We start from the raw sequence: 57,671 nt of genomic DNA, 5'->3' as shown, positions 1-57,671 counted from the left end.
CAGGTGGTTGAGGAAGTTGGAGAAGCACATCCACGCCGACAACGCGTTCATGTCGCGGAACTGCTCGGGCAGGTACTTGGGCGGCACCACCAGGCCTTCGTCCACCAATTGGCGCAAGGTCCGCATGTCCTCCAGCGTAGTCTTGCCGCAGAACAACAGCGGTATCTGCTCCAGCTTGCCTTTGCGCACGGCCAACTGAATGTAGTTGTAAATCATGATAAAGCCCTTGAGGTAGGACAAGTCTTTGGTAAATGGCAGACCATTCGGCACCGAGCCGCGGAACACCCGACTGGCATTGCCGTAGCTTTCGGCCATTTCAAAGCCCTGAGCCCGGAAGAACTCAAAGATCTGCAAGAAGTCCGCACCCTCCTCCACCATATGAATGGCGCGGGTGCGGTTGGTCAGTTTGCGCAAGCGGCTCGGGTAGGAGGCGAAGGTGATGATCTCCATCAGGATCGCCAGGCCCTCCTGAGTCACGGTGGACGACGGCGGGCCCTTGGACAGGAACGTACAGATCGGCTGATTCAGGCCGTTGAGGGTGGTGCCCACATGCACCAGCCCTTCATGGACTTCCAGCGCACGCACGTCGCGATTGTTGAACATCGCGTCGGTGCGGATCTTGATGTAGTCGGCGCCGGCCGCCGCGTCGGCGACGATCCCGTCGGACTCGAACACCCGGATGGTTTCCTCGTTTTCGCCAAACACCTTGTTCAACCGATGTTGCAGCAGGTCGACGGCTTCCTTGGCGGTGAGGACTTTCGGTTCGTCCTTGAGGTCGCCACGGCCGTCGATGTTGTTCAGGTAATCGGAGAGCATCAGCCCCAGGTCGGCCAGGGTCGGGTCGCCGGCGTGAAACGCATCGGACGCCGCGCCGTACAATTCCTGGGAAATCAGCCCGAAATCCTCGGTGCCGCGCGCTTCAAGCATGCGCACCACCATGCGGTATTCCTTGCACATGCGGCGCATGATCTGCCCGACCGGGTTGAACTGGCCGAGTTGCCGAGTGATGTCGCGCTCGATGTTCTGGAACTCCAGCTTCACTTTGCTGGAGTCGAACGACAGCGGTCGATTGAGGTAGTAGTCGCGGTCCACGGCCGGCATTTCCTTGCCCTTGCCCTTGAGGAACCCCTTGCGAATACTGTCATCCCACTTGACCGCATCCAGAATGCGAATCGGCGTCTGCGCCAGCACTATGCGATCGGACAACATGCGTATCGTCTGCTGGTATTCGTCCACCCGAGACTCCTGTAGTAAAGCTCTTACGTGCTGGGTTTATTTGGTTTTGGCCAGGCGCTGATAGCGTACCGCTTCGACGAAGACATCGGAATTGGCCGGGTCGTCGAGGTAGGCGAATACCTGATCCAGGCTGTTGTTGATCAACACCCCATCGCCATCTTCAGTCTGAAAGCCTTCGCCACTGAGGGCTTCTTGCCCCATGGCCTGCCTGATCTGCTCAAGGTCGAGGTTGTAGACCACCAGTTCGTGCTTATCGTTGAGCTCGAAACCGGCGATGGTGAAATGCCCGCCGAACTGCGCCGGCACCTTCGCCGACAGGTACCAGCGATTGCCATGGCGCGACACCGTGAAAGGATAGGCTTCGCGCTCATGGGGTTTGGCCTTGAAGTAGCTGACTGCCTGGTAGTGATTGTCGCCGACGCGTGTCAGTTCCAGGTTCATCGGCTCGCCCCAGGCATTGGTGCTGGCCCATTTGCCGAGCAACCCTTTGGGCGCGGACTCACTGGCGGGCAGCGACTCCTTGAAGGTCACCAGGCAGCCACTGAGCAGCAGGAACGACAAGGCGATCACCACGACACGCCAGGCTTTCATTCAACACTCCCTATCGACACACGATGCCCCCTACTGGCCACTCTCCCACAGGGTTGAGTCCCACAAGGGGTTACACCGACGCCAGTACCAGGTGCATGTAGCGGGTCAGGATGCCGAGCATTTCCTCTTCGGCAACAGGCTCGGCATCGTTGAGCAGGCCCTGATATTCCATCCGTCCGACAATCGCCGTCAACACTTTGGCATCTTGTTGTGGCTCGCGGGAACCCAATACTTCGAAAAGCTGGCAGGTGCCCTGCAAGAGAATTTGCTGATGGGAACGCACCAACAACGCCAGACGCGGGTTGAGCAACGCTTCCTGGCGGAAGGCTTGCTCGGCCATCAGGTGCTCGCGGCGATTGATCAGTTGCCGATGAACATAGTCAGCCATCAGCCGTGCGATATCGTCCGCCAGCTGTGAGCGCGACTCAGCGGAGCCATCACTGCTGACAACCATCTCGCGCAACAGGCCTTCGTTGCTGGCCCACAACCGGGCCATGTATGCCGCGCTGCGCTCCACGTATTGGGCGAAGGTATCGGTGAGCAGGTCATCGATGTCCTTGAAATAGTAAGTGGTGGCCGACAGCGGCACACAGGCCTCGGCTGCCACCGCACGGTGCCGCACGGCCCGCACGCCATCGCGCACGACAATGCGCATCGCCGCGTCGAGAATGTCCTGTCGACGCTGTTCGCTGCCCTGTCGGCTGGCCTTGCGGCCCTGGTACTGAACACTTTCAGCGACCGCAGTGGCGATATCCGCTGCACCTTCTGGAGCAATTGCACGATTCACGACAGGTATTCCTCTCTAACGTCAAAAGTAACCAATTGATACGTTTGTACCAGACAGGCAATAAAAAGCCGCCTGTTTTAGGCGGCTTTTTAATTGAAACATTTACGCTTGCGGGCGCATGTGCGGGAACAGGATCACGTCGCGAATCGACGGTGAGTTGGTCAGCAACATCACCAGACGGTCGATGCCGATCCCTTCACCGGCGGTCGGCGGCATGCCGTACTCCAGCGCACGAACGAAGTCGGCGTCGTAGTGCATGGCTTCATCGTCGCCAGCATCCTTGTCGGCCACCTGTGCCATGAAGCGCTCGGCCTGGTCTTCCGCGTCGTTCAACTCGGAGTAGGCGTTGGCGATTTCACGGCCGCCGATGAACAGTTCGAAACGGTCGGTGACGTTCGGGTTCTCGTCGTTACGACGGGCCAGCGGCGACACTTCGAACGGGTACTGGGTAATGAAGTGCGGCTGTTCCAGCTTGTGCTCGACCAGTTCTTCGAAAATCATCACCTGCAGTTTGCCCAGGCCTTCGAAGCCGAGCACCTTGGCGCCGGCCTTCTTGGCGATGGCGCGGGCCTTGTCGATGTCGTTCAGGTCGGCAGCGGTCAGTTCAGGGTTGTACTTGAGGATCGAGTCGAACACCGACAGGCGCACGAACGGCTCGCCGAAGTGGAACACCTTGTCGCCGTAAGGCACGTCGGTGCTGCCCAGAACCAGCTGCGCCAGTTCGCGGAACAGTTCCTCGGTCAGGTCCATGTTGTCTTCGTAGTCAGCGTGGGCCTGGTAGAACTCGAGCATGGTGAACTCGGGGTTGTGCCGGGTCGAAACGCCTTCGTTACGGAAGTTGCGGTTGATTTCGAAGACTTTTTCAAACCCGCCAACAACAAGCCGCTTGAGGTACAGCTCCGGCGCAATGCGCAAGAACATCTGCATGTCCAGCGCGTTGTGGTGAGTTTCGAACGGCTTGGCCGCCGCACCGCCCGGAATGGTTTGCAGCATCGGCGTTTCGACTTCCAGGAAGTCACGCTTCATCAGGAAGCTGCGGATGTGCGCAATCACTTGCGAACGCACGCGGAAGGTCTGGCGCACGTCTTCGTTGACGATCAGGTCGACGTAACGCTGGCGGTAGCGCTGCTCGGTGTCGGACAGGCCGTGGTGCTTGTCTGGCAGCGGGCGCAGGGATTTGGTCAGCAGGCGCACATTGGTCATTTCAACGTACAGGTCGCCCTTGCCGGAACGGGCCAGGGTGCCTTCGGCGGCAATGATGTCGCCCAGGTCCCAGGTTTTCACCGCGGCCAGGGTCTCTTCGGACAGGGTTTTACGGTTGACGTAAACCTGGATGCGCCCGGACATGTCCTGAATCACCATGAACGAGCCACGGTTGAGCATAAGACGACCGGCAACCTTGACCGGGATCGCAGCCTCTGCCAGCTCTTCCTTGGTCTTGTCCGCGTACTTCTTCTGCAAGTCTTCGCAGTAGGCGTCGCGGCGGAAGTCGTTGGGGAAGGCCTGGCCCTTGGCGCGCTCGGCAGCAAGCTTTTCCTTGCGCAGGGCGATCAGGGAGTTTTCTTCCTGTTGCAGGGCTTGCGGGTCGAGTTGTAGGTCGCTCATGTCTTTAAAAATTCCATCACAGATTCGTTGCCCCCAGCCTTCGGCTGGGGATCGCTGTAGGGCGTGCCTTACAGCCCTTGTTTCAAGCTCGCCACCAGGTATTCGTCGATGTCGCCGTCGAGCACCTTGTCGCAGTCGCTGCGTTCGATGTTGGTGCGCAGATCCTTGATCCGCGAGGCATCGAGCACGTACGAACGGATCTGGTGACCCCAGCCGATGTCCGACTTGGTGTCTTCCAGGGCCTGGGAGGCGGCATTGCGTTTCTGCACTTCCTGCTCGTACAAGCGCGCCCGCAACATTTTCATCGCGGTGTCTTTGTTGGCGTGCTGGGAGCGTTCGTTCTGGCAGCTGACCACGGTGTTGGTCGGTACGTGAGTAATCCGTACGGCCGAGTCGGTGGTGTTTACGTGCTGACCACCGGCACCGGAGGAGCGGTAGGTGTCGATGCGCAGGTCCGACGGGTTGATGTCGATTTCGATGTTGTCATCGATTTCCGGCGACACGAACACGGCCGAGAACGAGGTGTGACGACGGTTGCCGGAGTCGAACGGGCTCTTGCGCACCAGACGGTGCACGCCGATTTCGGTACGCAGCCAGCCAAAGGCGTATTCGCCCTTGATGTGCACGGTCGCGCCTTTGATACCGGCGACTTCACCGGCCGACAATTCCATGATGGTCGCGTCGAAACCGCGTTTATCCGCCCAGCGCAGGTACATGCGCAGCAGGATGTTGGCCCAGTCCTGGGCCTCGGTACCGCCGGAGCCGGCCTGGATGTCCAGATAGGCGTTGTTCTGGTCCATCTCGCCGCTGAACATGCGACGGAATTCGAGCTTCTCGAGGGCTTCGCGCAAGCGCTCCACTTCAAGGGCTACGTCGTCGACGGCGGCCTGGTCTTCTTCCTCGGCAGACATCAACAGCAGGTCCTTGGCATCGGCCAGACCGCTGGACATTTCATCGAGGGTTTCTACGATCTGGGCCAGCGCAGAGCGCTCGCGACCCAGGTTCTGAGCGTACTCAGGGTTGTTCCAGACACTCGGATCTTCAAGCTCGCGATTGACTTCGGTCAGACGCTCATGCTTTTGATCGTAGTCAAAGATACCCCCGAATAGTTTCGGAGCGCTCGGACAGGTCCTTGATACTGTTAAGGATCGGGTTGATTTCCATGGCGGGCAGCACTCGTTGGCGAACTTTTGAAAGCCGGCGAGTATAACGTAATCACGCTGTCAAGGCAGCCCGCCTGGCGGCTTTAGGGGCAAATGAACCTGCCGGTTCATTCTATTCCCACCTGATTGCGCCCATTGTTCTTCGCCAGGTACAGCCCCTTGTCCGCCGCCAAGATCAATTGCCGGCAGTCGCTGCCCGGCTGCGGGATCACGGTCGACAGGCCGATGCTGATGGTCAGGCACGAACCTTCGGTCGGGAAAACGTGCGGGATCTTCAATCCGACCACGGTCTGGCGCAGTTTTTCCGCCACCAGCCGCGCACCGCCCGGCGAGGTGTTGGGCAAGACCAGGACGAACTCTTCGCCGCCGTAACGGGCCGGCAGGTCCGATGGCCTGGCGCTGGCGTCGCGAATGGCCGTGGCGACTTTGCGCAGGGCTTCATCGCCTTCGAGGTGGCCAAAACTGTCGTTGTAGGACTTGAAATAGTCGACATCGATCATCAGCAACGACAATTGCGTCTGGTCACGCAACGAACGCCGCCACTCCAGTTCCAGGTATTCGTCGAAGTGCCGACGGTTCGACAGCCCGGTCAGGCCGTCGGAGTTCATCAAGCGTTGCAGCACCAGGTTGGTGTCGAGCAACTGTTGCTGGCTGACCCGCAACGCACGGTACGCCGCGTCACGCTGCAGCAGGGTCATGTAGGAGCGCGAGTGATAGCGGATGCGCGCCACCAGTTCGATGTTGTCCGGCAGCTTGACCAGGTAATCGTTGGCCCCGGCGGCAAACGCCGCGCTCTTGATCAGCGGGTCTTCCTTGGTCGACAGGACAATGATCGGAATGTCCTTGGTCGCCGGGTGATTACGGTATTCGCGCACCAGGCTCAGGCCGTCCAGGCCGGGCATGACCAGGTCCTGAAGGATCACCGTCGGCTTGATGCGGATCGCCTGGGCGATGGCCTGGTGCGGGTCGGCGCAGAAGTGGAAGTCGATGTTCTCTTCGTTCGACAGACCACGGCGCACCGCCTCGCCGATCATCGCCTGATCGTCCACCAACAACACCATGGCGGCGTTTTCGTCGGTTTTGAAGTCGTCGAGCTGTAATTCATTCATGTGCGGTCACCTGAGTACTGCTTGGGCCACGATTGCTGCTAATGATAGTCATTTTTGGAAAATCTCCAGCAAACGTGGCGCTATCTTGTCCAGTGGACGGATTTCCACGGCAGCGTCGATGGCTGCGGCCGCCTTGGGCATTCCGTACACGGCACTGCTGTTCTGGTCCTGAGCGATGGTCAGGTAGCCCTGTTGGCGCATGAGTTTAAGCCCCTGGGCGCCGTCACGCCCCATACCGGTCAGTAGAACGCCCACGGCATCACCGCTCCAGTAATTGGCCACACTCTCGAAAAACACATCGATCGACGGCCGATAGATCTCGTTGACCGGTTCGGCGGTGTAGGCCAGCGTGCCGTTTTTCAGCAAGCGGATGTGGTGATTGGTACCGGCCAGCAGGATCGTGCCACTTTGCGGCGGTTCGCCTTCCTGGGCCAGGCGCACGTCCAGGCCGCTGGCGCTGGCCAGCCATTCGGCCATGCCGGCGGCGAACACCTGATCCACATGCTGGACCAGCACGATGGCCGCCGAAAAATCCCGGGGCAGGCCCTTGAGCAGCACTTCCAGCGCCGCCGGCCCGCCAGCGGACGAACCGATCGCCACCAGGTGCTGGCGCGAGGCCGAGTTGCGGTGCGGGCTCGGTGCCGATCGCTCCCGATTGCTGTGGTCACCGATCAACCAGCCAATGTTGAGGATCTTGCGCAGCAGCGGCGCAGCGGCTTCCTGAGGGTTACCAGCGCCCAGCGCCGGGGTATCGACCACATCCAGCGCGCCGTAGCCCATGGCTTCGAACACCCGGTGCACGTTCTGCTGACGGTCGACGGTGACGATGACGATCGCGCACGGGGTCTCGGCCATGATCCGCCGGGTCGCTTCCACGCCGTCCATCAACGGCATGATCAAGTCCATCAGGATCAGATCCGGGGTGTATTCGGTGCAACGTTGCACCGCCTCGGCCCCGTTGCTGGCAACCCAGACCACCTCGTGCGCCGGTTCGAACGCCAGGGCGCGGCGCAAGGCCTCTACCGCCATGGGCATATCGTTGACGATGGCGATTTTCATGCTCGCGCCCCTCCAATGAGCTCAACGACTGCATCCAGTAAGGCGTCATCATGAAAACTGGCCTTGGCTAGATAATAGTCGGCGCCGGCGTCCAGTCCACGACGACGGTCTTCTTCGCGGTCCTTGTAGGACACCACCATCACCGGCAGCGATTGCAGGCGATTGTCGCGACGCAATAAAGACACCAGCTCGATGCCGTCCATGCGCGGCATGTCGATGTCGGTGATCAGCAGATCGAAATCCTCCGAACGCAGGGCATTCCAGCCATCCATACCGTCCACCGCCACGGCGACGTCGTAGCCGCGATTGAGCAGCAACTTGCGCTGCAACTCACGAACGGTCAGCGAATCGTCCACCACCAGAATCCGTTTGCGCGCGGCCTCAACGGCCTGATTGGCGTGCCGGGCAATGCGCTCCAGACGCCCGGTATTGAGCAGTTTGTCCACCGAACGCAGCATGTCTTCGACGTCGACGATCAGCACCACTGAGCCGTCGTCGAGCAAAGCCCCGGCGGAAATGTCCTGTACCTTGCCCAGACGCTCGTCCAGCGGCAGCACCACCAGCGTCCGCTCGCCGATAAACCGCTCGACCGCCACCCCGTAGATCGCCTCGCGCTCGCGCATGACCACGACTTTGAGGGTCTGCGCGCTGTTCTGGCTCGCCGGCCGATGCAACAGCTGACTGGCGGCGACCAGCCCGACATGCCGGCCTTCGTACCAAAAGTGCTGCCGGCCTTCGACCTGCACGATGTCTTCCGGCTCCAGGTCGCACATGCGCTCGATGTGCGCCAGCGGGAAGGCATACGCCTCGTCACCGACTTCCACCACCAGACTGCGCACCACCGACAGCGTCTGCGGCACTTCAAGATGGAAACGACTGCCCGCGCCCGCCGTCTGCTCCAGCACCACGGCGCCGCGCAACTGCCGGACCATGTGCTGAACCGCATCCAGCCCGACGCCGCGCCCGGACACTTCGGTGACCGTGTCGCGCAGGCTGAAACCCGGCAGAAACAGGAACGTCAGCAGCTCTTCTTCGCTCAACTGCGCGGCAGTCTCGGCTGGGGATAACTGCCGCTCGACGATCGTGCGGCGGACCTTTTCCAGGTCGACGCCATTGCCATCATCGCTCAGCTCCAGCACCAGCAGACCGGCCTGATGGGAGGCTCGCAAACGGATCACGCCTTCCTCCGGCTTGCCCGCCAAGCGTCGCTGTTCCGGGGTTTCGATGCCATGATCCACCGCATTGCGCAGCAGGTGTGTCAGCGGCGCTTCGAGCTTTTCCAGTACGTCTCGGTCGACTTGGGTCTTGTCGCCCTCGATCTCCAGCCGCACCTGTTTGCCAAGGTCGCGCCCAAGATCGCGGACCATGCGTACTTGACCGCTCAGCACGTCGGCGAACGGCCGCATGCGACAGGCCAGCGCGGTGTCATACAACACTTGTGCGCGCTGACTGGCGTGCCAGGCGAACTCGTCCAGTTCGGCGTTTTTTTCCACCAGCAATTGCTGGGACTCGGCCAGCAATCGGCGGGCATCGCCCAAGGCTTCCTGGGCTTCGAGGCTCAAGGCATGGTCCTTGAGATGAACGTTGAGGCTTTCCAGCGCCCGCAGGCCATTGCTCTGCATGCGTTTAAGGCGCTGCATGGTGGCCAGGTGCGGCTTGAGGCGCTGGGTTTCCACCAGGGATTTACTCGACAGGTCGAGCAGGCTGTTCAAGCGCTCGGCCGTGACACGCAATACGCGCTCGCCAGTGTCAGTGGCGCGCCTGGTCTTGGACGCAGGCTCGGCGGGCTCTGCCTGAGGTGTTTCAATGAGTGTTTCGACGGGTGTTTCGGCGGCACGAACGGGCGGCTCGACCCTGGGTGTCGACGGTTCGATCTGAGGTTCTGCCATCGGCAGCGCGATGGGGGCAACCGTCGCCATGTGTTCAAGCAGCCGTCCCATCAAGACGACGTAAGCGTCGATATCCGCAGGCGCCGGAGCATTGTTCGGCGTCGCAATCCGCATCAGCAGATCGGTGCCCTGCAACAGCGCATCAATGTGTTCGGGTCGCAGGTACAGGCGCCCTTCCTGGGCGCTGACCAGGTAATCCTCCATCACGTGGGCGACGCTGACCCCGGCATCGACGCCTACAATCCGCGCCGCGCCCTTGAGCGAATGGGCCGCGCGCATGCACGACTCGAGGTAATCGGCCTGGGTCGGATCACGCTCCAGCGCCAGCAGACCGGCGCTCAGCACCAGGGTCTGGGCCTCGGCTTCCAGGCTGAACAGCTCCAGCAAGGAGGCGTCACGCATTTGGTCGGGGGTCATGTGAGGCTCCGGGTCACGGCAGACAGCAGCTGCTCTTCATCCAGCCAACGCAGGCTGCGACCTTTGAATGGCAAGACTCCGCGGGTGTATTTGGCGCTGGCCTGGGTGCCGGACTGGGACGCGGCATCGAGAATGCGCTCGTCGATGGCGTGAATCCCGTCCACTTCGTCCACCGGCACCACCACCGGCCCGCCGTGGGCGGCGATGATCAGCATCCGCGGCGTTACCCGCGCGCCGGGCGCCACGCTACTGGTGTCGTCGAGCCCCAACAGCTCCACCAAAGACAGGCACGCCACCAAGGCACCGCGCACATTCGCCACACCGAGCAATGCCCGGGAACGCTGGTGCGGCAAGGAATGGATCGCTTGCAGTGGCGCCACTTCGACCAGGCTGCGAGTGGCCAGGCCCAGCCACTCTTCGCCGAGGCGAAACATCAGCAGCGAGCGGGTTTTCACCTCACTCTCGGCCACCGTGGAGATTTGCCCACGGTCGCCCTGCGACAAGGCGTAGCGGTCGAGCAAGCGCGTGGCGGCAGCCGAATACACCGCGCAATTGCGGCAATGAATGTGCTCGCTCAGCAGCGGGCAGGACTGATCGCCGTGGATACCGATGCGGTTCCAGCAGTCGTCGATGGCCTGGGCATCTTCATGGGTGACGCTCAAGGTGTCGGAGGCGTTCATCGTTTACGCTCACTGTCAGCGGCGCGCTCGCTGCGGGCGGCGCGGGCCTGCAATCGTCTGGCACCCGCCGTGTCGCCCTGGGATTGCAACAAGGCAGCCAGGTGCATCAACGCGTCGGGGTGTTGCGGTTCGAGGTACAACGCCTTGCGATAAAAACCCTGGGCCTCCAGGGCACTGCCGGCGACATCGCTGAGCAGCCCCAGCCAATAGAACACTTGGGCCACCGGTTCGTGACTGCGCAAATAACTTTCGCATGCGGAGCGGGCCTCGGCACTTTTGCCTTCATTGGCCAGCGCGGCGATATTCGCCAACAGCGTGGCGGCGTCCGAAGAAGTGGCCGAAGGGATGGCGACAGCCTGAGGCATCGGCACGACCGTCGCAAAAGGCCGACTGCGCACAGGCGGCGGAGTCACGCTGCGCAACGGTTGCTGCACTGGCAGCGACATCGGCGCGAAGGTCGCAGGCGGCTCGAGCGCGCTCTGGCGACTGAAGGCAAACGACTGCGGGATACCGATCGAGCGCATGCCGAAACGGCCGAGCAGACTGCCCTCGGCCGGGCCGATAAATAGCACGCCATCGACGTGAGTCAGGCGCTTTAGCACTTCGAACACTTGCTGCTGGGTCGGCTGGTCGAAATAAATCAGCAGGTTGCGACAGAACACGAAGTCATAGGGCGGCTCGTTGACCAGCAAGGTCGGATCCAGCAGGTTACCGACCTGTAAACGCACCTGTTCGAGCACGCGCCCGCTGAGGCGATAGTTATCGTGTTCAGCGGTGAAGTGGCGCTCGCGAAACTCGAGGTCCTGGCCACGAAACGAATTCTTGCCGTACAGCGCGAGCCTGGCCTTTTCCACCGACAGCGGGCTGACGTCCATGCCGTCGACCTTGAACTGGTGCGGCGCCAGCCCCGCATCAAGCAATGCCATGGCGATCGAGTACGGTTCTTCGCCGGTAGAACACGGCAAGCTGAGAATCCGCAGGGCGCGCATGTTGTTGATCGCCGCCAGCCGCTTGGCCGCCAGCTTCGCCAGCGTGGCGAAGGATTCCGGGTAACGGAAAAACCAGGTTTCGGGGACGATCACCGCTTCGATCAGCGCCTGCTGTTCGTCGCGCGAGCCCAGCAAAGTGTGCCAGTACTCATCGGCCGTCCGCGCCCGAACCGCCGTAATGCGCTGGCGCACCGCGCGCTCAATGATCGCCGGGCCGACCGAGCCGACATCCAGGCCGATACGCTCCTTGAGAAAATCGAAAAACCGTTGATCGCTGCTCATCCCTGCTCCTCAAACTGCGCCAGGTCCAGCGGCGGCGAGGGAAACAATAAGGCGCGAACCTGTGCATCCAGTAAATCGGCAACCCGCACCCATTGCAGCAGCCCCTGGGCATCTTCGCGCACCGGGCCGAGATACGGCGCCTGGCGATTGTCCAGGCCATAAGGCTGAAAGTCCGCCGGGTTGCAGCGCAACGTGTCGGTGACCTGCTCCAGAATCAGCCCGAGCAATTGCGCAGGCGTTGCCTCATCCGGCCGATAGTGCACCAACACCAGCCGCGTGCTGGTGCGGGCCTGGGCCGGTTGGCCAAACGTCAGCGCGCTGAGGTCGATCACCGGCACCACCGCGCCGCGATAGGCGAACACCCCCGCCACCCAGTCTGGCGCCCGGGGAATGGGTTTCAACGGCAGTTGCGGCAGCACTTCGGCCACCTCGATGGCCTGCAAGGCGTAGCGCTCGCTGCCGATGCGGAACACCAGAAACAACGACTGCTTCGCCGGCATCGCCACGCTGCGCCTGGCCGTAAGTTCGCTCATCAGACTTTGAATCGCGAGACACCGCCACGCAGCCCCACGGCCACCTGGCTCAGTTCGTCGATGGCGAAACTGGCCTGGCGCAGGGACTCAACCGTCTGGCTGCTGGCATCGCCCAATTGCACCAGCGCGTGGTTGATCTGCTCGGCGCCGGTGGCCTGGGCCTGCATGCCTTCGTTGACCATCAACACCCGTGGCGCCAGCGCCTGGACCTGATGAATGATCTGCGACAGCTGCTCGCCCACCTGCTGCACCTCGGACATGCCGCGGCGCACTTCCTCAGAGAACTTGTCCATGCCCATGACCCCGGCCGACACCGCCGACTGGATCTCGCGCACCATCTGCTCGATGTCGTAGGTGGCCACGGCGGTCTGGTCTGCCAGACGTCGCACTTCGGTGGCGACCACGGCAAACCCGCGACCATACTCACCGGCCTTCTCGGCTTCGATCGCGGCGTTCAGGGACAACAGGTTGGTCTGGTCGGCGACTTTGACGATGGTCACCACCACCTGGTTGATGTTGCCGGCCTTCTCGTTGAGGATCGCCAGCTTGGCGTTCACCAGATCTGCCGCGCCCATCACCGAGTGCATGGTGTCTTCCATGCGCGCCAGGCCTTGCTGACCAGAACCGGCCAGCACCGAAGCCTGGTCGGCGGCGGTGGAGACTTCGGTCATGGTGCGCACCAGGTCGCGCGAGGTGGCGGCAATTTCACGGGATGTCGCACCGATTTCGGTGGTGGTGGCCGCGGTTTCGGTGGCGGTGGCCTGTTGCTGCTTGGAGGTCGCGGCGATTTCGGTGACCGACGTGGTGACCTGCACCGAGGAACGCTGGGCCTGGGACACCAACGAGGTGAGCTCGGTCATCATGTCGTTGAACCCGGTTTCCACCGCGCCGAACTCGTCCTTGCGATCCAGATTCAGGCGACTGCTGAGATCGCCGGTGCGCATGACTTCGAGGATATCCACAATGCGATTCATCGGCGCCATGATCGCGCGCATCAGCAGCAGGCCGCAGAGGCCGGCGGCGATGATTGCCACCAGCAAAGAGACGCCCATGCTGATTTTGGCGGCCGTCACCGCGTCACTGATGGCCAGCGTGGATTGTTCAGCCAGGGCGTGATTATTTTCAAGAAGGCTGTTCAATTGCATGCGCCCATTGACCCAGGCCGGCGTCAGTTTTTGCTCCAGGGCAAGCACCGCCTGGTCGTACTCTTTGCGCTGATAGAGATCGATAACGTTGTTCATCTCTTTGTTGTAGAGCTGATGACGCACTTCGAACTCCTCGAACAGAGCCCGATCGTCCTCCGTGAAAATGGTTTTACGGTAGTTGGCTATTTGCTCGTTCAAGCGCTCTTCGAAACTTTTGTACATGGTCTGGTCGGCGACGGTCATTTCACGATGCCCGGAAAGGCCGACAAGCTGTTGGGTGAGGTTAAAACTGTCGACCCACGCACCGCGGATCATCGAACTGTAATACACCCCCGGGACCGCATCGGTGCGAACCGATTCTGCGCCGGCGTCGATCTTCATCAGCCGAGAAAAAGACACCACAACCATCAGCAGCATGATTGCGATAATTACCGCAAAGCTCGCCAAAATGCGTTGGCGCAACGTCCAGTTCTTCACAGTCAGTCCTCGGTGCGGGTCAAATTGCGGGGGAGTATAGCTGAGGGCGATGTTTCATTTATAAGACGCTGAGCATCGTTTCTCATCCCGCCAATAAAAAGCAGGGATTCGACAGAAACATCACGTCCCGCATTGGAAATTTGTCGACCGTGACATCGGGCACTAGTCTGGATAAACCCATGACACAGCCGGGCCTCAGTCAGCCTCCCACAAAGCGCACTACGCTAATAACAAGCCACTCGTGGCGAACTACCCCGTTCAACGCTGTCCCGACCCTAATTAAAGAAGAGGGAAACCCCATGTTCGAACACAAGACCGCACTGCTCAGTGCAATCGCCACGGCGCTTCTGGCCAGCGCCAGCCTGCAGGCCGCCGAACCGCTGAAAGCCGTCGGTGCCGGCGAAGGTCAGCTGGATATCGTTGCCTGGCCCGGCTATATCGAACGGGGCGAAAGCGACAAGGCTTACGACTGGGTCAGCGCTTTCGAAAAAGAAACCGGCTGCAAGGTCAACGTCAAGACGGCCGGCACATCCGATGAGATGGTCAGCCTGATGGCCAAGGGCGGTTACGACCTGGTGACGGCGTCCGGCGATGCCTCCCTGCGCTTGATCGCCGGCAAGCGCGTCCAGCCGATCAACACCGCATTGATCCCCAACTGGAAGAATCTCGATCCGCGCCTGAAGGATGGGCCGTGGTACGTGGTCGACAAGCAAACCTATGGCACCCCGTACCAATGGGGGCCGAATGTGCTCATGTACAACACCAACGTGTTCAAACAGCCGCCGACCAGTTGGAGCGTGATACTCGAAGAGCAGAAGCTGCCCGACGGCAAATCCAACAAGGGCCGCGTGCAGGCGTATGACGGCCCGATCTACATCGCGGACGCGGCGCTGTACCTGAAAACCGCCAAGCCGGAACTGGGCATCAAGGACCCTTACCTGCTCGACGAAAAACAGTACAAGGCCGTTCTCGACCTGCTGCGCGCCCAGCAAAAGTTGATCCACCGCTACTGGCACGACACCACCGTGCAGATGAGTGACTTCAAGAACGAAGGCGTGGTGGCTTCCAGTTCCTGGCCGTATCAGGTCAACGGCCTGATGAACGAGAAACAGCCAGTCGCCTCGACCATCCCCAAAGAAGGCGCCACCGGGTGGGCCGACACCACCATGATGCACGCCGAAGCCAAGCACCCGAACTGCGCCTATAAGTGGATGGACTGGTCGCTGACGCCGAAGGTCCAGGGCGATGTGTCCGCCTGGTTCGGCTCGCTGCCGGCGGTTCCGGCGGCGTGCAAGGCAAGCGAACTGCTGGGGGCCGAGGGGTGCAAGACCAACGGTTTCGACCAGTTCGACAAGATCGCCTTCTGGAAAACCCCGCAGGCTGAGGGTGGCAAGTACGTGCCTTATAGCCGTTGGACCCAGGACTACATCGCGATTATGGGAGGCAGGTAATACACCCCCTTGTGGCGAGGGTGCTTTGTGGCGAGGGGGCTTGCCCCCGTTGGGTGGCGAAGCCGCCCTGGAACCAGTCACCGCGGTCTAACAGATAAACCGCGCTCTCCTTTTCAGGGCTGCTACGCAGCCCAATGGGGCGGTGCGGCGGTGCGGCGGTCCGACAAGCCCCCTCGCCACAGTGAGCATTCCAGCTAAAAAAGCACACCGATTCAGCTTTTTCAGAAGTCCAGGCAGGGGCCGCTGTGATGGGCCCCCGCTTTTTGGGAGCACCGTATCCATGACGCTTGCAGTCCAGTTCACCAACGTTTCCCGTCAGTTCGGTGAGGTGAAGGCCGTTGACCGGGTTTCCATCGACATCCAGGACGGCGAGTTCTTTTCCCTGCTGGGCCCTTCTGGTTCGGGTAAAACCACCTGCCTGCGCCTGATCGCCGGTTTCGAACAGCCGAGCACCGGCTCCATCCGCATCCATGGCTTGGAGGCCGCCGGGCTGCCGCCGTATCAGCGCGACGTGAACACCGTGTTCCAGGATTACGCGCTGTTCCCGCACATGAACGTACTCGACAACGTCGCCTACGGTTTGAAAGTCAAAGGCGTCGGCAAGACCGAACGCCACAAACGCGCCGAAGAAGCCCTCGACATGGTCGCCCTCAACGGCTACGGCGAGCGCAAACCGGTGCAGCTGTCGGGCGGCCAACGCCAGCGTGTGGCCCTGGCTCGCGCGCTGGTCAATCGCCCTCGCGTGTTGTTGCTCGACGAACCCTTGGGCGCCCTCGACCTGAAGCTGCGCGAGCAAATGCAAGGCGAACTGAAGAAGCTGCAACGTCAGCTCGGCATCACCTTTATCTTCGTCACCCACGACCAGACCGAAGCGTTGTCGATGTCCGACCGCGTGGCGGTGTTCAACAAGGGGCGTATCGAACAGGTCGACACGCCGCGCCACCTCTATATGAAACCGACAACCACCTTCGTCGCCGAATTCGTCGGCACGTCCAATGTGATACGCGGTGATCTGGCCCGGCAGTTGAGCGGCAATCCTCAGCCGTTTTCGATCCGCCCGGAACACGTGCGTTTCGCCGAAGGGCCGCTGGCCAGCCATGAAATAGAAGTCAGCGGCGTGCTTCATGACATCCAGTATCAGGGCAGCGCCACCCGCTATGAACTGAAACTGGAAAATGGCCAGACCCTGAACATCAGCCAGGCCAACGTCCAGTGGCTGGACGTCAGTGCGCAACATCAGCCCGGGCAACGCATCAGCGCTCGCTGGGCGCGCGAGGCGATGATCCCGCTGCACGACAATGTTGTAGGCGGGGTATGAGATGGACAGTGTGATCTCTCGAACCCCGGCCAACGGCTCGCCGCTGCGCCGGTTTTCCAACCTGCTGTACCGGCGGCCGAACCTGTATCTGTCGCTGCTGCTGGTGCCGCCGTTGCTGTGGTTTGGCGCGATCTACCTCGGCTCGCTGCTGACCCTGCTGTGGCAAGGCTTCTACACCTTCGATGACTTCACCATGACGGTCACCCCCGACCTGACCCTGGCGAACTTCACAGCGCTGTTCCAGCCATCGAACTTCGACATCATCCTGCGCACCCTGAGCATGGCCATCGTCGTGTCGATCGCCAGTGCAATCGTGGCCTTCCCGATCGCCTACTACATGGCGCGCTACACCAGCGGCAACACCAAGGCGTTTTTCTACATCGCGGTGATGATGCCGATGTGGGCCAGTTACATCGTCAAGGCCTATGCCTGGACCTTGCTGCTGGCCAAGGGCGGCGTGGCCCAGTGGTTCGTTCAGTACCTGAACCTGGAGCCGGTGTTGCAGTTCGTACTCGGGATGCCGGGAGTGGGTGGCAGCACCCTGTCGACCTCGCACCTGGGGCGGTTCATGGTGTTTGTCTATATTTGGCTGCCGTTCATGATCCTGCCGATCCAGGCGTCACTGGAACGCCTGCCGCCGTCCTTGCTGCAAGCTTCGGCGGATCTGGGCGCCAAGCCGCGTCAGACCTTCATGCAAGTGATTCTGCCGCTGTCGATTCCGGGGATCGCGGCCGGTTCGATTTTCACGTTTTCACTGACACTGGGCGACTTCATCGTGCCGCAACTGGTGGGCCCGCCGGGCTACTTCGTCGGCAGCATGGTCTACGCCCAGCAAGGGGCGATCGGCAACATGCCGATGGCGGCGGCCTTCACGCTGGTGCCGATCGTGCTGATCGCCATTTACCTGTCCATCGTCAAACGCCTGGGGGCTTTCGATGCGCTCTGACGCTTCCGCTCAAGACCGGGCATCCCTGGGCCTGCGCATCGCCGCCTGGGGCGGGTTGCTGTTCTTGCATTTTCCGATCCTGATCATCTTCCTCTATGCCTTCAACACCGAAGACGCGGCGTTCAGCTTTCCGCCCAAGGGCTTCACCCTGAAGTGGATCGCCGTGGCGTTCTCGCGGCCCGACGTACTGGAGGCGATCAAGCTGTCGCTGCAGATCGCCGCCATCGCCACCCTGATTGCGCTGATCCTCGGCACCCTCGCCTCGGCGGCGCTGTACCGGCGGGACTTTTTCGGCAAGCAAGGCATCTCGCTGATGCTGATCCTGCCGATTGCCCTGCCGGGGATCATCACCGGGATCGCGCTGCTGGCGACTTTCAAGACCTTGGGGATCGAGCCGGGGGTGTTCACCATCGTGATCGGTCATGCGACTTTCTGCGTGGTGATCGTCTACAACAACGTCATCGCCCGATTGCGCCGCACGTCCTACAGTTTGATCGAAGCGTCGATGGACCTCGGCGCCGACGGCTGGCAGACCTTCCGCTACATCGTCCTGCCGAACCTCGGCTCGGCGTTGCTGGCTGGCGGCATGCTGGCGTTTGCCCTGTCGTTCGACGAAATCATCGTCACCACCTTCACCGCCGGCCACGAACGCACCCTGCCGTTGTGGCTGCTCAACCAGCTCAGCCGCCCTCGGGACGTGCCGGTGACCAACGTCGTGGCGATGCTGGTCATGATGGTGACCATGTTGCCGATTCTCGGCGCGTATTACCTGACCCGTGGTGGGGAGAGTGTTGCGGGCAGTGGCGGGAAATAACTGACCACTGGAAACCGGAACCTGTGGGAGCAGGGGCCAGTTCCCACAAAAAGAAAACAACAGCTTCGGAGGACAAAGCCATGCAAACCAAACTCTTGATCAATGGCCAACTGGTCGCCGGCGACGGCCCCGCCCAAGCCGTGTTCAACCCGGCCCTCGGTCGCGTACTGGTGGAAATCAACGAAGCCAGCGAAGCCCAGGTCGACGCCGCCGTGCGCGCCGCCGATAGCGCCTTCGAAGGCTGGTCGCAAACCACGCCGAAAGAACGCTCGCTGTTGCTGCTCAAACTCGCCGACATCATCGAAGCCCATGGCGAAGAGCTGGCCAAACTGGAGTCGGACAACTGCGGCAAACCCTACAGCGCCGCGCTGAACGACGAGATCCCGGCGATTGCCGACGTGTTCCGATTCTTCGCCGGGGCCAGCCGTTGCATGAGCGGTGCGCTGGGGGGTGAATACTTGCACGGCCACACCTCGATGATCCGCCGCGACCCGGTCGGCGTGATTGCCTCCATCGCGCCATGGAACTACCCGCTGATGATGCTCGCCTGGAAAGTCGCCCCAGCCTTGGCCGCCGGTAATACCGTGGTGCTCAAGCCGTCGGAACAAACCCCGCTGACCGCCCTGCGCCTGGCAGAACTGGCGTCGGAGATTTTCCCGGCGGGTGTGCTTAACCTGGTGTTCGGTCGTGGTCCTTCCGTTGGCACCCCACTGGTCACCCACCCGAAAGTGCGCATGGTGTCGCTGACCGGCTCCATCGCTACCGGCTCGAACATCATTTCCAGCACCGCCGGCAGCGTCAAACGCATGCACATGGAACTGGGCGGCAAGGCGCCGGTGATCATCTTCGACGATGCCGACATCGACGCCGCCGTGGAAGGCATTCGCACCTTCGGTTTCTACAACGCCGGGCAGGACTGCACTGCCGCTTGCCGCATCTACGCTCAAGCAGGCATCTATGACACCTTCGTCGAGAAGCTCGGCGCCGCGGTCAGCAGCCTCAAGTACGGCTTGCAGGATGATCCGTCGACGGAGCTGGGCCCATTGATCAGCGCGCAACATCGTGACCGCGTAACCGGGTTTGTCGAGCGGGCCATGGCGCAACCGCACATTCGGTTGATCACCGGCGGCAAGCCAGTGGAAGGCAATGGCTTCTTCTTTGAACCGACGGTGCTGGCCGACGCACAACAGGACGACGAGATCGTGCGCCGCGAAGTGTTCGGGCCGGTGGTATCGGTAACCAAATTCACCGATGAAGCGCAGGCCCTGGCCTGGGCCAACGACTCGGAGTACGGCCTGGCATCGTCAGTCTGGACCGCAGATGTCGGCCGCGCCCATCGCCTGTCTGCACGCCTGCAGTACGGCTGCACCTGGGTGAACACCCACTTCATGCTGGTCAGCGAAATGCCGCACGGTGGTCAGAAACTGTCCGGTTATGGCAAAGACATGTCCATGTATGGGTTGGAGGACTACACGGTTGTGCGGCATGTGATGTTCAAGCATTAAAAATGCTTCCCGGGTAAGCCTCGCTCCGAAATCAATCGTGCCCACATCTCTGTGGGCACGGTTGATGGTGTTAGATCGGCTGAGGCTTGGAGAGGGTTTCGAATTCATCCATCAGCAGATGGATTTCGGTGCTGGGGTTAGGTTCGCCGCTGATGTCGACGTCCTCGAGAATCTTGGGGGCCAAAGCTCTGGCTTTCTGAAAAGGCTCGCCCAATAGCTGAGCAAAATAGCTGATGTCTTTGCCCTTCTCGTACTTATCCATGTTCGGTTTTTCTCTGAGGCTCTTGGCTACCAAGTCGCCCGGAGAGTTTTTCCCGACAGCTCTAAATGGCTTTCGATTGAAGCCGAAGTGCAAAAGAAGCCAAAACTCGAAACAGGGAAATGACGCTATGACTTTGATTTTCGGATGAGGCTTCGCCAGATCTATCGCCCTCTCAAAACATAGATGTGTATCACGATCCAATGCACAAAATACCCTATCGAAACATTTCTGACGGGCTATGGCTCTTTCAACAATGCCGCTTGGATGCGTGACGCCGCAGTGGGCAATTTCAACCTGGGCCTTAGCACGAAAATGAAAGGCGGCCTCCTCCAGATACCGTTTTCCTGACTTGCTATCTTCACAGAGGACCAACACTTTGGGCTGAGGCTTGAATCTCGATTTCTTTCGATCAAATGATTTTGTCGAGCGCATCATGGTCACCTCAGCCTGATCAAAGGCAAACCGCGGTAACGGCCTTCAAAGTAGCGCTTCTCAATATCCTCCCCCTCTCGCCCTTCAAAATCGTGAACGGAAAAAATACTGGTTGCACCATTGGCATCGCGCTCAGTGATCCAGAACTGATCACGCCGCAGAATTTTTGCGTTCATTAGATGAGTGTCGTGAGTCGTAAAGATCAGCTGAGTATCCAACCCCCTATCAAGATGCTTCCCGAGCAGATCAGCAACTATTTCTGGATGAAGGCTACTGTCCAACTCATCGACAGACAGTATCCCGCTTCCATCTGCGCGATTGATCATGAACCAGGGCAACCAGAAACCAATCAGGTTTTTTGTTCCGCCAGACTCCTCTGAAAAATCAAACTCCGCTGCTCCCAAAAGACTTGTATGCGTCAGGGTCACCTTGTCTTTCTGGGCGGCGGCGAAGAATTCTTTTAACGTGAGCTTTTTCTTGGTCGGTACAGCATCCGCATCCTCAGTATTGAGTTGAATAGCAGACACCGGGATATCCACTTCCCTTAAAAACTCCTTCAAATCACCCGTGTAGTCCGAGGCAACCTGCAGAAACCTGATGGAGGCTGCAGACAGCCCCATCATGTTGTTCTGCTCAATGACAAGGAGGCCGGTTTGAAACCAGGTAAACGGTGCTCGCAACTGTGTCAGTTCTTCGCTGCTGTTCGCCACGGCCTGCGAAATAAACAAAACCTTCGGGCTCGTCAAACGCCGCCAAGCATTGTGGACATCTTTCCCACCCTCAAGACTTGAGCCAAAAACATACTGTTCTCCCTCGTCACCAAAACGACGCTCATACAGCAGCGTTTCTTTCCCTTTGGGATAGGAGACCAACTGCTCCTTGATTATCCGTTGCGAAGTAACGCGTAGAACAAACCGATATCGGAGCCCGTTTTGAATGAAGTTGTACTCAAAGGAACTGGGTTCGTTCTGGAGTTGCGGATCAAAACGAAACGGTGAAACCGGCAGTGGTTCGTCATTTGAGGAGGGTGTCGTTGCGAGCAGGCGTCCCATGATCCCCATCGCCTGGATAAGCGAAGATTTACCGGACGCGTTCGGCCCGTAGATCGCTGCCACCTTCAACAAATCAGGAAGCTTTTCGCCACTCACTGAAGGTTGGAAAACATTGCGTTTTTTACTCAGACGCGGGGTCGCCACCATGGACAGGGTTTGCGCCTCGCGGAAGGAGCGATAATTGGAAACCGAAAATTCAATCAACATGTAGAAATCCTGCACTTAATTTCCAAGAGCAGAATAAATATAGGAAAAAACATTCATTTGGCGCGGCTTCCCTGCACTTCGTGCAAAAACAGGAAATTCCTACAGATGGAGCCTTCCAGCAAAGGCAACGATTCCTACAACAAGCGTCGCCAGAGTAGACTTGGCGCCGCGAGCGCCTGAACGATAGGCTTCATCCCGTCGCTGCAAAATCAGCGGCCCGGGGTCGAAGCCGGTACATCATCGACATGGCGCATCCGCGCTCCCATATGAGTGGCGGCTCCCTTTTTTCATCCTGGAGTCGAAAAATGCTTAAGCACAACATCACAAATCCTGAAGTTTTCACAAAGTGCCATTCGCGGGAGGCAGGCCATGACCCATCCTCATTTCATCCCTACCGTCTTCACCCGCCACAACCGCTTCCTCCATGCCATCATGCAAGCCAACCAAGCCTGGTTCTGCGTTCAGGATCTAGGTCGCTTGATGGGTCGACCGCTGGACCAACGACTCACCCTGAAGCTCGACCCTGATCAACGCCAATATGTCTGGTTGCTGAAGAATGGCAAAACGGTCGAATCACTGATGGTCAGTGAATCAGGGATGTACGCCCTGCTCGTTCACCATTTCGTCCCGGAAAATCGAAACCTGCGTCAATGGCTGAGCAATGAGGTCATGCCAATGCTGCGTGATTCGAATTCGGCGTCGTTGGAGAACATTCCAAGTCTGGGTTCGTTGCAGTGGGCCGGAATCTCGGTGCCGCTGCTGCGTTGGCAGCATCAGTCCTGGATCAAATGGCGCGACATGCCTGATCTGATGCAAGCACAACGACCATTCACGATTGGTAGCCGATGATCTGATGCACAAAGGGACGGACTTTTGAGTCCGTCCCTTTGGTTCCAGCATTACTCCCCACCTTCAAAACCGCGAAACACTCCTCATTGCATCCACCAGATAGCGCATCGCAATCCGGTCACTCTCCGACAGCTCGCGATAGCGCTCCACCAACTTCAACTCCTCCGAACTGAGACGACGCCTTCGCCGCCCGGTGGCCAGGCAGGGAAAGAGTCCTAACATTTCAGTGATGCCTTGTACTTTCGACATGGACGATGTCCTTCTATACGTCAAAGAAAACTGCAAAACCGCATCGCCCTATCACTTTCAGCGGCCGTCTTGTGTGCACTGAACCCACCGGCCTGAAGGGCCGAAACCGGTCATGCCCATAGAATAGAAATTAAATCGGCGCTGAAAAGCGGTTTTTAGAGTAATTAGTCGAAAAAAGCAGATATGCCCTATAAATCAGAAAACGCTGTGAGAAACGTTACCTGACATGTCTTGTTTCATTGCCGCGCTGTCGCGGTGCTATCAATCATTTTTGCTCTGTAATCGAACGGTTTAAGCTATTTGGCATCTCTTTACAGTCCGTTGTGTTTGGCCAAGGCATGTCCGAACCGCTATTTCTGATCCAGCACGTGCCAGGAACGGCGCGGGATTGTTCACGACAGGTTGTACTTATGCATCGCAGGAATTTGCTCAAAGCGTCCATGGCCATCGCGGCTTACACCGGTCTCTCGGCCACCGGCCTGCTGGCCGCAAACGCCTGGGCCGGCAGTGGCACTGCCGATGGCGACGCCCAGGCGTTCGACTTCGAAGCGCTGAAAAACCAGGCCAAACAGCTCGCCGGCAAGCCGTATCAGGACACCAAACAGGTGCTGCCGCCGACGCTGGCAACCATGACGCCGCAGAACTTCAACGCGATCCGCTACGACGGCAATCACTCGCTGTGGAAGGATCTGAAAGGTCAGCTGGACGTGCAGTTCTTCCACGTCGGCATGGGTTTCAAGCAGCCAGTGCGCATGTACAGCGTCGATCCCAAGACTCGACTGGCGCGCGAGGTGCATTTCCGCCCGTCGCTGTTCAATTATGAAAAAACCACCGTCGATACCCAGCAGCTCAAGGGCGACCTGGGATTTTCCGGGTTCAAGCTGTTCAAGGCCCCGGAGCTGGATCAGCACGACGTCTTGTCGTTCCTCGGCGCCAGCTATTTCCGTGCGGTAGACGCCACCGGCCAGTACGGTTTGTCGGCCCGCGGCCTGGCAATCGACACCTACGCCAAGAAGCGTGAAGAGTTCCCGGACTTCACCAAGTTCTGGTTCGAGACACCGGACAAGGACAGCACCCGATTCGTGGTGTACGCCCTGCTCGATTCGCCAAGCGCCACCGGGGCCTACCGTTTTGACATCGATTGCCAGGCCGAGCGCGTGGTGATGGAAGTCGACGCCCACGTCAATGCCCGCACCGCCATCGAGCAACTGGGCATCGCACCGATGACCAGCATGTTCAGCTGCGGCACCCACGAGCGCCGTATGTGCGACACCATTCACCCGCAAATCCACGACTCCGATCGCCTGGCCATGTGGCGTGGCAACGGCGAGTGGATCTGCCGTCCGCTGAACAACCCGGCCACCCTGCAATTCAACGCCTTCGCCGACACCGACCCGAAAGGCTTTGGCCTGGTGCAGACCGACCATGAATTCGACAGTTATCAGGACACCGTCGACTGGTACAGCAAGCGCCCGAGCCTGTGGGTAGAACCTACAACCGCGTGGGGCGAAGGCTCTATCGATTTGCTGGAAATTCCTACGACCGGCGAAACCCTGGACAACATCGTCGCGTTCTGGACGCCGAAGAAACCGGTCGCCGCCGGTGACTCCCTGAACTACGGCTACAAGCTCTATTGGAGCGCCCTGCCACCGACGGGTACGCCGCTGGCGCGGGTCAACGCGACCCGTTCGGGCATGGGCGGCTTTGTCGAAGGCTGGGCACCGGGTGAGCATTATCCTGAAGTCTGGGCACGCCGCTTTGCCGTGGACTTCACCGGCGGCGGGTTGGACCGCTTGCCCGAAGGCGCGGGGATCGAACCGGTGGTGACCTGCTCGAACGGTCAGGTGAAGGATTTCAACGTGCTGGTGCTCGATGACATCAAGGGCTACCGAATCACCTTTGACTGGTACCCGACCAATGACAGCGTGGCGCCGGTGGAGCTGCGGTTGTTCATTCGCACCAATGACCGCACGTTGAGTGAAACCTGGCTGTACCAGTATTTCCCGCCGGCGCCGGATAAGCGCAAGTACACCTGATATAGGCTGCGATCTTTTGGCGTTAAAAAGCCCCGGTCAACCCGACCGGGGCTTTTCGTTTTTACAGCGGCCTTCAGTCACGCAAATCCGATTCATGAATCGGCTGGTCACGATGAGTGGCCCGTTGGTATTGCGCCGGCCAGACAGCCTTGTGCCCACCCAGATCGTCATCGGCATGCAGCGGCCAATACGGATCACGCAACAACTCCCGGGCGAGGAAGATGATGTCGGCCTGACAGGTACGCAGAATATGCTCGGCCTGGGCTGGCTCGGTGATCATGCCTACCGTGCCGGTGGCAATGCCCGACTCTTTACGTACCCGCTCAGCAAATCGGGTCTGATAACCGGGCCCTGTAGGAATTTCGGCATTTACCGCCGTACCGCCCGACGAAACGTCGATCAGGTCCACACCCAGGTCTTTCAAGCGTCGCGCCAGCTCCACGGTTTCGTCGGGGTTCCAACCGTCTTCCACCCAGTCGGTGGCCGATACCCGTACAAACACCGGTAACTCTTCAGGCCACACAGCCCGCACCGCTTCGGTGACTTGCAGCACCAGCCGAATACGATTCTCGAATGAGCCACCGTACTGATCGCGCCGTTGATTGCTCAAGGGCGAAAGAAATTGATGTAGCAGATACCCATGGGCGGCGTGCACTTCGACCACTTTGAAACCGGCGATCAACGCCCGTTTGGCCGAATCGACGAAAGCCTGGACGACCTCGGCGATCTCACTTTCATTAAGCTGCTTGGGTGGTGTGTGCTGGGGGTCGAAAGCGATCGGCGAAGGGCCGACCGGAATCCAGCCGCCATCTTCCGGCTTGACGCTGCCATGCTTGCCCAGCCACGGCCGATGCGTGCTGGCCTTGCGCCCGGCATGGGCCAGCTGGATGCCGGCAACGGCGCCCTGAGCGGCAATGAAACGCGTAATACGTTGCAAGGGTTCGATCTGTTGATCATTCCAGAGACCTAGGTCCTGGGCGGTGATACGCCCATCGGCGGTGACCGCCGTGGCTTCGGTGAATACCAGACCTGCGCCGCCGATCGCGCGGCTGCCGAGATGGACCAGATGCCAGTCATTAGCCAGCCCATCGACGCTGGAGTACTGGCACATCGGTGACACCGCGATGCGGTTAAGCAGGGTCAATTGACGAAGGGTATAGGGTTCAAGCAGCAGACTCATGGGGCACCTCTCAAATCAGTGGGCAGGCTCCAGGGTTCTGTTTGAATAGTCGACGAGTGACAGGAAAAAGGTGCAGCACCCGCCCCCGCGGGCAAAAAATTCGACAAGACGTCACAAGGATAATCAAGCAGTGCTTAGAGCCTAGTCGACATCGCGGGATCAGGGAGGGTTCAAGAAATGAAACACCGCCAATTTGAGGTCCGGGCGATACCTGTGGCGAGGGAGCTTGCTCCCGCTCGGCTGCGCAGCAGTCGTCAACCAACCGACGCGGTACCACAGGAAAAAAGCGTTTAAAGGTTTAGGACCGCTTCGCGGCCCAGCGGGAGCAAGCTCCCTCGCCACAAAAGCATCGTGCCGTTATCGCGGTTCGATGTGGGCAATCATCAACTGCACTGTCTCGTTCCCACGAAACTCGTTGAGGTCGAGCTTGTAGGCCAATTCGACCCACTTGATGGTCGGATTCGGCCAGATATCCCGGTCGATCCCGAAGGCGATGCCATCCAGCTTCACCGAGCCGCATTCACTCTTGAGCACCACTTTGAGGTGCCGCTCGCCAACGACTCGTTGCTCGACCAACTGGAACACCCCGTGAAACAACGGCTCCGGAAAGTGTTGCCCCCAAGGTCCGGCGTGGCGCAGGGCGCGGGCCAGTTCCAGGTGAAACTCCTCGACCGCCAGGGTGCCGTCCGACAGCAGTCGCCCGGTCAGGTCTTCTTCGCGCATTTGCCTGCGCACTTCGGCGTCGAAGGCTTGCGCGAACAACGGAAAATTCGCTTCCGGCAAGGTCAGGCCGGCCGCCATGGCGTGGCCGCCGTATTTGCTGATCAGGTTCGGATGTTGCGCCGCGACCACGCTCAAGGCATCGCGAATGTGAAAGCCCTGAACCGAACGCCCCGAGCCCTTGAGCAGGCCATCGCCAGCATCGGCAAAGGCAATGGTCGGACGGAAATAACGCTCTTTCATACGCGAGGCGAGGATACCGATCACCCCCTGGTGCCACTCGGGATCGAACAGGCACAGGCCGAACGGCATCGATTCCACCGGCAGATCCTTGAGTTGGGCCAGCGCCTCGCGCTGCATGCCCTGCTCGATGGATTTACGGTCCTGGTTCATGCCATCCAGCTGAGCCGCCATTTCACGGGCGGCGCCAGCGTCTTCGGTGAGCAGGCACTCGATGCCCAGGCTCATGTCATCCAGCCGCCCTGCCGCGTTCAGACGCGGGCCGAGGATAAAGCCCAGGTCAGTGGAGGTGATGCGCGAATGATCACGCTTGGCCACTTCAAGGATCGCCTTGATCCCCGGCCGCGCACGCCCGGCGCGAATTCGCTCCAGGCCCTGATGCACCAGAATCCGGTTGTTGGCATCCAGCGGCACCACGTCGGCGACGCTGCCCAGCGCCACCAGGTCGAGCAATTCGCCAATGTTCGGCTGCGGCTTGCTCTCGTACCAGCCCAGGCTGCGCAGGCGCGCGCGCAGGGCCATCAGTACATAGAAAATCACCCCGACACCGGCCAGGGCTTTGCTCGGGAACTCGCAACCCGGCTGGTTCGGATTGACGATGGCATCGGCCAACGGCAGCTCGTCGCCGGGCAAGTGGTGGTCGGTGACCAGCACCTTGAGCCCGGCCTTTTTCGCCGCTGCCACGCCTTCGACGCTGGAAATGCCGTTGTCCACGGTGATCAGCAACTGCGGCTCGCGGGTCAGCGCCACTTCGACGATTTCCGGGGTCAGGCCGTAGCCGTACTCGAAGCGGTTTGGCACCAGATAGTCGACATGCGCCGCGCCCAACAGGCGTAACCCCAACATGCCCACGGTACTGGCCGTCGCGCCATCGGCATCGAAGTCGCCAACGATCAGAATCCGCTGACGCTGCTCCAGCGCCGTTACCAGCAAATCCACCGCCGCCTCGATACCCTTGAGCTGCTGGAACGGAATCAGCCGTGCCAGGCTCTTGTCCAGTTCAGCCTCGGACTGCACGCCCCGAGCCGCATAAAGGCGGGTCAGCAGCGGTGGAATATCACCGAGGAATGGCAGGGTGTCGGGCAACAGGCGAGGTTCGATGCGCATGGGGTGACAGGTGCTTCTCTTGAATACGTAGGATAAAACCGGGGGGACGCGGCCAAGCGGCGAATAATCAGCCGCGTTCGCCGGCCAGCCATTGCAACTGGACTTCGTGCTGACCACGGTCGTCGGTGACGAAAATCGTTCCTTCGCTGATCATCACGTCCCACTTGATAACGCGCGGCATGTCCTTGGCCAGGGTTTCCAGCACTTCCTGGGGCACGGCGGCGATGTTGACGTTTTTCAGGGTCTTGATCGCCGGGATCACTTTGCCTTCCCAGACCCGCAGGCTGCCGTAAGCCAGCAGGCTGGTGCGTTCGGTGCGGCGCGAGCACCAGGTCAGGCGGTCGGCGTCTGGCTGGCCGACTTCGATCCAGTGCAGGACACGGTCGTCCAGGCTCTTTTCCCACAGCGCCGGCTCATCCACGTCTGACAGACCGCGGCCAAAAGACAGCTGCTCGTTGTACCAGAAGGCGTAGGCCAGCAGCCGCACGGTCATGCGCTCTTCGGTTTCCGAAGGGTGACGGGCGATGGTCTGCTTCACGTTCTCGTAGACGCTGCGGTCGAGGTCGGTGAGGTTCAGTTCAAACTTGTAGGTCGTGGACGGCTGGGCCATGAACGGGCTTCTTGATACGGGGAAAGGCGGCAAGTCTAACCGATGCAAGAGGGCAATCAACGAATTGAAGGCGAATCAACTTTGGGCGATGGATGTCGGCCTATGATAAAACGCTGTATTCGCTCAGCCTTTGTCCTACAGGATTTCGCATGCCGTTCTCCAATAAACCGCTCTCGGGTCTGAAAGTCATCGAATTGGGTACGTTGATTGCCGGGCCGTTTGCCTCGCGTATTTGCGGCGAATTCGGCGCCGAAGTGATCAAGATCGAGTCACCGGACGGCGGTGATCCGTTGCGCAAATGGCGCAAGTTGTATGAAGGCACCTCGCTGTGGTGGTTCGTTCAGGCGCGCAACAAGAAATCCCTGACCCTGAACCTGAAACACCCCGATGGCCTGGCGATCCTGAAACAGCTGCTCAGTGAAGCGGACATCCTGATCGAGAATTTTCGCCCCGGCGTGCTGGAAAAGCTCGGCCTGGGCTGGGAAGTCTTGCACGCACTGAACCCGAAACTGGTGATGGTGCGGCTCTCGGGCTTTGGCCAGACCGGCCCCATGAAAGATCAGCCGGGCTTCGGTGCGGTCGGTGAGTCCATGGGCGGCCTGCGCTACATCACCGGGTTCGAGGACCGGCCGCCAGTGCGCACCGGGATTTCCATCGGCGACTCGATTGCCGCGCTCTGGGGCGTGATCGGCGCACTGATGGCCTTGCGTCATCGCGAGGTCAACGGCGGTTTGGGGCAAGTGGTGGACGTGGCGCTGTATGAAGCGATCTTCGCCATGATGGAAAGCATGGTCCCGGAGTTCGATGTGTTCGGCTTCATCCGCGAACGCACCGGCAACATCATGCCGGGCATCACACCCTCCTCCATCCACACCAGCGCCGATGGCAAACACGTGCAGATCGGCGCCAACGGCGATGCGATCTTCAAGCGATTCATGCTGATCATCGGCCGCGAGGATCTGGCCAACGACCCAGTGCTGGCCAGCAACGACGGGCGTGACAGCCGTCGCGACGAGATTTACGGGGTGATCGATCGCTGGGTCAACTCACTGCCACTGGACGCGGTGATCGAGCAATTGAACCAGGCCGACGTTCCCGCCAGCCGGATCTTCAGCGCCGAAGACATGTTCAGCGATCCGCAATACCTGGCCCGGGAAATGTTCCTGCAAGCCAAGCTTCCCGACGGCAAGGACTTCAAGATGCCCGGCATCGTACCGAAGCTTTCCGAGACACCCGGCACCTCGGAATGGGTCGGGCCGCAGTTGGGTGAACACAATGCGCAAGTCCTCCACGATCTGGGCTACGACCCGGCACAGATCGCACGACTGCGTGAAGACGGGGCCATCTAAGCTGAATCGCCTGCTTTCATCTGTCCTCGATTACGCCGGCATCGGGCGCCTGCTGGCGGCGCTCGGGCTGTTGTCGGGCCTGATATCCCCGGCCCTGGCGCAACCTAAGGAGCATTTGTTCTGGCTGTTGCGCGACCTGCCGCCACTGACGATCTTCGAAGGCCCGAAAAAAGGCCAGGGCGTCATTGACCAACTGATGCCCCTGCTGATCGCCGGTATGCCGCAGTACGAACATACCCTGATACGGGTCAATCGCGCCCGCGGCATGCAGATGCTTCACGAAGAATCCTTTACCTGCGACCCCTCGCTGGTCTGGAGCAGGGAGCGCGAACAGTGGATCACGTATTCCATTCCGGCCTTCCGGGTGGTCAGCAATGGGCTGGTGATCCGACGTGAAGATCGGTCGGTGCTGGAGCCGTTTCTTTCCAACGGTGCAGTCGATCTGGCGGCCCTGTTGGCCAGCGGTCGACAGAAAGTCGGTGTGATCGCCGAGCGCCGTTACGGTGAGTTCCTCGACACACTGCTGCAACAGGCGCCAGCCGGCGCGCTGACGCCCCACTATGGCAATGACGCCCTCGGCAGCCTGCTGCAGATGCAACGCTTGGGGCGTTTGCAGGTGGTATTGGGTTACTGGCCGGAAATTCGCTATCAGGCCCATCAGGAAAACCTGGCCGATGAGCAACTGGAGTTCTACCCGGTCAAAGGCACGGGCAACTACATGCCCGTGTACATCGGTTGCTCGAATACGCCCCTGGGTCGACAGGCGATCAGTGAAATCAACCGACTATTGCGCGCCCTGCCCCGCGAGCACCTGGACCCGTTGTATGCCGACTGGCTCGACCCGCAAAGACGCAAGAATTACCTGGAAGAAACCAAGGCCTTTTTCGAGCATCAGGCCACACAATGACAAATCGCAGGCAAAAAGAAACCCCGAGAAGTGGGGAGACAACTCGGGGTTAAACGTGGCCTGTATTACAGACCCGTAGCAGCAAGCTACAAGCACCGGAGCACAATGCTTGATCCTGCCGTTACATGGTCTGACTGACCTTGGCGCAGGAAGGTTCCCACAAAAAACACTTCAATTTCGGCTGGCCAGGCGCTTGTCCTGAGCAGCATTGCGCAACGCCGCGATAACACAGGGCTCCAGGCGTCCTTCAGCGATCAGCACGTCACGGTGCAAGCCGTCGACGACATCCGTCAGCAGACGTTTATCGGTTAACTGGGCCTGATTGAACAGCCGTTCGACCACGATAGCGCCGGTCGCACTCTTGAGCGTCACCAGGCATTCGCCATGGGCACCCGATGGGGCCAACGTGACTTGGTACGGGCTCAGAGCCTCGCCGAGCAATAGACTGATACTTTCCATCTCGATCACCACTCAATAGTCCGCAAACAAAGTGCCTGGGGCGTATCCACAGTAAATGACCCCAGGCCCGAGAAGAAAGTTCTGGATTCCAACGGCAGGCGCACCGGCGCCTCTGGTGGATGAAGCATGCCCGGAAAAGATGACAGTAAAAAAACAGCCGCGTTTAAACCCTTTCACCCGAGACACTTGCCTTGTAGCAGCTGCTACAGGCATTGCGCTTTACGCCTGCCTTGTCTCCGCTTGGCCAGATCGGTCCATCCGCCCAGCAGTCCTCGCAATTGACCGTCGGCACTGTAAAACGGCACCGTCCACTGATAGATGTCCCTGACGCCGTCCTTGAACATCAACTGACGTTCGCTGAAGCGGGTCTTGCGCGTACCGAGCTGGGCCATGAACTCGGCGTGCAGTTGCTCGGCGGTTTCTTTGGGCAAGACATCGAGTTCGATCAGTCGACGCCCCTGAATCTGGTCGAAACGGGTCGACAACCCCTCTTCATAACTCTTGTTGCACATGATCAAGCGCCCCTCCAGATCACGCACGAACATCGGATCGGGCATGGCGTCTATCAAGGCATGCTGGAAGGCGAGCTGGTCATTGAGGTCTTTTTCGGCGTCCCGACGTTGCTGGATCAACACCGTGAGTCGCCGGTTCCACAGCAGGGATAGCAGCGCAAAAACACTGGCGAAAAAAACGCTCCAACAGCCCCATTCGGTTATTTGCTGCCAGGTCGAAGGCGTCTGTACGGGAACAATGCCATCGAGCCACTTCAAGCGAATCGCGCGTAACTCGGCAGGCGGAAACGCTTCGAGCGCCTTGTTGAGGATGCTCAACAATTGCGGCTGCCCTTTGCGTAGCGCCAGATGATCAGCCTCCCATTTACCCTCCACCGTATCGCCCACCTTGAGCTGCCCGGACGGATAGAGCTGCGCCCCGGTTTCATTCTCGATGGTGGCGTAGGCTTCGCCGCTTTCGACCAACGCCCTGGCCTCGGCGTAGGTTTTGACCGAACGTAGCTCGATGGCCGGATAGTCGCGACGAATGGTCGCCTCCAGCGCATGCCGGGCTGGCAGCACCAGTACTCTTTTCGACAGTTGCTGCATGGATTGCACCGCTGGCGCGCCCGCTCGCCCGACGAACACCCAGCCCGCACCACCGAACGCATGACTGAAATCCAGGAACTCCTTGCGCTCCTCACTCATTGCCAGTGTGGTGCTAATGTCTGCCGCGCCGCTTTCCAGCCGCTCCAGCAATTGATCGGTGGAAAACGTCTCTTCATGGAGGAACTTCAGCCCTGTCATGGCGCTGATGCGGTTGAGCACATCGTTGTTCAACCCGCTCCAGTGTCCATGCTCATCCTTGAACAGATACAACGGGTACTGCGCCGACGCGACGGTGACCGTCGGATGTTCCGCAATCCATTGCAGCTCCTGAGCGTCTAGCCCGATAGCGGCCTCGGCGACCGTCCCCCGAGGCTCATAAGCCGCCAATTGCGCCGCCAGCCCCCATTGAGCAACGCTCATGGCGCCGACCAGAAATACCCAGCACGCAGCTGGTTTAAACCCTCTAAAAAACAGCATTGCCACTTCCTTGGTGATCGTCTCGCCCGCCCTTCATGGGCGGCTCTTCATTTACGAAACCCGACAAGTGTGGCATGCAAAAATGAGAAAGCCCGTCAGGAGACGGGCTTCAAAATGTGACAGTTTTTACCGGTTACAGTGGCTTGCCGCGGTTGCCATGCTGACTGACAAAGGCCTGCACGGCTTTCAGGTCATTCGGCAACACGGTGCAACGCTCGTCTCGCTCAAACAAATCAGAAAGATGTGCAGGTAGTTCGAGTGCTTTTCCTACACCGGCTTTTTCCACCGCGTCCGGGAATTTGACCGGATGAGCCGTGCCCAGGATCACCATCGGAATATCCAGGCTGCGACGGCATTCGCGCGCGGCCTTCACGCCGATGGCGGTGTGCGGGTCCAGCAGCTCGCCGGTTTGCTCGAAGACTTCGGCAATGGTTTCGCAGGTTTGGGCGTCATCCACGGCCAGCGAATCGAACAGCTTGCGCGCCTCGGTCCAGCGTTCCTGCTCGACGCTGAAACCGCCGCCCTGCTTGAAGGTGTCCATCAAACCGGCAATCGCCGCGCCGTTGCGACCGTGCAGGTCGAACAGCAGGCGTTCGAAGTTCGACGAGACCATGATGTCCATGGACGGCGACAGCGTGGCGTGCAGGGTTTCCTTGACGTACTGATTGCCGCTCATGAAGCGGTGCAGGATGTCGTTGCGGTTGGTGGCGACGATCAACTGGTTGATCGGCAGGCCCATGTTGCGCGCCAGGTAACCGGCGAAGATATCGCCGAAGTTGCCGGTCGGCACCGAGAACGATACCGAACGCGCCGGGCCACCCAGTTGCAGGGCTGCGTGGAAGTAGTAAACGATCTGGGCCATGATCCGCGCCCAGTTGATCGAGTTCACCGCTACCAGGCGAGTGCCCTTGAGGAAGCTCTGGTCGGCGAAGCTCGCCTTGACCATTTCCTGGCAGTCATCGAAGTTGCCTTCGATGGCGATGTTATGGATGTTCTCGCCGAAGATGGTGGTCATCTGGCGACGCTGCACTTCGGACACGCGGTTGTGTGGATGCAGGATGAAGATGTCAACGTTTTCGCAATGCTTGCAGCCTTCGATGGCCGCCGAACCGGTGTCACCGGAGGTAGCGCCGACGATCACCACGCGCTCACCGCGTTTTTCCAGCACATAGTCGAGCAGGCGACCGAGCAGTTGCAGGGCGAAGTCCTTGAACGCCAGGGTCGGGCCGTGGAACAGCTCCAGCACCCATTCGTTGCTGTTCAGCTGACGCAACGGCGCCACGGCGTTGTGGGAAAACACGCCGTACGTTTCTTCAAGAATCTTTTTGAAATCGGCATCGGGGATGCTGCCGGTGACGAACGGGCGCATCACCCGGAAGGCCAGTTCGTGATACGGCAGGCCGGCCCAGGAAGCGATTTCTTCCTGAGTGAAACGTGGCAGGTTTTCCGGGACGTACAGACCGCCGTCGGTGGCTAGACCGGCCAGCAGGACGTCTTCGAAATTCAGGGCCGGTGCCTGGCCGCGGGTACTGATGTAACGCATGACTGACTCCAATGGACAGTGTTCGCAATGCCGGGCCCGCGTGCGGGCCCGGTGAACGATAACGGCTTAGTTCAGGTGCTCGACGCGGATCCGTACAACCGGACCGACCACGCCCGCCAAGGCTTCCAGGGCAGCGATCGCATCGTTGATGTGCTGTTCCAGCACACGATGGGTCAGCAGGATCATCGGCACCAGGCCGTCGTGTTCCTCGACTTCCTTCTGCATGATCGATTCGATGTTGATGCCGCGCTCCGACAGGATGCTCGCCACCTGGGCCAACACGCCCGGATGGTCCTTGGCCTGAATGCGCAGGTAGTAAGCGCTTTCGCAGGCTTCGATCGGCAGGATCGGGTGGGCCGACAGCGAATCCGGCTGGAAGGCCAGGTGCGGTACACGGTTTTCCGGGTCGGAGGTCATGGCGCGAACCACGTCCACCAGATCGGCGATTACCGACGAAGCGGTCGGTTCCATACCGGCGCCAGCACCGTAGAACAGGGTCGAACCGGCAGCATCACCGTTGACCATCACCGCGTTCATCACGCCGTTGACGTTGGCGATCAGGCGATCGGCCGGGATCAGCGTCGGGTGCACGCGCAACTCGATACCGGCCGCGGTGCTGCGCGCCACGCCCAGGTGCTTGATGCGATAGCCCAGCGCTTCGGCGTAGTTCACGTCAGCGGTGGTCAGCTTGGTGATGCCTTCGGTGTAGGCCTTGTCGAATTGCAGCGGAATGCCGAACGCGATGGACGCCAGGATCGTCAGCTTGTGGGCTGCGTCGATGCCTTCGACGTCGAACGTCGGGTCGGCTTCGGCGTAACCCAGGGCTTGCGCTTCGGCCAGCACGTCTTCGAAGGTCCGGCCCTTCTCACGCATTTCGGTGAGGATAAAGTTGCCGGTGCCGTTGATGATGCCGGCCACCCAGTTGATACGGTTGGCGGACAGGCCTTCACGGATCGCCTTGATCACCGGGATGCCGCCGGCCACGGCCGCTTCGAACGCAACGATCACGCCCTTCTCGCGAGCCTTGGCGAAAATTTCATTACCGTGAACGGCAATCAGTGCCTTGTTCGCGGTGACCACATGCTTGCCATTCTCGATGGCCTTGAGTACCAGCTCGCGGGCAACGGTATAGCCGCCCATCAGCTCTATGACGATGTCGATCTCAGGGTTCGTGGCCACTTCGAAGACATCGTTGGTAATCGCAATACCGGTCGTCTGGAACTGAGGCTTTGGCGTGCGCATGGCAATTTGTGCCACTTCGATTCCACGCCCGGCACGACGAGCAATTTCCTCGGCGTTGCGCTGAAGTACGTTGAAGGTACCGCCACCGACGGTCCCTAACCCACAGATGCCTACTTTGACCGGTTTCACTGTGAACTCCCCATAAAACGGCCGACTCGAGGCCGGCCGTGAAAACAGCCGCAGGTTCGCGGCTCTCTATTGATGGCCCGGCAAATGTTGCCGCCGGACCACGCTCGTCAAAGGCTGGCCGTGACGATGCGAATTTACTTCGCGCCCAGTGCCAGTTTGGCGACTTGTGGCGCAGGCTGGTAGCCCGGAATGACCTGACCGTCAGCCAAAACGATGGCCGGTGTACCGTTCACGCCAATCGACTGACCGAGGGCAAACTGCTTGGACACCGGGTTATCGCACTTGGCGGCCTTGATTTCCTTGCCATCGACCATTTTGTCCATGGCGGCTTTCTTGTCTTTCGAACACCACACGGCTTGCAGTTGCTCGTCACCCGGCGAGCCCAGGCCCTGGCGCGGGAACGCAACATAACGCACTTCGATGCCGCGCTTGTTCAGCTCAGGCACTTCGGCGTGCAGCTTGTGGCAATACGGGCAAGTGGTGTCGGTGAACACGGTGATGTGCGACTTGGTTTCGCCGATGGCCGGGTAGACCACGGTTTCAGCCACAGGAATGCCATTGATCAGTTTGGCAATGCCCAGGCGTTCGGTCTTCTCGGTCAGGTTGACCGGTTTACCGTCCTTGAGCTGGAACAGGTAGCCCTGAACCACGTATTGGCCGTCGGCGCTGGCGTAAAGCACGCGGCTGCCCTTGAGCTTGACTTCGTACAGACCTGGCAGCGGGCTGGCGGTGATGGTTTCGACCGGCACGTCGAGCTGGAGGTTTTCCAGGCTTTTACGAATGGCTTGGTCGGCCGCGTCATCGGCGACGGCAAAGGTGCTGACCAACGCAATGGCTGCAGCGGCGAAAATCTGGGTCAGACGCATGAGAACTCCTGAAGGCGGACAAATGGGACGATCAGAACGCCCGTGCCGAAACACCGGGTCATAACCGCCCATCGTGCAAACCGGCAAAGCCTACCACATAAGGCCCGTGTGGCGAGGGGGCTTGCCCCCGTTGGGTTGCGAAGCAGCCCCTCTTTGGCGATCCCTATCCGACATATGGACCGAGGCGTGAGGCTTGACGACTGCTGCGCAGCCGAACGGGGGCAAGCCCCCTCGCCACAGGGTTTGTAACCATCCCGCATTGATTAGCCTCTGGGGTGATGCTTGGCATGCAGATCCTGCAAGCGCGCCCGGGCGACGTGAGTATAGATCTGGGTGGTGGAGAGATCGCTGTGGCCGAGCAACATTTGCACCACCCGAAGGTCGGCACCGTGGTTGAGCAGGTGCGTGGCGAAGGCATGACGCAAGGTATGCGGCGACAGCGATTTGCCGATCCCGGCGACCTTGGCCTGGTGCTTGATGCGATGCCAGAAGGTCTGGCGGGTCATCTGCTCACCGCGCAGGCTGGGGAACAGCACATCGCTGGGACGCCCGCCCAGCAACTCGCCACGGGCATCGCGCATGTAACGCTCGACCCAGACAATCGCCTCCTCGCCCATCGGCACCAGCCGCTCCTTGCTGCCCTTGCCCATCACCCGCAGCACGCCCTGGCGCAGGTTGACCTGTTCCAGCGTCAGGCTGATCAGCTCCGTCACCCGCAAGCCACACGCGTAAAGCACCTCAAGCATGGCGCGATCACGCTGACCGATGGCCTCGCTCAAGTCCGGCGCAGCCAGCAAGGCCTCCACATCGGCTTCCGACAAGGATTTAGGCAATGGCCTACCCATTTGCGGCATATCCACGCGCAGGGTCGGATCCACGGCAATCAGCTTTTCCCGCAACAAATAGCGATAGAAACCACGCACACCGGAAAGGAATCGCGCCGTAGAACGGGGTTTGTAGTTTTGCTCCAGGCGCCAGGCCAAGTGATCGAGGATCAACTCGCGCCCGGCGTTGATCAGCTCCAGGCCCTTCTCCTGCAACCAGCCGTTGAACAAAGCCAGGTCGCTGCGATAGGCATCGCGGGTGTTATCGGAAAGGCCTTTCTCCAGCCACAGGGCGTCGAGGAACTGGTCTATCAGGGGATGATCGATGGCAGGCATGGGGGCTCAGGACTGGCGGGCAAAAGGCCGCAAAAATGAAGAGTCTTGCATAACACGTTGAAGGTGACACATGAAATTCGGGCACAAAAAAAGCATCCCTTGCGGGATGCTTCTTTTTGAGTAGACGCTCAGCTCATTACCGGGCCGGTTCGTTCTGCCCCAGGATCAGCTTGCCATCCTTGTCGACCGGAATCTGATTGCCTGGATCGCGATCCATCCGCACCTTGCCTTCCTTGCCGTCCAGCGAATAACGAACGTCGTAGCCTACGACCTTGTCGCTGATGTCATTGACCGTGTTACAGCGAGTCTGAGTCGTGGTGTAGGTGTCACGCTCCTGCATGCCTTCCTGCACCTTGTTACCCGCATAACCGCCGCCGACCGCACCGGCCACTGTGGCGATTTTCTTGCCTGTACCGCCGCCGATCTGATTGCCCAACAGGCCACCAGCCAGGGCGCCGACCACCGTACCGGCGATCTGGTGTTGGTCTTTCACCGGCGCTTGCCGGGTCACCGTAACGTCCTTGCACACTTCACGTGGAGTCTTGATTTGTGTCTTGACCGGTTCAACGGCCAGCACTTGTGCATACTCAGGGCCGCTTTTAACCAGTTTGTAGGTGGCAACAGCACCACCGGCAGTCACACCGACAGCACCCAATACCGCACCAACCAGCAACGACTTGTTCACATGAACCTCCTGGCTATAACAGACGGGACAAACCCGCGCTTCTCCCAGCCTTGGAGCATGAAAAAAGGCGCGAGTTCAACACTCGCGCCTTCTCGGCTTGCAGCAGGAAAAAGATAACCGTTATGGACGGTCGTCGACTTCCTTCTCGCTCGTCGCCACAGGAATCAGGTCTTCGCTGTTCAGGTTCAGCCAGATCAGCACCACGTTCGCGATGTAGATCGAGGAGTAAGTACCCGCCAGAACACCGATGAACAGGGCAATGGAGAAACCGAACAGGTTGTCGCCACCGAAGAACAACAGGGCCGCGATCGCCAGCAAGGTGGAGATCGACGTCGCCATGGTCCGCAGCAGGGTTTGCGTGGTCGAGATGTTGATGTTCTCGATCAGGCTGGCCTTGCGCAGGACGCGGAAGTTCTCACGAACCCGGTCGAATACCACGATGGTGTCGTTGAGCGAGTAACCGATGATCGCCAGCACCGCCGCCAGCACCGTCAGGTCGAAGGTGATCTGGAAGAACGACAGGATACCGACGGTCACGATAACGTCGTGGATCAAGGACACGATCGCACCGACCGCAAACTTCCACTGAAAGCGGAAAGCCAGGTAGATCAGGATGCCGCCCAGCGCCATCAGCATGCCGAGGCCGCCCTGGTCACGCAGTTCTTCACCGACCTGCGGGCCGACGAACTCGACACGCTTGACCTGAGCCGGGTTGTCGCCGCCGACTTTCTGCAGCGCTTCAGCCACCTGGTGACCCAGTTGCGGGTCTTCGCCAGGCATGCGCACCAGAAGATCGGTAGTCGCACCGAAGTTCTGCACGATGGCTTCGTGATAACCGGCTGTAGCCAGTTGCTCACGCACCTTGGTGACATCGGCCGGACGCTCGTAGGTCAGCTCGATGAGCGTACCGCCGGTGAAGTCCAGGCCCCAGTTCATGCCCTTATGAAAGACACTGAACATTGCCAGCGCGGTAAGGAACAATGTGACGCCGAACGCAAAGTTGCGAACGCCCATGAAGTTGATTGTACGTAACATGGCAGCCCCTTAAATCCACAACTTCTTGAAGTCACGACCGCCGAAGATCAGGTTGACCATCGCGCGGGTCACCATGATGGCCGTGAACATCGAGGTAAAGATCCCGAGGGACATGGTCACGGCGAACCCTTTGACTGGGCCGGTGCCCATGGCAAAGAGAATCCCGCCCACCAACAAAGTTGTCAGGTTGGCGTCGAGAATCGCGGTGAATGCCCGGCCGAAGCCTTCGTTGATTGCCCGTTGTACGGTCATGCCCGCCGCGATCTCTTCACGTATCCGCGAGAAGATCAGGACGTTGGCGTCGACCGCCATACCCATGGTCAATACGATACCGGCGATACCCGGCAGGGTCAGCGTTGCACCCAGCAGCGACATCAAGGCCAGCAGCATCACCATGTTCACTGCCAGCGCGACGGTGGCGATGAGGCCGAAGAAGCGGTAGATGGCCATGATGAACAGCGAGACAAACAGCATGCCCCACAACGAAGCATCGATACCTTTGGTGATGTTGTCGGCACCCAGGCTTGGGCCAATGGTGCGCTCTTCAGCGAAGTACATCGGAGCCGCCAGACCACCGGCACGCAGCAACAGCGCCAGCTCGGACGATTCGCCCTGGCCGTTCAGGCCAGTGATGCGGAACTGGGCACCCAGCGGCGACTGGATGGTCGCCAGGCTGATGATCTTCTTCTCTTCCTTGAACGTCTGGACCGGCACGTCTTTCTCGACGCCGTTGACCACTTGCTTGACGTAAGTGGTGACCGGACGCTGTTCGATGAAGATCACCGCCATGCTGCGGCCGACGTTGCTGCGAGTCGCACGACTCATCAGCTCGCCACCGTGACCATCCAGACGGATGTTCACTTCTGGCGTACCGTGCTCGCCGAAGCCCGCCTTGGCGTCAGTCACCTGGTCACCGGTGATGATCAGGCCACGCTCGATCAGAGCCGGAGGACGCTTGCCTTCACGGAACTCGAATTCCTCGGAAGTGGCTTTCGAAGCGCCAGGCTCAGCCGCCAGACGGAACTCCAGGTTGGCCGTCTTGCCGAGGATACGCTTGGCTTCTGCGGTGTCTTGCACGCCCGGCAGCTCAACCACGATGCGGTTGGCGCCCTGGCGCTGAACGATAGGTTCGGCAACACCCAGCTCGTTGACGCGGTTACGTACCGTGGTCAAGTTCTGCTTGATGGAGTATTCGCGGATTTCCGCCAGCTTGGCCGGGGTCATCGCCAGACGCAGTACCGGTTGGCCATTGAGGTCGGCCGGAACAATGTCGAAATCGTTGAAGTTCTTGCGGATCAGCGCACGGGCCTGTTCGCGGGAGTCTTCATCAGTGAAGCCCAGCTGAATGGCACCGCCCAGTTGCGGCAGGCTGCGATAGCGCAGTTTCTCTTTGCGCAACAGGCTCTTCACATCGCCTTCGTAGACTTTCAGGCGTGCGTCGAGGGCTTTGTCCATGTCCACTTCCAGCAGGAAGTGCACACCACCGGACAAGTCCAGACCCAGCTTCATCGGGTGCGCGCCCAGGCTGCGCAGCCATTGCGGGGTGGTTTGCGCCAGGTTCAGTGCAACGACGTAGTCATCGCCCAATGCCTTGCGCACAACGTCTTTGGCTGGCAACTGGTCTTCAGCCTTGACCAGGCGAATCAGACCGCCCTTGCCGTTTGCCGCCAGCGTGGCCGCCTTGACGTTGATCCCGGATTCCTTGAGCGCGGTGCTCACACGGTCCAGATCAGCCTGATTGACTTGCAGCGCAGTGCTTGCACCGCTGACCTGAATGGCCGGGTCGTCAGGATATAGATTGGGAGCGGAATAAATCAGACCGACCGCCAGCACCGCCAGGATCAGAATGTATTTCCACAGAGGGTATTTGTTCAGCATCACGCCGCCCGCTTATGACGCGGGGCGCCTTGCGCGCCCCGTCGATTGAGTAGAAGTTGTAACTTAGATCGCTTTGAGCGTGCCTTTTGGCAGCGTGGCGGCGATGGCGCCTTTCTGGAACTTCATTTCAACGGTGTCGGAAACTTCCAGAACCACGAAGTCGTCGGACACTTTGGTGATTTTGCCGGCGATACCACCGGTGGTCACAACTTCGTCACCTTTTTGCAGGCTGCTCAGCAGGTTCTTCTGCTCTTTGGCGCGCTTGGCCTGTGGACGCCAGATCATCAGGTAGAAGATGACCAGGAAACCGACTAGGAAAATCCACTCAAAGCCGCCGCCCATCGGGCCTGCCGCAGGTGCAGCAGCGTCAGCCATGGCATTAGAGATAAAAAAGCTCATTTAGCACTCCAGTTGCAAATGTTGAATCTTGGGGTCAGAAAACTCAGTCCAAAGGCGGAACAGGCAACCCGCGTTTGGCGTAGAAGGCATCGACAAAGGCGGCCAATGTACCCTGTTGAATAGCCTCGCGCAAACCAGCCATAAGCACTTGATAATGGCGCAAGTTATGGATGGTATTGAGCATGCTTCCCAGCATTTCGCCGCACTTGTCCAGGTGATGCAGATAAGCGCGGGAGAAGTTCTGGCAGGTATAGCAATCGCAGGTCGGATCCAGCGGCGAATCATCATGGCGATGGAACGCGTTACGGATCTTCAGCACGCCTGTATCAATGAACAGATGCCCGTTGCGGGCATTACGGGTTGGCATCACGCAATCGAACATGTCCACACCGCGGCGCACACCCTCAACCAGATCTTCCGGTTTGCCAACGCCCATAAGGTAACGAGGTTTGTCAGCCGGCATCTGACCCGGCAGGTAATCGAGCACCTTGATCATCTCGTGCTTGGGCTCGCCCACCGACAGACCGCCGATGGCCAGGCCGTCGAAGCCGATCTTGTCGAGGCCTTCCAAGGAGCGCATGCGCAGATCCTGGTGCATGCCGCCCTGCACGATGCCGAACAACGCCGCCGTGTTGTCGCCATGGGCGTTTTTCGAACGCTGAGCCCAGCGCAACGACAGCTCCATCGATACGCGAGCGACGTCTTCGTCGGCCGGGTACGGGGTGCATTCGTCGAAAATCATCACAATGTCGGAGCCCAGGTCACGCTGGACCTGCATCGACTCTTCCGGGCCCATGAACACTTTGGCGCCGTCGACCGGAGAAGCGAAGGTCACGCCCTCCTCCTTGATCTTGCGCATGGCGCCCAGGCTGAACACCTGGAAACCGCCGGAGTCGGTCAGAATCGGGCCTTTCCACTGCATGAAATCGTGCAGGTCGCCGTGCTTCTTGATCACTTCGGTGCCAGGACGCAGCCACAAGTGGAAGGTGTTGCCCAGAATGATTTCCGCGCCGGTGGCGACGATATCCCGCGGCAGCATGCCCTTGACCGTACCGTACGTGCCCACCGGCATGAACGCCGGGGTCTCGACGGTACCGCGCGGGAAGGTCAAACGACCGCGACGCGCCTTGCCGTCAGTAGCAAGCAACTCAAACGACATACGACTTTGGCGACTCATTCTTTGTCCTCAGGGCCACGTGGTGCGGGATTACGGGTGATAAACATCGCATCACCGTAGCTGAAAAAGCGGTATTCGTTGTCGACGGCGGCTTTATAAGCGGCCATGGTCTCGGGATAACCGGCGAACGCCGAAACCAGCATCAACAGCGTGGATTCGGGCAAATGGAAGTTGGTGACCAGGGCATCGACCACATGAAACGGCCGGCCTGGGTAGATAAAGATATCGGTGTCGCCACTGAACGGCTTGAGCACGCCATCGCGCGCGGCACTTTCCAGGGAACGCACGCTGGTGGTCCCCACGGCCACCACACGACCGCCGCGAGCGCGGCAGGCCGCAACGGCATCGACCACGTCCTGGCCGACTTCCAGCCATTCGCTGTGCATGTGGTGATCTTCGATCTTCTCCACACGCACTGGCTGGAAAGTGCCTGCGCCGACGTGCAAGGTCACGAATGCGGTCTCGACGCCCTTGGCGGCAATCGCCTCCATCAGCGGCTGATCGAAATGCAGCCCCGCCGTCGGCGCCGCCACCGCGCCCAGGCGCTCGGCGTACACCGTCTGATAACGCTCGCGGTCCGAGCCTTCATCCGGGCGGTCTATATAAGGAGGCAACGGCATGTGCCCGACACGGTCGAGCAGCGGCAACACCTCTTCGGCAAACCCCAGTTCGAACAACGCATCGTGACGCGCCAGCATCTCGGCCTCGCCACCGCCGTCGATCAAAATCTTCGAGCCGGGCTTGGGCGATTTGCTGGAACGCACATGGGCCAGCACGCGATGACTGTCGAGCACCCGCTCCACCAGAATTTCCAGCTTGCCGCCGGAAGCTTTCTGGCCAAACAGCCGCGCCGGAATCACCCGGGTATTGTTGAACACCATCAAATCGCCTGGGCGCAAATGCTCAAGCAAATCAGTGAATTGACGGTGTGCCAGGGCGCCGCTGACCCCATCCAGGGTCAACAGGCGACTACCGCGACGCTCGGCCAAAGGATGGCGAGCAATCAGCGAATCAGGGAGCTCGAAGGTAAAGTCAGCAACGCGCATGATGGGGTTCGTCTAGCAGGGCCGGGAAGTCTAGCGGAAATATCAAAAATTCTCCATGTACCTGATTGACCAGCGGTATTCACCTCTCTATACTTCGCCGCCATTGAGCCCTGATGGCGGAATTGGTAGACGCGGCGGATTCAAAATCCGTTTTCGAAAGGAGTGGGAGTTCGAGTCTCCCTCGGGGCACCAAAATTAAGAAAGGTCTTGCTTTGCAAGGCCTTTTTTTTCGTCTGTAGAAAAGCCATTGCCCGCACCGCTGTCGTGTAGGGGCCGCCGAAGGTTGCGATCTTTTGATCTTGCTTCTCTTACGCACGTCCCGCACCGGCGGAACATTTCACAAGGATTCCCTCATGGAATTGCAGCTGGAAACTGTTGCCCTCTTCTCTCTCAAACTGGCTTACGAGACGGAAGATTCAAGTCCGATTTTGCGTGACGATCTGGTCATGGGTGATTACCAGCGGGATGTGTTTGAGTTGCTGGTACGTCGGGGGGATGTTGAGGCGATTCAGTTGAAAGTGGATGAGTGTGTGGGATTGGCGCTGGAAGCCATCGGTGGTGTGGATAAGCCGTTGGGGCGGGAGTTGCAGAGGTTGGCGGTTGAATTTGCCGGGATTCAGACGATTGAGCAGCTTGATGTCCCGCTCGTTGCGCTCAAGGATTATTTGAAAGACATTCAATAAATTAAGGTTGGGCGACCCAAAAAGCGGTAGCGCTCGGTAGCCGGACCGAGTTGGTCGCCACGTCTTATCCAATAATAAATCTGCCCCCTTTTCCCCAGAAGCCAGCTAAATCCCGAACAGTTTCCGAGGGAACCCTGTTTCATCCGGGAACCCCATCGCTTTGAAAGTGCAGCCCGGCATAGAAGGCTTGGTGTCTATCAGATCCGCAACTTCGCGGATCCAGGTCGAAGTTGGTGCAATTCTCTGCAGCAGAAACCAAATGACCGCGACTAATCCGTACAGCCGCTTGAGCGCATATTGATCCAGCCCCAACGTCTGAAAATACGGGGCGGCGTGGACCGCTAACGGGTTGGGCGAAGCCTGATTCCAGATACGCGTATGGTGCGCACAGCGGTTGCGCAAATGGCTGGTTTGCTGCATCCATCGACTGAGCATCTTGGCGTTGTTCAAGCCGAGGCGCGTGAGTATGAGATTTTAATACTTGCTATTGAGCAGCTCGAAAAACTCCGAGAGATCCCCGAAATCCCATGCCTCCACCGCGACCCATACGGGAATGGACTTACCGGCTCGCAAGTGCCAATGAATACAGTCCTCTTTACTCCGTGCAATGTGCGACTGTTGCTTCACACTCCACTCTGTCCACTTGTTTCGCGTATTGCCACGGCGGTCCGTGTACGGTTGAGTCCATTTGTGCAGAATGAATTTCACATTGGCGTAGGCCATCGGGTCGTGATATCCAACCTCGTGAGCCATCACCGTCTTGAGGTTAACCTCCAGACGCTCGACTGCATCCAGCATCAGCATTCGCAATCGTTTATCGAACCTGTAAAGGTCTACGATCGTGTCGAAAGAGGTGGCGACCTGGAAAGTGTCGAGACGAAAAGGCTTGCCCGTAACCGAGCAGACGTCTTGCTGCAGGCCGTTCATCTTGAACTCTCGCGCCGGGTACCAGTAACCGCTGAGACGGTAATACCCTAGCTGCGCGAGCTTGCGTTCTGCACGAGACGGGTCATGGATTTCCATACCCCTGCTGGCCAGCAACGCAACCAAATCAGCGTATGTACGGAACGGCTTCGGAGGGGCTGGGCTAGACAACTTCCATGTTCCAGAAACAAGAAGGCCCGAACGTAATGCCGGACTAAGCCAGCACCAGAGGATCGGGCGCGATTGGGATGCTTGTGAGCAGCCTAAAACAGAGTGCTGCGGATTGTTGTCAGGCCATTCCGAAATAGCGGTAGGGATATTATCTCCGTCATCGGAGGTGGCCAATAACCGATCAATCAGACGCATCTGCTCCCTGAAATCCCCCACGGATCTGATGCTGTTTCTCACCAGTAATGCTTGCTATACATCCTCCATCGACAAGCCCTCAAAGCATTGAGCCAGTGCGTGAGCGCCCCACGCCCCGCTCATCTAGACTTAATGGATAGTCGTAGGCAGAACCGAACACGTCGCTTTGGTGCGGATGATTCAAAGGCGGCGTGGCAAGCTGCGTGATATGCCTGAAGAGGTGCGGCAAAGACCGCGCCGGGCACAACAAGATGCCCACTCAGGGTGCCCTGGCCAACGGCCTGAAAATGCCACGAAACCGTGACGTGGTGTGAACGCCGCAGCCGACACTTTCGGACGACCGACAACCGCCTGGTTTGTCCGTGACCGTGAGGAATGCTGTATGTCTGATGAGATGTTGCACCTGCCTATGGTCAACAGCCTGCTGGAGCGCCACAAGGGTTTGCCCGGCGCATTGTTGCCGATCCTTCATGAAATTCAGGAGGGCATCGGTTATATCCCCGATGCCGCCGTTCCCGAGATTGCCCACGCCCTCAACCTGAGTCAGGCCGAGGTTCGCGGGGTGATCAGCTTCTACCATGACTTCCGTACCGCGCCTCCTGCCCGACATATCCTGCGTCTGTGCCGGGCCGAGTCCTGCCAGAGCCGCGGCGCCGAGCAGCTCGCGGCGCAATTGCGCGACCGCCTGCAACTGGACGACCACGGCAGCAGTGCCGACGGCAACATCAGTCTGCGCCCGGTGTATTGCCTCGGCGCCTGCGCCTGCTCGCCTGCCCTGGAGCTGGATGGTCAGGTGCATGCGCGGCTCACTGCCGAACGCCTGGATGCCCTGCTCAACGCTTGCCAGGAGGACGCATGATGCCGACGCTTTATCTGCCCTGTGATTCTCTTGCCCGTGCCGTAGGCGCCGATGAGGTGGCCGTGGCCCTGACCACTCAGGCCCGGGAGCGCGGTCTGCCGCTGGACTTGCAACGCACCAGCTCGCGCGGCCTGTACTGGCTGGAACCGCTGCTGGAAATGGACAGCCCGCAAGGTCGTATCGGCTTCGGCCCGCTGACCGCTGCCGATGTGCCGTCCGTGCTCGATGCGCTGCAAGGCGAGCCGTCCGCTCATCCGCTGGCCTTGGGGCTGGTGGAGGAGTTGTCTTATCTGAAGAGCCAACAACGCCTGCTGTTCGCCCGCGCCGGTATTACCCGGCCGCTGTCGTTGGAGGATTACCGGGCTCACGGCGGCTTCGAGGGCTTGACCCAGGCCATCGCTCTGGGCGGCGAGCAGACCGCGACTGCAGTATTCGATTCGGGCCTGCGTGGCCGTGGCGGCGCGGCTTTCCCGGCCGGGATCAAATGGCGCACGGTGCGCGCTACCCAAGCGACGCAGAAATACATTGTGTGCAACGCCGACGAAGGCGACTCCGGCACCTTTGCCGACCGCATGTTGATGGAAGGCGACCCCTTCCTGCTGATCGAAGGCATGGCCATTGCCGGCATCACCGTCGGCGCCAGCTACGGCTACATCTATGTGCGCTCGGAATATCCACAGGCCGTGGCCACCTTGCGCGAGGCGCTGGACATCGCCCGGGCCGCCGGTTACCTCGGCGCCAATGTCGGCGGCAGCGGATTGGCCTTCGACATGGAAGTGCGTGTCGGTGCCGGCGCTTACATCTGCGGTGAGGAAACCGCACTGCTGGACTCCCTCGAAGGCAAGCGCGGGATCGTCCGCGCCAAGCCGCCAATCCCGGCCTTGCAGGGCCTGTTCGGCCTGCCGACCCTGGTGCACAACGTGCTGACGCTGGCCTCGGTGCCAATGATTATGGCCAAGGGCGCGCAGTTCTATCGCGACTACGGCATGGGCCGTTCCCTGGGCACCATGCCCTTCCAGCTGGCGGGTAATATTCGTCACGGCGGTCTGGTGGAACGGGCCTTTGGCCTGACCCTGCGGGAATTGGTGGAAGACTACGGCGGCGGGACCGCCAGTGGCCGGCCGCTGAAGGCCGCGCAGGTTGGCGGCCCTCTCGGTGCGTGGGTGCCACCCTCGCAATTCGACACGCCGCTGGATTACGAAGCCTTCGCCGCCATCGGCGCAATGCTCGGTCACGGTGGTGTGGTGGTGGCTGACGACAGCCTGGACATGGCCCACATGGCGCGCTTCGCCATGCAGTTCTGCGCCGAGGAATCCTGTGGCAAATGCACCCCATGCCGTATCGGCTCGACCCGGGGCGTTGAGGTGATCGACCGCCTGCTCGCTGCGCCTGACCAGAACGGTCGCGATGAGCAGGCGATCATCCTCAAGGACCTGTGCGACACAATGCAATACGGTTCGCTGTGCGCGTTGGGCGGCATGACCTCCTATCCGGTCGTCAGCGCCCTCAAGCACTTCCCCGCCGACTTCGGTCTGCAAGCCTCGGAGGCCGAGCAATGATCACTGTATTCGACCCGAAAACCGATATGGATCTGGGTACCCCGGCCCGCGAAAGCCAGGTGCAAGTCACCCTGAACATCGACGGCCAAAGCATCAGCGTGCCCGAAGGCACCTCGGTGATGCGCGCCGCTGCGCTGCTGGGCACCACCATTCCCAAATTATGCGCCACCGACAGCCTGGAAGCGTTCGGCTCCTGCCGCATGTGCCTGGTGGAAATCGACGGCATGCGCGGCTACCCCGCATCCTGCACCACGCCGGTCAGCGAAGGCATGACCGTGCACACCCAGACGCCGAAGCTCGCGACCCTGCGCCGCAACGTCATGGAGCTGTACATCTCCGATCACCCGCTGGATTGCCTGACCTGCTCGGCCAACGGCAACTGCGAGCTGCAAACCGTCGCCGGCCAGGTCGGCCTGCGGGAAGTGCGTTACGGCTATGAGGGCGAGAACCATCTGGACGACGTGAAGGACACGTCCAACCCGTACTTCGACTACGACCCGAGCAAGTGCATCGTCTGCAACCGCTGCGTGCGCGCCTGCGAAGAAACCCAGGGTACGTTTGCCCTGACCATTACCGGGCGCGGGTTCGAATCCCGGGTCGCGGCCGCCGGTGGCGAGGACTTCCTCGACTCGGAATGCGTGTCCTGCGGCGCCTGTGTGCAAGCCTGCCCGACCGCGACGCTGATGGAAAAAAGTGTGGTCGAACTGGGTCAGCCCGAACACAGTGTGATCACCACCTGCGCCTATTGCGGTGTGGGCTGTTCGTTCCGCGCCGAGATGAAAGGCGACCAACTGGTGCGCATGGTTCCAGACAAGAACGGCCAGGCCAACCACGGCCACTCCTGCGTCAAGGGGCGCTTTGCCTGGGGCTACGCGACTCACCCGGATCGCATCACCAAGCCGATGATCCGCAAGTCCATTAACGACCCTTGGCAGGAAGTCAGCTGGGATGAAGCGGTGACTTACGCCGCCAGCGAATTCCGCCGGTTGCAGCAAAAATACGGCCGCGATTCCATTGGTGGCATCACCTCCAGCCGTTGCACCAACGAAGAAACCTACCTGGTGCAAAAACTGGTGCGCGCCGCGTTCGGCAACAACAACGTCGACACCTGTGCGCGGGTCTGCCACTCACCGACCGGCTATGGCCTGAAACAAACCCTGGGCGAGTCCGCCGGCACACAGAGTTTCGACTCGGTGATGCAGGCTGACGTGATCCTGGTGATGGGTGCCAACCCCAGCGACGCTCACCCGGTGTTCGCCTCCCAGCTCAAGCGCCGCCTGCGTGAAGGCGCGCGACTGATCGTCATCGACCCACGCCGTATTGACCTGGTGGACACGGTGCATGCCCGCGCCGAACTGCACCTGGCCCTGCGTCCGGGCACCAACGTCGCCATGCTCAACGCCCTGGCCCACGTCATCGTCACCGAAGGCTTGCTCAACCAGGCCTTTATCGACGCCCGTTGCGAGGGCAACGATTTCGCCCACTGGAAAGAGTTCGTCAGCCGAGCGGAAAACTCGCCAGAAGCCCTTGGCCCTGTCTGCGGCGTAGAACCTGCCGATATCCGTGCCGCTGCACGCTTGTATGCCACCGGCGGTAACGCGGCGATCTACTACGGCCTGGGCGTCACCGAGCACAGCCAGGGCAGTACCGCGGTCATGGGCATTGCCAACCTGGCCATGGCCACCGGCAACATCGGTCGCGAAGGTGTGGGCGTGAACCCGTTACGTGGGCAGAACAACGTTCAGGGCTCCTGCGACATGGGCTCCTTCCCCCACGAACTGCCCGGTTACCGTCACGTCTCCAACGAGGTGGTACGGACGCAGTTCGAACAGGCCTGGAACGTCACCCTGCAACCCGATCCAGGCCTGCGCATTCCCAACATGTTCGAGTCTGCACTGGCCGGCAGCTTCAAGGGCCTGTACTGCCAGGGCGAAGACATCGCCCAGAGCGACCCCAACACCCAACACGTCACCGCGGCGCTGTCGGCCATGGAATGCATCGTGGTGCAGGACATTTTCCTCAACGAAACCGCCAAGTTCGCCCATGTGTTCCTGCCAGGCGCCTCGTTCCTGGAAAAAGACGGCACCTTCACCAACGCCGAGCGGCGCATCTCCCGGGTACGCAAGGTCATGGAGCCTCTGGGCGGCAAGGCCGACTGGGAAGGCACCGTGGCTCTGGCTAACGCCCTGGGCTATCCGATGAACTACAAGCATCCGTCGGAAATCATGGATGAAATCGCCAGCCTGACGCCGACCTTCACCAACGTCAGCTACGCCGCACTGGATAGTCACGGCAGCCTGCAATGGCCGTGCAACGCCGCGGCACCGGACGGCACCCCAACCATGCACATTGAGGAATTCGTGCGTGGCAAGGGGCGCTTCATGCTCACCGGCTACGTGCCGACCGAGGAGAAGGTCAACAGTCGCTATCCGCTGCTGCTGACCACCGGACGCATCCTCAGCCAGTACAACGTCGGCGCCCAGACCCGGCGTACTGAAAACGTCGCCTGGCACGACGAAGACCGCCTGGAAATCCACCCGACCGACGCCGAGAGCCGTGGGATCAACGAAGGCGATTGGGTCGGCATCGGCAGCCGCGCCGGCCAGACCGTACTGCGGGCACGAGTCACCGAACGGGTTGCCCCAGGCGTGGTGTACACCACCTTCCACTTCCCTGAGTCGGGTGCCAACGTGATCACCACCGACAACTCCGACTGGGCTACCAACTGTCCGGAGTACAAGGTCACCGCCGTGGAGGTCAGCCGCGTCTATCACCCTTCCGAGTGGCAAAAACGCTATCAGGCATTCAGCGACGAACAACAACGCCTGCTCAACGAACGTCGCCATGAACGCAGCACCGGGACAAAAGCCGAGGTACGCCGATGAGTACGGAAAACCTGATCAAGATGGTCAACCAGATCGCCCAATACTTTGCCAGCGAACCGGATCAGCAACAGGCCGTGCTCGGCGTGCGCAATCATCTGCAGATGTACTGGACGCCCGGCATGCGCAAGGAGTTGCTGGCCTGGCAGACGACGCATCAGGGAGCAGACTTGCACCCGCTGGCGCAGGCGGCGGTCAGTGGCGCGGGCTGGGAGGCTTAGGTTTACAGATCCCTTGGCCTGTTGAGACGGGCCAAGGGAGCGTTCCAGCGTTTTTAACGTCGCTCCTGTATTCAAATGAGTGACGGAGCCAAACGCAGCCAAAATCCACATCAGTCAGCAACATCCTTCGGCATAATCCCATCGGCTTGATATCGTGTTGCCATCGCCTCATCTCATCAAAGATGACCAATGGCGGTTTCAGGGTTATTGCGAACAAGGAAAAGGATTGAATGCTGCTAATTGGCGTATTGGTGTTCCTCGCTGCGACAGTGGGGATGTGGATTTGGGTGGTGAAGAACCGCGGAGCTGTGAATCTATGGCTCGCCAACCTGGCAGGTGCCGTGGGTAGTTTTATTGTCGGGATAGCGGTGCTGGTTTTGTTCAATAGATGGCTTGCCCCCGGAGAAGCCTCCTCAGCACGGATCGTTTTATACGTACTCTATACGTTGATGGCGGTTATGGGCGCCTTCGTCGGCACATGGCTCTTGGTGATTGCCAGACTCAAGCAGTCTGAACACCCCGCCTTCCGTCATTTGATTGCCGGGACGTGTAGTCTGTTGGCGGCAGCGATCACTTTGGTAGTGTGGTCAGTAATCCTCCTCCCCAGCAAATGAGTATCCCCCCGGCAATTGCTGAACTTCAGCCTGGGCCTGCATGATCATCGCCGGCGAGAGTCCTTGCCCGTCGGCGTGAAACTTCCGGAAGTCAGGCTCGTACGTAGACCCAGGCACTGATGCCGGACTTGAGGGTCACACTGACGCGTTTGTAGTCCGCCACCTCGTATTCGTCGGCCGCGACCAGCTCTTGGGCCGTGATCTCGAAAACAGTGCCGGCGATCTCGTCCGACAGGTCGCCACTCTCCTGCACGATCGGATGATGGCTTTTCCCACTCGCCGCCAACACCACCGGATCGGTTATCTCGACCAAGTTCTGCTTGTAACCTGGCAGGCTGTCCAGACGCCCTTTCAACTCGCGCCCGAAGGTGGACAGCTGAACGGCCCGGTCCTGCAAAGTACCGTAGGAGAACAGCAGAACCGGTTGCTCTGTTTGGTTTGGCATGAGGTTTCCTTGATCAGATAAGCAAGTCTTCGTAGAACGCTCCGAAAGGGCGCTCAGGGTGGGCGATCTGGATTTCCAGAATCCACAGGCCGGTCGTTGGGCACTTGTCTAAATCCCCGAGGTCGCCACCACGGTGAATGGCATGAGGGAAATCGCTGACTCTGTGGCCCTTGATGTCCAGGTTGAGCTTCCACCCCATGGCTTGCGCCTGGTCGGCCGCATAGCGGTAAAGCTCCATGCCGGAAACCCGCTCGCTGCGCCAAAAGCCTTCGACCCGATTGAAAAGCTCCCGGGAGGCCGCAGCACAGGCGATCATTTCCGGGTCGGAACCGGTGGTGAACGTCGCCCCTGCATCACCTTCGTGCCCTTGCCAGACCGCGCCCATGTCGACGAAGAAAATATCTTCGTCACCCAACACAGGATCGCCATCGGAGCGCTGTTTGAACGTCTTGAGCGTATTGGCGCCAAAGCGGATCAGCAGCGGGTGCCAGATGCGATCCATGCCAAGTTCCGACAGAACCTGTTTACCCAGTGACTGGGCTTCGGACTCGCGCATGCCGGGAGAAACAACCCGGGCAATCTGTTCGATGGCCTTCCAGGTCATCTGCTGCGCATGGCGCATCGTTTCCAACGTGTAATGCTCGCCTACTGCTTCTTTACCGCTCAGGGCCGCTGTCATCGATCATTCCTTTTGTACGAATTCTCGCTATATATTTTCATATACTGCGATATTCGGTAAAAAAGATATAGCCATGATCCAGGCTGAAGAAACTTTCCTGCGGACAAAACAAAACCCCTACCTGCATACGCAGATAGGGGTTTCGGAATTTAATCTTGACGATGACCTACTCTCACATGGGGAAACCCCACACTACCATCGGCGATGCATCGTTTCACTTCTGAGTTCGGGATGGGATCAGGTGGTTCCAATGCTCTATGGTCGTCAAGAAATTCGGGTACCGAACCGTCTTTCGACGCTTCAGCAAATTGGGTATGCGATAGTTTGTGCGGCTTTTGTGAATGCTTGCGAACTTTCGGTTCATTGCGTCTTCACACACCGCAATCTGGTGTCCTTTCGGATCAGCAAATTGCTTGGGTGTTATATGGTCAAGCCTCACGGGCAATTAGTATTGGTTAGCTCAACGCCTCACAGCGCTTACACACCCAACCTATCAACGTCGTAGTCTTCGACGGCCCTTCAGGGGACTCAAGGTCCCAGTGAGATCTCATCTTGAGGCTAGTTTCCCGCTTAGATGCTTTCAGCGGTTATCTATTCCGAACATAGCTACCCGGCAATGCCACTGGCGTGACAACCGGAACACCAGAGGTTCGTCCACTCCGGTCCTCTCGTACTAGGAGCAGCCCCTCTCAAATCTCAAACGTCCACGGCAGATAGGGACCGAACTGTCTCACGACGTTCTAAACCCAGCTCGCGTACCACTTTAAATGGCGAACAGCCATACCCTTGGGACCGGCTTCAGCCCCAGGATGTGATGAGCCGACATCGAGGTGCCAAACACCGCCGTCGATATGAACTCTTGGGCGGTATCAGCCTGTTATCCCCGGAGTACCTTTTATCCGTTGAGCGATGGCCCTTCCATACAGAACCACCGGATCACTAAGACCTACTTTCGTACCTGCTCGACGTGTCTGTCTCGCAGTCAAGCGCGCTTTTGCCTTTATACTCTACGACCGATTTCCGACCGGTCTGAGCGCACCTTCGTACTCCTCCGTTACTCTTTAGGAGGAGACCGCCCCAGTCAAACTACCCACCATACACTGTCCTCGATCCGGATAACGGACCTGAGTTAGAACCTCAAAGTTGCCAGGGTGGTATTTCAAGGATGGCTCCACGCGAACTGGCGTCCACGCTTCAAAGCCTCCCACCTATCCTACACAAGCAAATTCAAAGTCCAGTGCAAAGCTATAGTAAAGGTTCACGGGGTCTTTCCGTCTAGCCGCGGATACACTGCATCTTCACAGCGATTTCAATTTCACTGAGTCTCGGGTGGAGACAGCGCCGCCATCGTTACGCCATTCGTGCAGGTCGGAACTTACCCGACAAGGAATTTCGCTACCTTAGGACCGTTATAGTTACGGCCGCCGTTTACCGGGGCTTCGATCAAGAGCTTCGCGTTAGCTAACCCCATCAATTAACCTTCCGGCACCGGGCAGGCGTCACACCCTATACGTCCACTTTCGTGTTTGCAGAGTGCTGTGTTTTTAATAAACAGTCGCAGCGGCCTGGTATCTTCGACCGGCGTGGGCTTACGCAGCAAGTGCTTCACCCTCACCGGCGCACCTTCTCCCGAAGTTACGGTGCCATTTTGCCTAGTTCCTTCACCCGAGTTCTCTCAAGCGCCTTGGTATTCTCTACCCAACCACCTGTGTCGGTTTGGGGTACGGTTCCTGGTTACCTGAAGCTTAGAAGCTTTTCTTGGAAGCATGGCATCAACCACTTCGTGTTCTAAAAGAACACTCGTCATCAGCTCTCGGCCTTAGAATCCCGGATTTACCTAAGATTCCAGCCTACCACCTTAAACTTGGACAACCAACGCCAAGCTGGCCTAGCCTTCTCCGTCCCTCCATCGCAATAACCAGAAGTACAGGAATATTAACCTGTTTTCCATCGACTACGCTTTTCAGCCTCGCCTTAGGGACCGACTAACCCTGCGTCGATTAACGTTGCGCAGGAAACCTTGGTCTTTCGGCGTGGGTGTTTTTCACACCCATTGTCGTTACTCATGTCAGCATTCGCACTTCTGATACCTCCAGCAAGCTTCTCAACTCACCTTCACAGGCTTACAGAACGCTCCTCTACCGCATCACCTAAGTGATACCCGTAGCTTCGGTGTATGGTTTGAGCCCCGTTACATCTTCCGCGCAGGCCGACTCGACTAGTGAGCTATTACGCTTTCTTTAAAGGGTGGCTGCTTCTAAGCCAACCTCCTAGCTGTCTAAGCCTTCCCACATCGTTTCCCACTTAACCATAACTTTGGGACCTTAGCTGACGGTCTGGGTTGTTTCCCTTTTCACGACGGACGTTAGCACCCGCCGTGTGTCTCCCATGCTCGGCACTTGTAGGTATTCGGAGTTTGCATCGGTTTGGTAAGTCGGGATGACCCCCTAGCCGAAACAGTGCTCTACCCCCTACAGTGATACATGAGGCGCTACCTAAATAGCTTTCGAGGAGAACCAGCTATCTCCGAGCTTGATTAGCCTTTCACTCCGATCCACAGGTCATCCGCTAACTTTTCAACGGTAGTCGGTTCGGTCCTCCAGTCAGTGTTACCTAACCTTCAACCTGCCCATGGATAGATCGCCCGGTTTCGGGTCTATTCCCAGCGACTAGACGCCCTATTAAGACTCGCTTTCGCTACGCCTCCCCTATTCGGTTAAGCTCGCCACTGAAAATAAGTCGCTGACCCATTATACAAAAGGTACGCAGTCACCCAACAAAGTGGGCTCCCACTGCTTGTACGCATACGGTTTCAGGATCTATTTCACTCCCCTCTCCGGGGTTCTTTTCGCCTTTCCCTCACGGTACTAGTTCACTATCGGTCAGTCAGTAGTATTTAGCCTTGGAGGATGGTCCCCCCATATTCAGACAAAGTTTCTCGTGCTCCGTCCTACTCGATTTCATTGACAAGAGATTTTCGCGTACAGGGCTATCACCCACTATGGCCGCACTTTCCAGAGCGTTCCGCTAATCTCAAATCAACTTAAGGGCTAGTCCCCGTTCGCTCGCCACTACTAAGGGAATCTCGGTTGATTTCTTTTCCTCAGGGTACTTAGATGTTTCAGTTCCCCTGGTTCGCCTCTTGCACCTATGTATTCAGTACAAGATAACCATCTTATGATGGCTGGGTTCCCCCATTCAGACATCTCCGGATCAAAGTCTGTTTGCCGACTCCCCGAAGCTTTTCGCAGGCTACCACGTCTTTCATCGCCTCTGACTGCCAAGGCATCCACCGTATGCGCTTCTTCACTTGACCATATAACCCCAAGCAATCTGGTTATACTGTGAAGACGACATTCGCCGAAAATTCGCATGCTCAATTAAGAGCAACTCACAAATTTTACCTTAGCCTGATCCGTTACCAGTGAAAGTAACGTTCAGTCTATCTTTCTATCACATACCCAAATTTTTAAAGAACGATCTAGCCAAAGACTAGAAATCAACATTCACCATCATCACGATGGAATGCTCATTTCTAAGCTTTCAACAACAGAAGCAGTAGTGGTGGAGCCAAACGGGATCGAACCGTTGACCTCCTGCGTGCAAGGCAGGCGCTCTCCCAGCTGAGCTATGGCCCCGTATTTCTACAGGTGTTCCCACACAAAATTGGTGGGTCTGGGCAGATTCGAACTGCCGACCTCACCCTTATCAGGGGTGCGCTCTAACCAACTGAGCTACAGACCCAATTTCGAGCTACTAAGGCCGACCTCACCCTGCTCTTTACCACACAGCATGGGGTGCGCTCTAACCAACACAGCTACAACCTGATACAGGCTGCTTCATATCGTCTTCTTCAATGAATCAAGCAATTCGTGTGGGAACTTATGGAGCAGCTGATGTCGTCGATTAAGGAGGTGATCCAGCCGCAGGTTCCCCTACGGCTACCTTGTTACGACTTCACCCCAGTCATGAATCACACCGTGGTAACCGTCCCCCCGAAGGTTAGACTAGCTACTTCTGGTGCAACCCACTCCCATGGTGTGACGG

The 57,671-nt window shown here is 59.3% G+C and carries 47 protein-coding genes, 3 tRNA genes, 3 rRNA genes and 1 pseudogene (2 of these 54 running past the window's edge); 16 read left to right on the top strand and 38 right to left on the bottom strand.

Going from position 1 to position 57,671, the window contains the following annotated elements:
• The 12 genes from FFH90_RS06310 to FFH90_RS06255 form a co-directional block, all read right to left on the bottom strand.
• Positions 1-1,209, bottom strand: partial view of a flavohemoglobin expression-modulating QEGLA motif protein gene (locus tag FFH90_RS06310; RefSeq protein WP_172901247.1) — the 5' portion only. Its footprint begins 42 nt before the window's first position; only the first 1,209 of its 1,251 coding nucleotides appear in the window; the start codon lies at positions 1,207-1,209; its stop codon lies off the left edge, out of view.
• A gap of 63 nt (positions 1,210-1,272) precedes the next feature.
• Positions 1,273-1,827, bottom strand: coding sequence for a hypothetical protein (locus FFH90_RS06305; protein WP_064616250.1), 555 nt, complete (start codon positions 1,825-1,827; stop codon positions 1,273-1,275).
• Positions 1,828-1,897: 70 nt separating this feature from the next.
• On the bottom strand, positions 1,898-2,602 hold the full coding sequence (locus FFH90_RS06300) for a TetR/AcrR family transcriptional regulator (protein WP_138867657.1): 705 nt from the start codon (positions 2,600-2,602) through the stop codon (positions 1,898-1,900).
• A 114-nt stretch (positions 2,603-2,716) separates the two neighbouring features.
• Positions 2,717-4,219, bottom strand: coding sequence for a lysine--tRNA ligase (gene lysS, locus FFH90_RS06295; RefSeq protein WP_018926680.1), 1,503 nt, complete (start codon positions 4,217-4,219; stop codon positions 2,717-2,719).
• 68 nt (positions 4,220-4,287) lie between these two features.
• Positions 4,288-5,383, bottom strand: a protein-coding gene (prfB, locus tag FFH90_RS06290) for a peptide chain release factor 2 (protein ID WP_096481021.1) whose coding sequence is annotated in 2 segments (ribosomal slippage) — positions 4,288-5,310 and positions 5,312-5,383 — 1,095 coding nt in all. Because the reading frame shifts where the segments join, the coding sequence is not laid out codon by codon here.
• 106 nt (positions 5,384-5,489) lie between these two features.
• Entirely contained in the window at positions 5,490-6,491 is a 1,002-nt protein-coding gene (locus FFH90_RS06285) for a PleD family two-component system response regulator (RefSeq protein ID WP_018926681.1), read from the bottom strand.
• A 48-nt stretch (positions 6,492-6,539) separates the two neighbouring features.
• Complete coding sequence (locus FFH90_RS06280; RefSeq protein ID WP_018926682.1) at positions 6,540-7,550, bottom strand: chemotaxis response regulator protein-glutamate methylesterase; 1,011 nt, start codon at positions 7,548-7,550, stop codon at positions 6,540-6,542.
• Complete coding sequence (locus tag FFH90_RS06275) at positions 7,547-9,856, bottom strand: hybrid sensor histidine kinase/response regulator (RefSeq protein WP_138866864.1); 2,310 nt, start codon at positions 9,854-9,856, stop codon at positions 7,547-7,549. Before FFH90_RS06275 ends, FFH90_RS06280 begins: the two co-directional genes overlap by 4 nt.
• The gene (locus FFH90_RS06270; RefSeq protein WP_018926684.1) at positions 9,853-10,536 is read right to left on the bottom strand and encodes a chemotaxis protein CheW; all 684 of its coding nucleotides are present in this window, start codon (positions 10,534-10,536) and stop codon (positions 9,853-9,855) included. Before FFH90_RS06270 ends, FFH90_RS06275 begins: the two co-directional genes overlap by 4 nt.
• A complete protein-coding gene (locus FFH90_RS06265) occupies positions 10,533-11,807 on the bottom strand; it encodes a protein-glutamate O-methyltransferase CheR (RefSeq protein ID WP_138866863.1) in 1,275 nt (424 codons plus the stop codon). Before FFH90_RS06265 ends, FFH90_RS06270 begins: the two co-directional genes overlap by 4 nt.
• Complete coding sequence (locus FFH90_RS06260; RefSeq protein WP_138866862.1) at positions 11,804-12,340, bottom strand: chemotaxis protein CheW; 537 nt, start codon at positions 12,338-12,340, stop codon at positions 11,804-11,806. The genes FFH90_RS06265 and FFH90_RS06260 overlap by 4 nt, the downstream gene beginning before the upstream one ends.
• Positions 12,340-13,962 carry a methyl-accepting chemotaxis protein gene (locus tag FFH90_RS06255; RefSeq protein ID WP_018926687.1) on the bottom strand — a complete coding sequence of 541 codons (1,623 nt, stop codon included), beginning with the start codon at positions 13,960-13,962 and terminating at the stop codon, positions 12,340-12,342. Before FFH90_RS06255 ends, FFH90_RS06260 begins: the two co-directional genes overlap by 1 nt.
• A gap of 299 nt (positions 13,963-14,261) precedes the next feature.
• Here FFH90_RS06255 and ydcS point away from each other — a divergent pair, with 299 nt between their 5' ends.
• The 5 genes from ydcS to FFH90_RS06230 all read left to right on the top strand — a co-directional run bounded on the left by ydcS (position 14,262) and on the right by FFH90_RS06230 (position 19,996).
• The gene (gene ydcS / locus FFH90_RS06250) at positions 14,262-15,413 is read left to right on the top strand and encodes a putative ABC transporter substrate-binding protein YdcS (RefSeq protein ID WP_018926690.1); all 1,152 of its coding nucleotides are present in this window, start codon (positions 14,262-14,264) and stop codon (positions 15,411-15,413) included.
• A gap of 280 nt (positions 15,414-15,693) precedes the next feature.
• The gene (locus FFH90_RS06245; RefSeq protein WP_018926691.1) at positions 15,694-16,731 is read left to right on the top strand and encodes an ABC transporter ATP-binding protein; all 1,038 of its coding nucleotides are present in this window, start codon (positions 15,694-15,696) and stop codon (positions 16,729-16,731) included.
• A gap of 1 nt (position 16,732) precedes the next feature.
• A complete protein-coding gene (locus tag FFH90_RS06240; RefSeq protein ID WP_138866861.1) occupies positions 16,733-17,677 on the top strand; it encodes an ABC transporter permease in 945 nt (314 codons plus the stop codon).
• Positions 17,667-18,491: an ABC transporter permease gene (locus FFH90_RS06235; RefSeq protein WP_138866860.1), complete on the top strand. Its 825-nt coding sequence runs from the start codon at positions 17,667-17,669 to the stop codon at positions 18,489-18,491. Before FFH90_RS06240 ends, FFH90_RS06235 begins: the two co-directional genes overlap by 11 nt.
• Before the next feature lie 80 nt (positions 18,492-18,571).
• Complete coding sequence (locus FFH90_RS06230) at positions 18,572-19,996, top strand: gamma-aminobutyraldehyde dehydrogenase (RefSeq protein ID WP_138866859.1); 1,425 nt, start codon at positions 18,572-18,574, stop codon at positions 19,994-19,996.
• Positions 19,997-20,066: 70 nt separating this feature from the next.
• Here the strand turns inward: FFH90_RS06230 and FFH90_RS06225 are convergent, their stop codons facing one another.
• Together FFH90_RS06225 and FFH90_RS06220 are read right to left on the bottom strand one after the other, a co-directional pair.
• Positions 20,067-20,693 (bottom strand): RloB family protein, encoded by a 627-nt coding sequence (locus tag FFH90_RS06225; RefSeq protein ID WP_111455330.1) that lies wholly within the window; start codon positions 20,691-20,693, stop codon positions 20,067-20,069.
• 2 nt (positions 20,694-20,695) lie between these two features.
• Entirely contained in the window at positions 20,696-21,949 is a 1,254-nt protein-coding gene (locus FFH90_RS06220) for an ATP/GTP-binding protein (RefSeq protein WP_111455331.1), read from the bottom strand.
• Positions 21,950-22,318: 369 nt separating this feature from the next.
• Between FFH90_RS06220 and FFH90_RS06215 the strand changes: the two genes are divergently transcribed.
• Complete coding sequence (locus FFH90_RS06215) at positions 22,319-22,798, top strand: Bro-N domain-containing protein (protein ID WP_138866858.1); 480 nt, start codon at positions 22,319-22,321, stop codon at positions 22,796-22,798.
• 63 nt (positions 22,799-22,861) lie between these two features.
• On the opposite strand, the gene FFH90_RS06210 is transcribed toward FFH90_RS06215, so the two are convergent.
• Entirely contained in the window at positions 22,862-23,047 is a 186-nt protein-coding gene (locus tag FFH90_RS06210; protein ID WP_007940616.1) for a hypothetical protein, read from the bottom strand.
• A 410-nt stretch (positions 23,048-23,457) separates the two neighbouring features.
• On the opposite strand from FFH90_RS06210, the gene FFH90_RS06205 reads away from it, so the two are divergent.
• Positions 23,458-25,083: a glucan biosynthesis protein D gene (locus FFH90_RS06205; RefSeq protein ID WP_018926695.1), complete on the top strand. Its 1,626-nt coding sequence runs from the start codon at positions 23,458-23,460 to the stop codon at positions 25,081-25,083.
• A 73-nt stretch (positions 25,084-25,156) separates the two neighbouring features.
• Here the strand turns inward: FFH90_RS06205 and FFH90_RS06200 are convergent, their stop codons facing one another.
• The 3 genes from FFH90_RS06200 to FFH90_RS06190 all read right to left on the bottom strand — a co-directional run bounded on the left by FFH90_RS06200 (position 25,157) and on the right by FFH90_RS06190 (position 28,940).
• Positions 25,157-26,263 carry an NADH:flavin oxidoreductase/NADH oxidase gene (locus FFH90_RS06200; protein ID WP_019581626.1) on the bottom strand — a complete coding sequence of 369 codons (1,107 nt, stop codon included), beginning with the start codon at positions 26,261-26,263 and terminating at the stop codon, positions 25,157-25,159.
• A gap of 357 nt (positions 26,264-26,620) precedes the next feature.
• Entirely contained in the window at positions 26,621-28,330 is a 1,710-nt protein-coding gene (gene recJ, locus FFH90_RS06195) for a single-stranded-DNA-specific exonuclease RecJ (protein WP_064616237.1), read from the bottom strand.
• Positions 28,331-28,397: 67 nt separating this feature from the next.
• A complete protein-coding gene (locus FFH90_RS06190; protein WP_007940622.1) occupies positions 28,398-28,940 on the bottom strand; it encodes a YaeQ family protein in 543 nt (180 codons plus the stop codon).
• 149 nt (positions 28,941-29,089) lie between these two features.
• Between FFH90_RS06190 and FFH90_RS06185 the strand changes: the two genes are divergently transcribed.
• Positions 29,090-30,289: a CaiB/BaiF CoA-transferase family protein gene (locus FFH90_RS06185; protein WP_018926698.1), complete on the top strand. Its 1,200-nt coding sequence runs from the start codon at positions 29,090-29,092 to the stop codon at positions 30,287-30,289.
• A complete protein-coding gene (locus tag FFH90_RS06180) occupies positions 30,270-31,196 on the top strand; it encodes a TIGR02285 family protein (RefSeq protein ID WP_138866857.1) in 927 nt (308 codons plus the stop codon). The genes FFH90_RS06185 and FFH90_RS06180 overlap by 20 nt, the downstream gene beginning before the upstream one ends.
• 171 nt (positions 31,197-31,367) lie before the next feature.
• Here FFH90_RS06180 and FFH90_RS06175 read toward each other — a convergent pair whose 3' ends face one another.
• The 12 genes from FFH90_RS06175 to queA all read right to left on the bottom strand — a co-directional run bounded on the left by FFH90_RS06175 (position 31,368) and on the right by queA (position 44,392).
• Positions 31,368-31,655: a DUF3509 domain-containing protein gene (locus FFH90_RS06175; protein ID WP_138866856.1), complete on the bottom strand. Its 288-nt coding sequence runs from the start codon at positions 31,653-31,655 to the stop codon at positions 31,368-31,370.
• Between the two features lie 203 nt (positions 31,656-31,858).
• Entirely contained in the window at positions 31,859-33,232 is a 1,374-nt protein-coding gene (locus FFH90_RS06170; protein WP_138866855.1) for a transporter substrate-binding domain-containing protein, read from the bottom strand.
• A gap of 133 nt (positions 33,233-33,365) precedes the next feature.
• Positions 33,366-34,775: a threonine synthase gene (gene thrC, locus FFH90_RS06165; protein ID WP_019651847.1), complete on the bottom strand. Its 1,410-nt coding sequence runs from the start codon at positions 34,773-34,775 to the stop codon at positions 33,366-33,368.
• Between the two features lie 66 nt (positions 34,776-34,841).
• Entirely contained in the window at positions 34,842-36,146 is a 1,305-nt protein-coding gene (locus tag FFH90_RS06160) for a homoserine dehydrogenase (protein WP_018926703.1), read from the bottom strand.
• A gap of 134 nt (positions 36,147-36,280) precedes the next feature.
• On the bottom strand, positions 36,281-37,012 hold the full coding sequence (locus tag FFH90_RS06155) for a DsbC family protein (protein WP_018926704.1): 732 nt from the start codon (positions 37,010-37,012) through the stop codon (positions 36,281-36,283).
• A gap of 263 nt (positions 37,013-37,275) precedes the next feature.
• A complete protein-coding gene (gene xerD, locus FFH90_RS06150; protein WP_138866854.1) occupies positions 37,276-38,172 on the bottom strand; it encodes a site-specific tyrosine recombinase XerD in 897 nt (298 codons plus the stop codon).
• A 136-nt stretch (positions 38,173-38,308) separates the two neighbouring features.
• Positions 38,309-38,857 carry a glycine zipper 2TM domain-containing protein gene (locus tag FFH90_RS06145; protein ID WP_018926705.1) on the bottom strand — a complete coding sequence of 183 codons (549 nt, stop codon included), beginning with the start codon at positions 38,855-38,857 and terminating at the stop codon, positions 38,309-38,311.
• Between the two features lie 120 nt (positions 38,858-38,977).
• A complete protein-coding gene (gene secF / locus FFH90_RS06140) occupies positions 38,978-39,892 on the bottom strand; it encodes a protein translocase subunit SecF (protein WP_018926706.1) in 915 nt (304 codons plus the stop codon).
• Positions 39,893-39,901: 9 nt separating this feature from the next.
• Positions 39,902-41,770 carry a protein translocase subunit SecD gene (gene secD / locus FFH90_RS06135; RefSeq protein WP_018926707.1) on the bottom strand — a complete coding sequence of 623 codons (1,869 nt, stop codon included), beginning with the start codon at positions 41,768-41,770 and terminating at the stop codon, positions 39,902-39,904.
• A gap of 63 nt (positions 41,771-41,833) precedes the next feature.
• Positions 41,834-42,169, bottom strand: coding sequence for a preprotein translocase subunit YajC (gene yajC / locus FFH90_RS06130; protein ID WP_007934009.1), 336 nt, complete (start codon positions 42,167-42,169; stop codon positions 41,834-41,836).
• Positions 42,170-42,212: 43 nt separating this feature from the next.
• A complete protein-coding gene (gene tgt, locus FFH90_RS06125; protein WP_019651852.1) occupies positions 42,213-43,328 on the bottom strand; it encodes a tRNA guanosine(34) transglycosylase Tgt in 1,116 nt (371 codons plus the stop codon).
• 14 nt (positions 43,329-43,342) lie between these two features.
• Positions 43,343-44,392, bottom strand: a complete 1,050-nt coding sequence (gene queA / locus FFH90_RS06120; protein ID WP_138866853.1) for a tRNA preQ1(34) S-adenosylmethionine ribosyltransferase-isomerase QueA — start codon at positions 44,390-44,392, stop codon at positions 43,343-43,345.
• A gap of 107 nt (positions 44,393-44,499) precedes the next feature.
• Between queA and FFH90_RS06115 the strand changes: the two genes are divergently transcribed.
• Together FFH90_RS06115 and FFH90_RS06110 are read left to right on the top strand one after the other, a co-directional pair.
• Positions 44,500-44,584: transfer RNA gene (locus tag FFH90_RS06115), tRNA-Leu, on the top strand.
• Positions 44,585-44,745: 161 nt separating this feature from the next.
• Positions 44,746-45,075 carry a hypothetical protein gene (locus tag FFH90_RS06110; RefSeq protein WP_138866852.1) on the top strand — a complete coding sequence of 110 codons (330 nt, stop codon included), beginning with the start codon at positions 44,746-44,748 and terminating at the stop codon, positions 45,073-45,075.
• A 105-nt stretch (positions 45,076-45,180) separates the two neighbouring features.
• On the opposite strand, the pseudogene FFH90_RS30620 reads toward FFH90_RS06110, so the two are convergent.
• Positions 45,181-46,098 (bottom strand): annotated as a pseudogene (locus tag FFH90_RS30620) (Abi family protein).
• 649 nt (positions 46,099-46,747) lie between these two features.
• Here FFH90_RS30620 and FFH90_RS06100 point away from each other — a divergent pair.
• From FFH90_RS06100 to FFH90_RS06075, 5 genes are all read left to right on the top strand, one after another.
• Positions 46,748-47,224 (top strand): formate dehydrogenase subunit gamma, encoded by a 477-nt coding sequence (locus FFH90_RS06100; RefSeq protein WP_018926718.1) that lies wholly within the window; start codon positions 46,748-46,750, stop codon positions 47,222-47,224.
• Positions 47,221-48,783 (top strand): NADH-quinone oxidoreductase subunit NuoF, encoded by a 1,563-nt coding sequence (locus FFH90_RS06095; RefSeq protein WP_178114240.1) that lies wholly within the window; start codon positions 47,221-47,223, stop codon positions 48,781-48,783. The genes FFH90_RS06100 and FFH90_RS06095 overlap by 4 nt, the downstream gene beginning before the upstream one ends.
• The gene (gene fdhF, locus FFH90_RS06090; protein WP_138866851.1) at positions 48,780-51,668 is read left to right on the top strand and encodes a formate dehydrogenase subunit alpha; all 2,889 of its coding nucleotides are present in this window, start codon (positions 48,780-48,782) and stop codon (positions 51,666-51,668) included. Before FFH90_RS06095 ends, fdhF begins: the two co-directional genes overlap by 4 nt.
• Complete coding sequence (locus FFH90_RS06085; RefSeq protein WP_018926721.1) at positions 51,665-51,886, top strand: formate dehydrogenase subunit delta; 222 nt, start codon at positions 51,665-51,667, stop codon at positions 51,884-51,886. The genes fdhF and FFH90_RS06085 overlap by 4 nt, the downstream gene beginning before the upstream one ends.
• Before the next feature lie 230 nt (positions 51,887-52,116).
• Positions 52,117-52,500, top strand: a complete 384-nt coding sequence (locus tag FFH90_RS06075; RefSeq protein ID WP_018926722.1) for a hypothetical protein — start codon at positions 52,117-52,119, stop codon at positions 52,498-52,500.
• A 91-nt stretch (positions 52,501-52,591) separates the two neighbouring features.
• Here the strand turns inward: FFH90_RS06075 and FFH90_RS06070 are convergent, their stop codons facing one another.
• From FFH90_RS06070 to FFH90_RS06040, 7 genes are all read right to left on the bottom strand, one after another.
• Positions 52,592-52,945 (bottom strand): gamma-glutamylcyclotransferase family protein, encoded by a 354-nt coding sequence (locus tag FFH90_RS06070; protein ID WP_138866850.1) that lies wholly within the window; start codon positions 52,943-52,945, stop codon positions 52,592-52,594.
• Between the two features lie 13 nt (positions 52,946-52,958).
• Complete coding sequence (locus FFH90_RS06065; RefSeq protein WP_018926724.1) at positions 52,959-53,624, bottom strand: M24 family metallopeptidase; 666 nt, start codon at positions 53,622-53,624, stop codon at positions 52,959-52,961.
• A 153-nt stretch (positions 53,625-53,777) separates the two neighbouring features.
• Positions 53,778-53,893 (bottom strand): 5S ribosomal RNA (gene rrf, locus FFH90_RS06060).
• A 155-nt stretch (positions 53,894-54,048) separates the two neighbouring features.
• Positions 54,049-56,940 (bottom strand): 23S ribosomal RNA (locus FFH90_RS06055).
• 246 nt (positions 56,941-57,186) lie between these two features.
• Positions 57,187-57,262, bottom strand: a tRNA-Ala gene (locus FFH90_RS06050).
• A gap of 29 nt (positions 57,263-57,291) precedes the next feature.
• Positions 57,292-57,368 (bottom strand) — tRNA-Ile (locus FFH90_RS06045).
• A 163-nt stretch (positions 57,369-57,531) separates the two neighbouring features.
• Positions 57,532-57,671, bottom strand: a 16S ribosomal RNA gene (locus FFH90_RS06040); it runs 1,399 nt beyond the window's last position.
• The 16S, 23S and 5S rRNA genes sit together here with 2 tRNA genes alongside, the layout of an rRNA operon.

The sequence above is a fragment of the Pseudomonas sp. ATCC 43928 genome, from assembly GCF_005938665.2.
Classification (GTDB): Bacteria; Pseudomonadota; Gammaproteobacteria; order Pseudomonadales; family Pseudomonadaceae; genus Aquipseudomonas.
Note: the sequence above shows the minus strand (reverse complement) of the source record. Positions and strands in the feature narration are given on the sequence as shown.

Excerpts from the sequence above, each read along its gene's own strand:
- FFH90_RS06265 (WP_138866863.1), bottom strand. The coding sequence starts at position 11,807 with ATGAGCAGCGATCAACGGTTTTTCGATTTTCTCAAGGAGCGTATCGGC.
- FFH90_RS06070 (WP_138866850.1), bottom strand. The coding sequence starts at position 52,945 with ATGCCAAACCAAACAGAGCAACCGGTTCTGCTGTTCTCCTACGGTACT.
- FFH90_RS06155 (WP_018926704.1), bottom strand. The coding sequence starts at position 37,012 with ATGCGTCTGACCCAGATTTTCGCCGCTGCAGCCATTGCGTTGGTCAGC.
- FFH90_RS06175 (WP_138866856.1), bottom strand. The coding sequence starts at position 31,655 with ATGGAAAGTATCAGTCTATTGCTCGGCGAGGCTCTGAGCCCGTACCAA.
- FFH90_RS06305 (WP_064616250.1), bottom strand. The coding sequence starts at position 1,827 with ATGAAAGCCTGGCGTGTCGTGGTGATCGCCTTGTCGTTCCTGCTGCTC.
- FFH90_RS06095 (WP_178114240.1), top strand. The coding sequence starts at position 47,221 with ATGATGCCGACGCTTTATCTGCCCTGTGATTCTCTTGCCCGTGCCGTA.
- FFH90_RS06210 (WP_007940616.1), bottom strand. The coding sequence starts at position 23,047 with ATGTCGAAAGTACAAGGCATCACTGAAATGTTAGGACTCTTTCCCTGC.
- yajC (WP_007934009.1), bottom strand. The coding sequence starts at position 42,169 with ATGAGCTTTTTTATCTCTAATGCCATGGCTGACGCTGCTGCACCTGCG.
- FFH90_RS06200 (WP_019581626.1), bottom strand. The coding sequence starts at position 26,263 with ATGAGTCTGCTGCTTGAACCCTATACCCTTCGTCAATTGACCCTGCTT.
- FFH90_RS06110 (WP_138866852.1), top strand. The coding sequence starts at position 44,746 with ATGGAATTGCAGCTGGAAACTGTTGCCCTCTTCTCTCTCAAACTGGCT.
- FFH90_RS06270 (WP_018926684.1), bottom strand. The coding sequence starts at position 10,536 with ATGAACGCCTCCGACACCTTGAGCGTCACCCATGAAGATGCCCAGGCC.
- FFH90_RS06275 (WP_138866864.1), bottom strand. The coding sequence starts at position 9,856 with ATGACCCCCGACCAAATGCGTGACGCCTCCTTGCTGGAGCTGTTCAGC.
- FFH90_RS06220 (WP_111455331.1), bottom strand. The coding sequence starts at position 21,949 with ATGTTGATTGAATTTTCGGTTTCCAATTATCGCTCCTTCCGCGAGGCG.
- FFH90_RS06100 (WP_018926718.1), top strand. The coding sequence starts at position 46,748 with ATGTCTGATGAGATGTTGCACCTGCCTATGGTCAACAGCCTGCTGGAG.
- FFH90_RS06235 (WP_138866860.1), top strand. The coding sequence starts at position 17,667 with ATGCGCTCTGACGCTTCCGCTCAAGACCGGGCATCCCTGGGCCTGCGC.
- FFH90_RS06075 (WP_018926722.1), top strand. The coding sequence starts at position 52,117 with ATGCTGCTAATTGGCGTATTGGTGTTCCTCGCTGCGACAGTGGGGATG.
- FFH90_RS06170 (WP_138866855.1), bottom strand. The coding sequence starts at position 33,232 with ATGCTGTTTTTTAGAGGGTTTAAACCAGCTGCGTGCTGGGTATTTCTG.
- FFH90_RS06245 (WP_018926691.1), top strand. The coding sequence starts at position 15,694 with ATGACGCTTGCAGTCCAGTTCACCAACGTTTCCCGTCAGTTCGGTGAG.
- FFH90_RS06190 (WP_007940622.1), bottom strand. The coding sequence starts at position 28,940 with ATGGCCCAGCCGTCCACGACCTACAAGTTTGAACTGAACCTCACCGAC.
- tgt (WP_019651852.1), bottom strand. The coding sequence starts at position 43,328 with ATGTCGTTTGAGTTGCTTGCTACTGACGGCAAGGCGCGTCGCGGTCGT.
- FFH90_RS06215 (WP_138866858.1), top strand. The coding sequence starts at position 22,319 with ATGACCCATCCTCATTTCATCCCTACCGTCTTCACCCGCCACAACCGC.
- xerD (WP_138866854.1), bottom strand. The coding sequence starts at position 38,172 with ATGCCTGCCATCGATCATCCCCTGATAGACCAGTTCCTCGACGCCCTG.
- fdhF (WP_138866851.1), top strand. The coding sequence starts at position 48,780 with ATGATCACTGTATTCGACCCGAAAACCGATATGGATCTGGGTACCCCG.
- FFH90_RS06230 (WP_138866859.1), top strand. The coding sequence starts at position 18,572 with ATGCAAACCAAACTCTTGATCAATGGCCAACTGGTCGCCGGCGACGGC.
- FFH90_RS06205 (WP_018926695.1), top strand. The coding sequence starts at position 23,458 with ATGCATCGCAGGAATTTGCTCAAAGCGTCCATGGCCATCGCGGCTTAC.
- thrC (WP_019651847.1), bottom strand. The coding sequence starts at position 34,775 with ATGCGTTACATCAGTACCCGCGGCCAGGCACCGGCCCTGAATTTCGAA.
- FFH90_RS06225 (WP_111455330.1), bottom strand. The coding sequence starts at position 20,693 with ATGATGCGCTCGACAAAATCATTTGATCGAAAGAAATCGAGATTCAAG.
- FFH90_RS06240 (WP_138866861.1), top strand. The coding sequence starts at position 16,733 with ATGGACAGTGTGATCTCTCGAACCCCGGCCAACGGCTCGCCGCTGCGC.
- recJ (WP_064616237.1), bottom strand. The coding sequence starts at position 28,330 with ATGCGCATCGAACCTCGCCTGTTGCCCGACACCCTGCCATTCCTCGGT.
- FFH90_RS06285 (WP_018926681.1), bottom strand. The coding sequence starts at position 6,491 with ATGAATGAATTACAGCTCGACGACTTCAAAACCGACGAAAACGCCGCC.
- lysS (WP_018926680.1), bottom strand. The coding sequence starts at position 4,219 with ATGAGCGACCTACAACTCGACCCGCAAGCCCTGCAACAGGAAGAAAAC.
- FFH90_RS06065 (WP_018926724.1), bottom strand. The coding sequence starts at position 53,624 with ATGACAGCGGCCCTGAGCGGTAAAGAAGCAGTAGGCGAGCATTACACG.
- secF (WP_018926706.1), bottom strand. The coding sequence starts at position 39,892 with ATGTTACGTACAATCAACTTCATGGGCGTTCGCAACTTTGCGTTCGGC.
- FFH90_RS06280 (WP_018926682.1), bottom strand. The coding sequence starts at position 7,550 with ATGAAAATCGCCATCGTCAACGATATGCCCATGGCGGTAGAGGCCTTG.
- FFH90_RS06185 (WP_018926698.1), top strand. The coding sequence starts at position 29,090 with ATGCCGTTCTCCAATAAACCGCTCTCGGGTCTGAAAGTCATCGAATTG.
- FFH90_RS06085 (WP_018926721.1), top strand. The coding sequence starts at position 51,665 with ATGAGTACGGAAAACCTGATCAAGATGGTCAACCAGATCGCCCAATAC.
- queA (WP_138866853.1), bottom strand. The coding sequence starts at position 44,392 with ATGCGCGTTGCTGACTTTACCTTCGAGCTCCCTGATTCGCTGATTGCT.
- secD (WP_018926707.1), bottom strand. The coding sequence starts at position 41,770 with ATGCTGAACAAATACCCTCTGTGGAAATACATTCTGATCCTGGCGGTG.
- FFH90_RS06260 (WP_138866862.1), bottom strand. The coding sequence starts at position 12,340 with ATGAGCGAACTTACGGCCAGGCGCAGCGTGGCGATGCCGGCGAAGCAG.
- ydcS (WP_018926690.1), top strand. The coding sequence starts at position 14,262 with ATGTTCGAACACAAGACCGCACTGCTCAGTGCAATCGCCACGGCGCTT.